Annotated in this window: 49 protein-coding genes (1 of these 49 running past the window's edge); 30 read left to right on the top strand and 19 right to left on the bottom strand. The window is 42.2% G+C overall.

The annotated features are described in order from the left end of the window. The 3 genes in view from thrA to thrC are tightly spaced (at most 3 nt apart) and all read left to right on the top strand, a layout consistent with a single transcriptional unit that may run on beyond the window. Positions 1–2067, top strand: the 3' portion of a protein-coding gene (thrA, locus tag PROVRUST_RS15660; RefSeq protein WP_006815861.1) for a bifunctional aspartate kinase/homoserine dehydrogenase I. The gene continues 393 nt to the left of window position 1, outside the view; the window shows 2067 of its 2460 coding nt (coding positions 394–2460); the start codon falls outside the window, past its left edge; its stop codon occupies positions 2065–2067. A 3-nt stretch (positions 2068–2070) separates the two neighbouring features. Then, positions 2071–3000 (top strand): homoserine kinase, encoded by a 930-nt coding sequence (gene thrB / locus PROVRUST_RS15655; RefSeq protein WP_006815860.1) that lies wholly within the window; start codon positions 2071–2073, stop codon positions 2998–3000. Positions 3001–3003: 3 nt separating this feature from the next. Continuing rightward, complete coding sequence (thrC, locus tag PROVRUST_RS15650) at positions 3004–4299, top strand: threonine synthase (protein ID WP_006815859.1); 1296 nt, start codon at positions 3004–3006, stop codon at positions 4297–4299. Between the two features lie 61 nt (positions 4300–4360). Here the strand turns inward: thrC and PROVRUST_RS15645 are convergent, their stop codons facing one another. From PROVRUST_RS15645 to yaaA, 4 genes are all read right to left on the bottom strand, one after another. Next, positions 4361–4891 carry a hypothetical protein gene (locus PROVRUST_RS15645; RefSeq protein WP_248696643.1) on the bottom strand — a complete coding sequence of 177 codons (531 nt, stop codon included), beginning with the start codon at positions 4889–4891 and terminating at the stop codon, positions 4361–4363. 192 nt (positions 4892–5083) lie between these two features. Then, entirely contained in the window at positions 5084–5293 is a 210-nt protein-coding gene (locus PROVRUST_RS15640; protein WP_006815857.1) for a hypothetical protein, read from the bottom strand. A 230-nt stretch (positions 5294–5523) separates the two neighbouring features. Further along, entirely contained in the window at positions 5524–6519 is a 996-nt protein-coding gene (locus PROVRUST_RS15635; RefSeq protein ID WP_039855630.1) for an aldo/keto reductase, read from the bottom strand. Positions 6520–6715: 196 nt separating this feature from the next. Next, positions 6716–7492: a peroxide stress protein YaaA gene (gene yaaA / locus PROVRUST_RS15630; protein WP_006815855.1), complete on the bottom strand. Its 777-nt coding sequence runs from the start codon at positions 7490–7492 to the stop codon at positions 6716–6718. A 366-nt stretch (positions 7493–7858) separates the two neighbouring features. Between yaaA and tal the strand changes: the two genes are divergently transcribed. Both tal and mog read left to right on the top strand, forming a co-directional pair. Next, complete coding sequence (gene tal, locus PROVRUST_RS15625; protein ID WP_039855672.1) at positions 7859–8812, top strand: transaldolase; 954 nt, start codon at positions 7859–7861, stop codon at positions 8810–8812. A gap of 205 nt (positions 8813–9017) precedes the next feature. Beyond that, positions 9018–9602: a molybdopterin adenylyltransferase gene (gene mog / locus PROVRUST_RS15620; protein ID WP_006815852.1), complete on the top strand. Its 585-nt coding sequence runs from the start codon at positions 9018–9020 to the stop codon at positions 9600–9602. Between the two features lie 66 nt (positions 9603–9668). Here mog and satP read toward each other — a convergent pair whose 3' ends face one another. Beyond that, positions 9669–10235: an acetate uptake transporter gene (gene satP, locus PROVRUST_RS15615; RefSeq protein WP_006815851.1), complete on the bottom strand. Its 567-nt coding sequence runs from the start codon at positions 10233–10235 to the stop codon at positions 9669–9671. Between the two features lie 350 nt (positions 10236–10585). Between satP and dnaK the strand changes: the two genes are divergently transcribed. Further along, positions 10586–12496: a molecular chaperone DnaK gene (dnaK, locus tag PROVRUST_RS15610; protein WP_006815849.1), complete on the top strand. Its 1911-nt coding sequence runs from the start codon at positions 10586–10588 to the stop codon at positions 12494–12496. 104 nt (positions 12497–12600) lie between these two features. Further along, on the top strand, positions 12601–13743 hold the full coding sequence (gene dnaJ / locus PROVRUST_RS15605) for a molecular chaperone DnaJ (protein WP_006815848.1): 1143 nt from the start codon (positions 12601–12603) through the stop codon (positions 13741–13743). Between the two features lie 61 nt (positions 13744–13804). On the opposite strand, the gene PROVRUST_RS15600 is transcribed toward dnaJ, so the two are convergent. Both PROVRUST_RS15600 and PROVRUST_RS15595 read right to left on the bottom strand, forming a co-directional pair. Next, entirely contained in the window at positions 13805–15193 is a 1389-nt protein-coding gene (locus PROVRUST_RS15600) for an amidohydrolase (RefSeq protein WP_377093681.1), read from the bottom strand. Between the two features lie 118 nt (positions 15194–15311). Continuing rightward, positions 15312–16160, bottom strand: a complete 849-nt coding sequence (locus PROVRUST_RS15595; protein WP_006815845.1) for an EamA family transporter — start codon at positions 16158–16160, stop codon at positions 15312–15314. A gap of 394 nt (positions 16161–16554) precedes the next feature. Between PROVRUST_RS15595 and nhaA the strand changes: the two genes are divergently transcribed. Both nhaA and nhaR read left to right on the top strand, forming a co-directional pair. Continuing rightward, entirely contained in the window at positions 16555–17757 is a 1203-nt protein-coding gene (gene nhaA, locus PROVRUST_RS15590) for a Na+/H+ antiporter NhaA (RefSeq protein ID WP_006815844.1), read from the top strand. 160 nt (positions 17758–17917) lie between these two features. Continuing rightward, positions 17918–18841: a transcriptional activator NhaR gene (nhaR, locus tag PROVRUST_RS15585; protein ID WP_006815843.1), complete on the top strand. Its 924-nt coding sequence runs from the start codon at positions 17918–17920 to the stop codon at positions 18839–18841. 51 nt (positions 18842–18892) lie between these two features. Here nhaR and rpsT read toward each other — a convergent pair whose 3' ends face one another. Then, complete coding sequence (gene rpsT / locus PROVRUST_RS15580; RefSeq protein ID WP_036950300.1) at positions 18893–19153, bottom strand: 30S ribosomal protein S20; 261 nt, start codon at positions 19151–19153, stop codon at positions 18893–18895. A 599-nt stretch (positions 19154–19752) separates the two neighbouring features. Between rpsT and ribF the strand changes: the two genes are divergently transcribed. The 8 genes from ribF (at position 19753) to carB (ending at position 31428) form a co-directional block, all read left to right on the top strand. Beyond that, positions 19753–20691 (top strand): bifunctional riboflavin kinase/FAD synthetase, encoded by a 939-nt coding sequence (gene ribF, locus PROVRUST_RS15575; RefSeq protein ID WP_006815840.1) that lies wholly within the window; start codon positions 19753–19755, stop codon positions 20689–20691. Positions 20692–20719: 28 nt separating this feature from the next. Beyond that, positions 20720–23530 (top strand): isoleucine--tRNA ligase, encoded by a 2811-nt coding sequence (gene ileS, locus PROVRUST_RS15570; protein ID WP_006815839.1) that lies wholly within the window; start codon positions 20720–20722, stop codon positions 23528–23530. After that, positions 23530–24033, top strand: a complete 504-nt coding sequence (gene lspA / locus PROVRUST_RS15565) for a signal peptidase II (protein ID WP_006815838.1) — start codon at positions 23530–23532, stop codon at positions 24031–24033. Before ileS ends, lspA begins: the two co-directional genes overlap by 1 nt. Positions 24034–24135: 102 nt before the next feature. After that, a complete protein-coding gene (gene fkpB, locus PROVRUST_RS15560) occupies positions 24136–24606 on the top strand; it encodes an FKBP-type peptidyl-prolyl cis-trans isomerase (RefSeq protein ID WP_006815837.1) in 471 nt (156 codons plus the stop codon). Beyond that, complete coding sequence (gene ispH / locus PROVRUST_RS15555; RefSeq protein ID WP_006815836.1) at positions 24587–25540, top strand: 4-hydroxy-3-methylbut-2-enyl diphosphate reductase; 954 nt, start codon at positions 24587–24589, stop codon at positions 25538–25540. The genes fkpB and ispH overlap by 20 nt, the downstream gene beginning before the upstream one ends. A gap of 220 nt (positions 25541–25760) precedes the next feature. Beyond that, positions 25761–26582: a 4-hydroxy-tetrahydrodipicolinate reductase gene (gene dapB / locus PROVRUST_RS15550; RefSeq protein WP_006815835.1), complete on the top strand. Its 822-nt coding sequence runs from the start codon at positions 25761–25763 to the stop codon at positions 26580–26582. A gap of 445 nt (positions 26583–27027) precedes the next feature. Continuing rightward, positions 27028–28191 carry a glutamine-hydrolyzing carbamoyl-phosphate synthase small subunit gene (gene carA, locus PROVRUST_RS15545; protein ID WP_039855671.1) on the top strand — a complete coding sequence of 388 codons (1164 nt, stop codon included), beginning with the start codon at positions 27028–27030 and terminating at the stop codon, positions 28189–28191. A gap of 15 nt (positions 28192–28206) precedes the next feature. Further along, positions 28207–31428 carry a carbamoyl-phosphate synthase large subunit gene (carB, locus tag PROVRUST_RS15540; protein ID WP_006815832.1) on the top strand — a complete coding sequence of 1074 codons (3222 nt, stop codon included), beginning with the start codon at positions 28207–28209 and terminating at the stop codon, positions 31426–31428. A 74-nt stretch (positions 31429–31502) separates the two neighbouring features. Here the strand turns inward: carB and PROVRUST_RS15535 are convergent, their stop codons facing one another. The 7 genes from PROVRUST_RS15535 to PROVRUST_RS15505 form a co-directional block, all read right to left on the bottom strand. After that, the gene (locus PROVRUST_RS15535) at positions 31503–32120 is read right to left on the bottom strand and encodes a bifunctional 4-hydroxy-2-oxoglutarate aldolase/2-dehydro-3-deoxy-phosphogluconate aldolase (protein WP_039855625.1); all 618 of its coding nucleotides are present in this window, start codon (positions 32118–32120) and stop codon (positions 31503–31505) included. A gap of 22 nt (positions 32121–32142) precedes the next feature. Beyond that, positions 32143–33075, bottom strand: a complete 933-nt coding sequence (kdgK, locus tag PROVRUST_RS15530) for a 2-dehydro-3-deoxygluconokinase (RefSeq protein ID WP_006815830.1) — start codon at positions 33073–33075, stop codon at positions 32143–32145. Positions 33076–33194: 119 nt separating this feature from the next. Next, positions 33195–33773: a DJ-1/PfpI family protein gene (locus PROVRUST_RS15525; RefSeq protein ID WP_006815829.1), complete on the bottom strand. Its 579-nt coding sequence runs from the start codon at positions 33771–33773 to the stop codon at positions 33195–33197. A 48-nt stretch (positions 33774–33821) separates the two neighbouring features. Further along, positions 33822–34676: a tagatose bisphosphate family class II aldolase gene (locus PROVRUST_RS15520; protein ID WP_039855624.1), complete on the bottom strand. Its 855-nt coding sequence runs from the start codon at positions 34674–34676 to the stop codon at positions 33822–33824. Between the two features lie 113 nt (positions 34677–34789). Continuing rightward, positions 34790–36265 carry a DUF2264 domain-containing protein gene (locus tag PROVRUST_RS15515; protein WP_006815827.1) on the bottom strand — a complete coding sequence of 492 codons (1476 nt, stop codon included), beginning with the start codon at positions 36263–36265 and terminating at the stop codon, positions 34790–34792. A gap of 52 nt (positions 36266–36317) precedes the next feature. Continuing rightward, complete coding sequence (locus PROVRUST_RS15510) at positions 36318–37925, bottom strand: sulfatase family protein (protein WP_039855622.1); 1608 nt, start codon at positions 37923–37925, stop codon at positions 36318–36320. 25 nt (positions 37926–37950) lie between these two features. Continuing rightward, positions 37951–39186 (bottom strand): anaerobic sulfatase maturase, encoded by a 1236-nt coding sequence (locus PROVRUST_RS15505; RefSeq protein ID WP_006815825.1) that lies wholly within the window; start codon positions 39184–39186, stop codon positions 37951–37953. A 525-nt stretch (positions 39187–39711) separates the two neighbouring features. Here PROVRUST_RS15505 and agaR point away from each other — a divergent pair. From agaR to PROVRUST_RS15450, 11 genes are all read left to right on the top strand, one after another. Continuing rightward, positions 39712–40488: a transcriptional repressor AgaR gene (gene agaR / locus PROVRUST_RS15500; RefSeq protein ID WP_039855619.1), complete on the top strand. Its 777-nt coding sequence runs from the start codon at positions 39712–39714 to the stop codon at positions 40486–40488. Between the two features lie 52 nt (positions 40489–40540). After that, positions 40541–41824: a tagatose-bisphosphate aldolase subunit KbaZ gene (kbaZ, locus tag PROVRUST_RS15495; protein ID WP_006815822.1), complete on the top strand. Its 1284-nt coding sequence runs from the start codon at positions 40541–40543 to the stop codon at positions 41822–41824. A gap of 8 nt (positions 41825–41832) precedes the next feature. Beyond that, positions 41833–43017: an SIS domain-containing protein gene (locus PROVRUST_RS15490; protein WP_006815821.1), complete on the top strand. Its 1185-nt coding sequence runs from the start codon at positions 41833–41835 to the stop codon at positions 43015–43017. Positions 43018–43050: 33 nt separating this feature from the next. Continuing rightward, positions 43051–43545, top strand: a complete 495-nt coding sequence (agaV, locus tag PROVRUST_RS15485) for a PTS N-acetylgalactosamine transporter subunit IIB (protein ID WP_006815820.1) — start codon at positions 43051–43053, stop codon at positions 43543–43545. A 49-nt stretch (positions 43546–43594) separates the two neighbouring features. Further along, positions 43595–44365, top strand: a complete 771-nt coding sequence (gene agaW, locus PROVRUST_RS15480) for a PTS N-acetylgalactosamine transporter subunit IIC (RefSeq protein ID WP_006815819.1) — start codon at positions 43595–43597, stop codon at positions 44363–44365. Beyond that, positions 44355–45242 (top strand): PTS system mannose/fructose/sorbose family transporter subunit IID, encoded by an 888-nt coding sequence (locus PROVRUST_RS15475; protein ID WP_006815818.1) that lies wholly within the window; start codon positions 44355–44357, stop codon positions 45240–45242. The genes agaW and PROVRUST_RS15475 overlap by 11 nt, the downstream gene beginning before the upstream one ends. A gap of 57 nt (positions 45243–45299) precedes the next feature. Next, the gene (gene agaF, locus PROVRUST_RS15470; RefSeq protein ID WP_006815817.1) at positions 45300–45731 is read left to right on the top strand and encodes a PTS galactosamine/N-acetylgalactosamine transporter subunit IIA; all 432 of its coding nucleotides are present in this window, start codon (positions 45300–45302) and stop codon (positions 45729–45731) included. After that, the gene (gene nagA, locus PROVRUST_RS15465) at positions 45728–46900 is read left to right on the top strand and encodes an N-acetylglucosamine-6-phosphate deacetylase (protein WP_006815816.1); all 1173 of its coding nucleotides are present in this window, start codon (positions 45728–45730) and stop codon (positions 46898–46900) included. The genes agaF and nagA overlap by 4 nt, the downstream gene beginning before the upstream one ends. Positions 46901–46937: 37 nt before the next feature. After that, positions 46938–47768 carry a 5-dehydro-4-deoxy-D-glucuronate isomerase gene (gene kduI, locus PROVRUST_RS15460; RefSeq protein ID WP_039855615.1) on the top strand — a complete coding sequence of 277 codons (831 nt, stop codon included), beginning with the start codon at positions 46938–46940 and terminating at the stop codon, positions 47766–47768. Positions 47769–47846: 78 nt separating this feature from the next. Then, positions 47847–48602, top strand: a complete 756-nt coding sequence (kduD, locus tag PROVRUST_RS15455; protein WP_006815814.1) for a 2-dehydro-3-deoxy-D-gluconate 5-dehydrogenase KduD — start codon at positions 47847–47849, stop codon at positions 48600–48602. A gap of 18 nt (positions 48603–48620) precedes the next feature. Then, positions 48621–49688 (top strand): glycoside hydrolase family 88/105 protein, encoded by a 1068-nt coding sequence (locus PROVRUST_RS15450; RefSeq protein WP_006815813.1) that lies wholly within the window; start codon positions 48621–48623, stop codon positions 49686–49688. Between the two features lie 162 nt (positions 49689–49850). Here the strand turns inward: PROVRUST_RS15450 and PROVRUST_RS15445 are convergent, their stop codons facing one another. The 4 genes from PROVRUST_RS15445 to metC form a co-directional block, all read right to left on the bottom strand. Further along, positions 49851–50570: an oligogalacturonate-specific porin KdgM family protein gene (locus PROVRUST_RS15445; RefSeq protein ID WP_006815812.1), complete on the bottom strand. Its 720-nt coding sequence runs from the start codon at positions 50568–50570 to the stop codon at positions 49851–49853. 120 nt (positions 50571–50690) lie between these two features. Beyond that, complete coding sequence (locus PROVRUST_RS15440; protein WP_006815811.1) at positions 50691–52250, bottom strand: sulfatase-like hydrolase/transferase; 1560 nt, start codon at positions 52248–52250, stop codon at positions 50691–50693. A 462-nt stretch (positions 52251–52712) separates the two neighbouring features. Then, on the bottom strand, positions 52713–53387 hold the full coding sequence (locus PROVRUST_RS15430) for a DedA family protein (RefSeq protein WP_006815809.1): 675 nt from the start codon (positions 53385–53387) through the stop codon (positions 52713–52715). A gap of 136 nt (positions 53388–53523) precedes the next feature. Then, positions 53524–54708 carry a cystathionine beta-lyase gene (gene metC, locus PROVRUST_RS15425; RefSeq protein WP_006815808.1) on the bottom strand — a complete coding sequence of 395 codons (1185 nt, stop codon included), beginning with the start codon at positions 54706–54708 and terminating at the stop codon, positions 53524–53526. A 387-nt stretch (positions 54709–55095) separates the two neighbouring features. Between metC and exbB the strand changes: the two genes are divergently transcribed. Next, positions 55096–56040 (top strand): tonB-system energizer ExbB, encoded by a 945-nt coding sequence (exbB, locus tag PROVRUST_RS15420; RefSeq protein ID WP_006815806.1) that lies wholly within the window; start codon positions 55096–55098, stop codon positions 56038–56040. Positions 56041–56045: 5 nt separating this feature from the next. Continuing rightward, on the top strand, positions 56046–56471 hold the full coding sequence (exbD, locus tag PROVRUST_RS15415) for a TonB system transport protein ExbD (RefSeq protein ID WP_006815805.1): 426 nt from the start codon (positions 56046–56048) through the stop codon (positions 56469–56471). The last annotated feature ends 1200 nt before the right edge of the window (positions 56472–57671 follow it).

Genomic DNA, 57671 nt, shown 5'->3' with positions numbered 1-57671 from the left:
GCCATCATGGAATCTGTTTTAAAAGCGCGTGGCCACAAAGTTACTGTGATAAACCCAGTCGAAAGCTTGCTTGCAAAAGGGCACTATTTAGAATCCACAGTTGACATCAATGAATCAACAAAACGGATTGCCGAATTAAATATACCAAAAGACCATTTTATCTTGATGGCAGGTTTCACCGCAGGGAATGATAAAGGTGAACTCGTGGTTTTAGGGCGTAACGGCTCTGACTATTCTGCGGCGGTATTAGCGGCGTGCTTACGCGCTGATTGCTGTGAGATTTGGACTGATGTTGATGGTGTTTATACCTGTGACCCACGTTTAGTGCCTGATGCAAGATTACTCAAGGGAATGTCGTACCAAGAAGCGATGGAGCTTTCATATTTCGGCGCGAAAGTTCTTCATCCTCGTACTATTGCACCGATTGCTCAGTTCCAAATTCCTTGCTTGATCAAAAACACCACTAATCCGAGTGCTCCGGGAACGTTAATTGGGGATGGACAAACGGACGTCAGTACCCCAGTTAAAGGGATCACTAACCTGAATAATATGGCGATGATCAACGTCTCAGGCCCGGGAATGAAAGGCATGGTGGGTATGGCTGCGCGTATTTTCTCAGTCATGTCGCGTAAAGGAATCTCCGTGGTACTGATCACCCAATCGTCCTCAGAATACAGTATCAGTTTCTGTGTGCCACAAAATGAACTTCGACGAGCACGTACTGCGCTAGAAGAAGAGTTTTATTTAGAGCTGAAGGATGGGGTATTAGACCCATTAGATGTGATGGAGCAACTGGCTATCATCTCCGTTGTGGGTGACGGTATGCGTACGCTAAAAGGTATTTCAGCGCGTTTCTTCTCAGCATTGACTCGTGGCAATATTAATATCGTGGCGATTGCTCAGGGGTCCTCTGAGCGCTCTATTTCCGCGGTTATTGCCAATGAATCAGCGACAACGGCGGTACGCTTATGTCACCAAATGCTCTTCAATGCAGAACAAGTGATCGAGGCCTTTATAGTGGGTGTCGGTGGGGTTGGTAATGCGCTGATTGAGCAGATTCATCGCCAGCAACAATGGCTAAAACAGAAACATATTGACCTGCGTGTGTGCGGTATCGCGAACTCAAGAGCGATGCTAACTAATATGCAAGGTATTGATTTAGATAACTGGAAAGCGGAACTCGCTGAAGCAAAAGAGCCATTTAGTCTTAGCCGCTTGATCCGCTTAGAGCGTGAATATCACTTCTTGAATCCAGTAATTATCGACTGTACATCAAATCAAGAAATTGCTGAGCAGTATGTTAATTTCTTAAAAGATGGTTTTAACGTTGTGACGCCGAATAAAAAAGCCAACACATTGTCGATGGATTATTACCATCAGCTACGTGAAGCATCAGAGAATTCGAAACGTAAATTCTTATATGACACTAACGTTGGCGCAGGTTTACCGGTAATTGAGAATCTTCAAAACTTACTCAATGCTGGGGATGAGCTGGTTCATTTCAGCGGTATCTTGTCTGGCTCCCTTTCGTTTATTTTCGGTAAATTAGACGAAGGCATGTCATTGTCTGAAGCGACAACATTAGCAAAAGAGAAAGGCTTTACAGAGCCGGATCCTCGTGATGATTTATCCGGTATGGATGTAGCACGTAAATTATTAATTCTTGCCCGTGAAGCGGGATATAAATTAGAACTGGAAGATATTGAAATTGAATCAGTATTACCCGCTGATTTTGACAGTTCAGGTAACGTGACTGAATTTATGGCACGTTTACCCCAGCTAGATGCCCCATTTGCTGAGCGCATAAAAGCCGCAGAGGCAGAAGAAAAAGTGTTACGCTATGTCGGTCTTATCGAAGAAGGTCGCTGTCAGGTGAAAATTGTCGCCGTTGATGGTAACGACCCACTGTTTAAAGTGAAAAATGGCGAAAACGCACTGGCATTCTATACGCGCTATTACCAGCCAATTCCTTTAGTGTTAAGAGGCTATGGTGCCGGTAATGATGTAACTGCGGCGGGTGTATTTGCGGATATGCTGCGTACCCTATCATGGAAATTGGGAGTTTAAGAAGTGATTAAAGTTTATGCACCTGCTTCAATTGGGAATGTGAGCGTTGGGTTTGATGTGCTTGGCGCGGCAGTTTCACCTATTGATGGCTCATTATTAGGTGACTGTGTCAGTATTGAAGCGGCGGATACTTTTTCATTAACCAATCAAGGTCGATTCGTTAGCAAGCTGCCAAAGAAAATGGAACACAACATTGTTTATCAATGTTGGGAACTGTTTTGTGAGCGTCTTGGTAAAAAACTGAATGTGGCAATGGTTCTCGAAAAAAATATGCCCATTGGTTCTGGCTTGGGATCAAGTGCATGTTCAGTGGTTGCCGCACTGATGGCGCTCAATGAATTTGCAGGTAAACCGTTTGACCAAACTGAATTACTTGGGATGATGGGGGTCTTGGAAGGACGCATTTCAGGAAGTATTCATTATGATAATGTTGCACCTTGCTACCTCGGCGGCTTACAGCTGATTATAGAGCAAAATGGCATTATTTCGCAGCCGGTTCCTGCCTTTAAAAATTGGTATTGGGTAATGGCTTATCCGGGGATTAAAGTCTCCACTGCGGAAGCGCGCGCCATTTTACCCGATAGCTATTCTCGCTATGACATTGTGAACCATGGGCGATATTTATCAGGCTTTATCCACGCTTGCCATACTAACCAGCCAGAATTGGCGCTCACGATGATCAAAGATGTGGTTGCCGAGCCATACCGAACTCAATTACTACCGGGTTTTGCTCAAGCTCGTGAGCATGCTAAACAAATTGGGGCGCTAGCCTGTGGAATTTCAGGTTCAGGTCCAACCTTGTTCACCATTAGCGATGATATAAAAATCGCGCAAGAAATGGTGGAGTACCTACAACAACATTACATTCAAAATGATGAAGGCTTTGTGCATATCTGCCATTTAGATCTGGTCGGTGCAAGGACAATAGGGTAAACGATGAAACTGTATAATTTAAAAGATAACAATGAACAAGTCAGCTTCGCGCAAGCCGTGAAACAAGGTTTAGGTAAGCAGCAAGGTCTGTTTTTCCCGCAAGATTTACCCGCTTTTAGTGCGAGTGAAATAGATGAATTATTAAAACTGGATTTTGTTACTCGCAGTAGCCGAATTTTAAGTGCATTTATCGGCGATGAAATTCCAGCAGAACAGCTACAGGCTCGTATTAAAGATGCTTTCGCATTTCCTGCCCCGGTATCTAAAGTGGAAGATGATGTGGCTACGTTAGAGCTATATCATGGGCCAACGTTAGCGTTTAAAGATTTTGGCGGGCGTTTTATGGCGCAAGCGTTAGCACAAGTTGCAGGCGGTGCGCCAGTGACTATCCTAACGGCAACTTCGGGTGATACTGGCGCAGCAGTTGCTCATGCTTTCTATGGTGTGGACAATGTTCAAGTCGTGATCCTGTATCCGGAAGGAAAAATCAGCCCACTACAAGAAAAACTGTTCTGTACACTGGGTAAAAATATCCACACAGTGGCTATCAAAGATGATTTCGATGCGTGCCAGGCATTAGTGAAGCACGCTTTCGATGATGAAGAATTGAAAAAAGCGTTGTATCTAAACTCTGCGAACTCAATCAATATTAGCCGTTTATTAGCGCAAATTTGCTACTATTTTGAAGCTGTCGCTCAAATCCCAGCAGAGAAACGGGATCAATTGGTGATTTCGGTACCAAGTGGTAACTTTGGGGATCTAACAGCGGGATTACTCGCGAAATCGATGGGATTACCGGTTAAGCGCTTTATTGCGGCGACGAATGTCAATGATACTGTTCCTCGTTATTTAGAGGATGGCAAATGGACACCACATCAAACGGTCGCTACTTTATCGAATGCGATGGATGTGAGCCAACCAAATAACTGGCCACGAATTGAAGAGCTATTCCGTCGTAAAGGTTGGTCATTAGACGAGCTGGGTCATGGGGTAGTCAATGATGAAGTGACTAGAGAAACGGTACGTGAATTAGATAAAAAAGGGTATTTATCTGAGCCTCATGCCGCAGTCGCTTATCGTGTTCTGCGTGATCAACTGCAAGATGGTGAATATGGCTTATTCTTAGGAACAGCTCACCCAGCGAAGTTTAAAGAGAGCGTTGAAGCTATCTTAAACAAACAAATTCCATTGCCTAAAGAATTAGCGGAACGTGCAGATTTACCGCTATTATCGCATTTTTTACCTTCTGATTTCGCTCAGCTGCGTGAATTTTTAATGAAACTAGCGCCAAAGCAATAATTAATATTGATGTTTATAACGGAAGCTGAGGCTTCCGTTTTTTATGCCGTGATCTTTACGCTTATGAATCGGTTCCATCAGAACCATTTTGTCCTCCGTTAGGGCCTCCTTTCCCGCCTTTACCGGGTTGCCCTCCAGGGCCTGAATTGCCACCACTGCCACCATTGCCACTACCAGATGCATCACCGCCATTGCCCCCATGCCCGCCATTATATCCGCCGTGACCTCCATTTCCTCCGTTACCATCGATGGAACCATTCCCACCGTTGCCGCCATTACCTAAGCCATCACCATTTCCACCGTGGCCACCATCGCCACCGCTAATACCGCCATTTCCACCGTGGCCACCATCGCCACCGCTAATACCGCCATTTCCCCCATTTCCACCATTACCATTGCTGCCTGGTGTTGCATGTCCTCCATGATTGCCATGACCATGATTTCCGCCATTGCCTCCATTCCCTCCTTGTTGACCGTCGCCGCCTCTACCCCCTTGACTGGTATTTCCATGCTGTCCGTTTGTTCCATTATTTCCATTGTACGAGAAATGAAAATAAGTATCTCGACAGTGAAAAGGTAAGCAAAGGTTCAAAATTGATTTATCATCATTAATATTTTGCTTATTTAAATGAGGTGAATATATTTGATTGTTAATAATATTATTAGAGTAACTTGAGGTTGATATAATAGAAAAAGATAGAATAGAAAAAAATGAAAATAAAGAGTAATTCGTCATAGTATGCTCCATTCCCCCCATGATAAAGGGGGAAATAATTGTCTTTATTTAATTTCCGTTACCGCCATTACCACCGTTGCCACCATTTCCACCATGGCCACCGCTACCCCCGTTACCGCCGTGCCCTCCATTGCCGCCATTACCTCCATTATTCAAAAGATACTCAGTGGTTGGAGTAATGTCATTAACTTGAACAGTAGAAGCGAGAATAGATAAAGGAAATAGTAATGTGAATAATGTAATAGATAATTTTTGCATATACATACCTCATTATTAAGTGGATTGATTAAACTGCAAGGAAAGTGTAATTGACTCATTTAAAGAATAAAAGAATGTTGTTGAGGAATTAATGGATCTAATTTGTAGATGGTGAATATAAAATAATAATATATTATTTTATTCAGATGTTTATATTGAAAATTAAATAGTCGAATAATAACTCTCTCTTGACTAAATTTATTCAAGAGAGAATTGAGTAATATTAGAAATTATATGGAGTCATCTAAAATTAATTCGATAGTTTTTAACTCTTCCTGACTGAAATCACGATTTTCCATCATTCCGAGAGCATCATCGATTTGGCTAATGCGGCTGGCTCCGATTAATACGGATGTAATCCGGTCATGGCGCAGCAGCCACGCAAGGGACATTTGGCTCAGTTTTTGCCCACGAATTAAGGCTAATTCATTCAGCTTTTTGACTTTAGCGAGGACATTGGAGGTTAATCTCTCTGGCGGGAGTGAAGGGTTGCTCGCTGCCCGAGAATCTACGGGGATCCCGTTAAGATAGCGATCAGTTAAAATACCGCCAGCAAGGGGGGAATAGGCAATTGAACCAACCCCCTCTTCCTCAAGCAAATCTAATAATCCCTCTTCAGGGGTGCGTTCCAGCATTGAGTATTTTGGTTGATGAATTAGGCAGGGGGTTCCAAGTTGTCGCAAGATATTGATCGCTTCTTCGGCGGTTTCTGCGGGATAATTAGAAATGCCAACATAGAGTGCTTTACCTTGGCGCACTAGGAGATCTAAAGCGCTCATGGTTTCTTCGAGGGGAGTTTGTGGGTCGGGTCGATGATGATAAAAAATATCAACATACTCTAAACCGAGCCTTTTCAGACTCTGATTAAGGCTAGAGACTAAATATTTTTTACTTCCCCAATCCCCATAAGGACCTTCCCACATGGTGTAACCCGCTTTTGTGGAGATCACCATTTCATCTCGATAAGGCAGAAAGTCTTGTTGAAGGACCCGTCCAAATTGTTGCTCTGCGGAGCCGGGTGGTGGACCATAATTATTGGCGAGATCAAAATGCGTGATCCCATGGTCAAAGGCATGCCGTAGCATTTCTCGACAATTATCAATGGGCTTATTGTCGCCAAAATTATGCCAAAGTCCTAACGAGATTAGTGGGAGTTTTAATCCACTGCGTCCACAATGGCGATATTCCATATCAGTATAACGATGTGACGATGCGAGATACGGCATTGTTCACCTCCAAAAATTGATGATAAAGATCTCACCAAATATTGGCATAAAGGTCTCAAGGGCACTGAGGAATGAATGCTATAAAGTCACTGAAACGATTATTTTTTCAACAAAATGTGATGAGGATTTGAAATATTATGTCTGATGTTGAGTATGGCGCTTATGGGGTGTGTTAAACACCTCATAAGCGTAAATATTAGATTTGCTCTGCGCGAGTAAAAACTAGCTCATTGCCTTTAGATTGCTGCTCATCAAACTGATAGCCTTCTAAATTAAAGTCAGATAGTTGTTTTGATTGGGTTAATTTATTTTGGATAATAAAGCGGCTCATCAAGCCTCGGGCTTTTTTTGCATAAAAACTGATAACTTTATATTTGCCATTTTTTTCATCCAAAAAGACCGGTTTAATAATTTCGCCGTCTAACTTTTTGATATTTACAGATTTAAAATATTCATCGGAAGCTAAGTTCACTAGGATATTATCCCCTTGAGCCGCTAATGCTTCATTTAAATGTTGAGTAATTATATTACCCCAGAATTCATATAAATCTTTACCGCGGCTATTTTTAAGGCGAATCCCCATCTCTAAACGATAAGGCTGCATTAAATCCAATGGACGTAAAACACCATATAAACCTGACAACATACGCAAATGCTGCTGAGCAAATTCAAAGTCTGCTTGAGAAAAAGTTTCAGCTTGCATGCCAGTATAGACATCGCCTTTAAATGCCAAAATAGCTTGTCGAGCATTTCCTGGGGTAAAGTTGGGTTGCCATTCACCAAAACGAGCCGCATTTAACCCTGCGAGTTTATCGCTGATTTTCATTAAGCTAGCGATATCGGCGGGTGTTAATTTTCGACACTCTTTGATCAACTTTTCAGACTCACTGAGTAATTCGGGTTGAGTATATAACTGAGTGGCAAGTGGGCTTTCGTAGTCTAATGTTTTGGCAGGTGAAATAGTAATCAGCATAACTTGACCCTTGTTAAAGTAGAATTATTGCCTACTGTAGCAAAAAATTAATTAGAATGGCGAATTGCTGCAATAAGTAGATTCCATTTTTATTGTCTGCTCTACTGGTTCAATAAGTTATATGGGCTAAATGGATTCAGTTTTAAATTCTGCTGCGAAAACGATTGCTGATCAAATAGTTGCTTGCCAAGAGATTTCCTCGCTTGCAGCAACTTGGATGCGTGATATTATCATGAGACGGTGCGGCGCTAGCCTCAATTCCTTAATAATACGCAAAGTAGTTTAAGTTGTAGAATGGTGGTTCATAAACGTAGCCAACACCCCTACAACTTGAAATATGACGGGTATAACAACGAGATTAAAGAAATGACCGACAAACTAACCTCCTTACGTAGTCTAACAACTGTTGTTGCCGATACTGGCGACATCGAAGCGATGAAGCTGTACAAGCCACAAGATGCGACAACTAACCCATCGCTAATTTTAAATGCTGCACAAATTCCTGAATACCGTAAATTAATCGATGATGCGGTAGAGTGGGCTCGTAAGCAAAGTGATAATCGTGAACAACAAGTTGTTGATGCTTGCGACAAACTGGCTGTCAATATCGGTCTGGAAATCCTGAAATTAGTTCCGGGTCGTATCTCTACTGAAGTTGATGCGCGTCTTTCTTATGACGAAGAAGCTTGTATTACTAAAGCTCGTCGACTGATGAAAATGTATAATGAAGCCGGTATCAGCAATGACCGTATTCTGATCAAATTAGCCTCTACTTGGCAGGGTATCCGCGCTGCGGAAAAACTGGAAAAGGAAGGCATTAACTGTAACTTAACGTTATTATTCTCTTTTGCTCAAGCGCGTGCTTGTGCGGAAGCAGGTGTTTACCTGATCTCTCCATTCGTAGGTCGTATCCTCGACTGGTATAAAGCAAATACAGATAAAAAAGAGTATGCTGCTCAAGAAGATCCAGGTGTGGTTTCCGTCACTGAAATCTACAACTATTACAAAGCTCACGGCTACAAAACTGTGGTAATGGGCGCGAGTTTCCGTAACGTTGGTGAAATCATTGAACTGGCAGGTTGTGACCGTCTAACCATCTCTCCAGCTTTGCTGAAAGAGCTGTCTGAGTCACAAGGTGAATTGGTTCGTAAACTGAAAGATGAAGGTAAAACTCAAGAGCCGGGTGCTAAATTGACCGAAGCTGAGTTCTACTGGCAGCACAACCAAGATCCAATGGCAGTGGATAAACTGTCTGACGGTATCCGTAAGTTCGCTGTTGACCAAGAAAAATTAGAAAAGATGATCGCAGCGTTGCTGTAATCGTTCATTTTCTAGAAAACCCAGCTAAATTGGCTGGGTTTTTTTCTGCCTTTTTTTCATTGATTAAACTCCCAATTCCACATTTTCACACAAAAGTCCCGCTGTCAGCTGTTCTCCATCATGGTATGATGCACCGTGTTTATTGTTATTAGCGGGGAATTCCCCTGCTAAATAAACAGTTTCGATAATTAATTTTGAGGTTTGTATGAATGAGTTGCGCATAGGTCTGGTATCGGTTTCTGATCGTGCTTCAGGAGGAATTTATGAAGATAAAGGTATTCCAGCACTGGAAGAGTGGTTGACGAAAACCCTAACCACGCCTTTTCGTATAGAAACCCGTTTGATCCCAGATGAGCAAATCATGATAGAACAAACGTTGTGTGAGCTGGTGGATGAATTTTCCTGTCACTTAGTGCTGACAACTGGCGGAACGGGGCCCGCGCGTCGTGATGTCACCCCAGATGCGACATTGGCTATTGCTGATCGTGAAATGCCTGGCTTTGGTGAACAAATGCGCCAGATTAGCCTAAAATTCGTACCAACGGCTATTTTATCTCGCCAAGTCGGCGTGATCCGCAATCAGTCACTGATTTTAAACTTACCGGGGCAGCCAAAAGCGATTGCTGAAACCTTGGAAGGGCTTAAAGATAAAGAAGGGAATGTCGTGGTATCCGGTATTTTCGCGAGTGTGCCATACTGCATCCAACTCTTGGATGGTCCATATATCGAGACTGACCCGGCAATTGTTAAAGCATTCAGACCTAAATCTGCAATACGTACTGCGGAATAATATCTATCTAAAAAATCAGGCGGATTTTTGCCCGCCTGATAGTGTCAACAGTATAGAGTCTATTAATTAGCTACGTTGACCAATTGGCAGAATCGTTTTGCCATATTGCTCATTTAAAATTTCTGCCATTGCTAAATAAAAGGCACTCGCACCACAAATAATCCCTTCATAACCAGCGAATTGTAACAGAGCCGCATTGTTAGTCAGATTACCGATCGCTAATAGTGCAAATAGCACGGTTAGGCTGCCGAAGACAAATTGCAGCACTAAATTAGCTTTAAAGGTACCTAAAAACATAAAGAAGGTAAAAACTCCCCAGAGCAGCAGGAATATCCCTAAAAATGCGGGGTCAGTTGCTTCTGCTAAGCCCATGGTTGGTAAAAACAGTAGACCAACTAAAGCAATCCAGAAAAAACCATAAGAGGTAAATGCGGTTGCGCCAAAAGTATTTCCTTTCTTATATTCAATAAGTCCAGCGATCACTTGGGCAATACCACCGTAAAAAATTCCCATACTTAAAATAACGGATGATAGAGGGAAAAAGCCTGCGTTGTGGATGTTCAGCAGGATTGTTGTCATACCAAAGCCCAATAAACCAAGTGGGCCTGGATTGGCAAGCGAACTAGATTGCATATAACCTCTGGTAAAATTTTTAAAAATCAAATAGATATGATGAATGTTTGAAATCCCATAGTATGGGGACGCGCATGATACTCAGTTTTAATTGTCGAAACAATGATCGAAAGACTGGTTTTTTTGTATTAAATGTAAAAATTTTTTAATCCCCCCCTTGATGAATGAATTTGTGACCCCATCTTTATGTCATCAACAGTTATCAATCCGAATTATTGTGAGTTGCAAAAAAATTAAGGTTACAAAAAAAATCAAGGTTGAAGTAAAAACTCCCTTGAAAATGAAATATTGAGCCTTATATAGATTGATATCGAAATTAATTAAAAAGAATTCCTTTGGAGGCGTTTGATATGGGTAAAATTATTGGTATCGACTTAGGTACAACTAACTCATGCGTTGCAATTATGGATGGTACTACTGCGCGTGTTCTTGAGAACAGCGAAGGCGATAGAACTACTCCTTCCATCATCGCTTATACACAGGATGGTGAAATTTTAGTTGGTCAGCCAGCAAAACGTCAGGCTGTGACTAACCCAGAAAATACATTATTTGCGATCAAACGTTTAATTGGTCGTCGTTTCCAAGATGAAGAAGTTCAGCGTGACGTGTCTATCATGCCATATAAAATCATCGCAGCAGATAATGGCGATGCATGGTTAGATGTGAAAGGGCAAAAAATGGCTCCGCCACAAGTTTCAGCTGAAGTTCTGAAAAAAATGAAGAAAACCGCGGAAGACTATCTGGGCGAACCAGTTACTGAAGCAGTAATTACTGTTCCTGCTTATTTTAACGATGCTCAGCGTCAAGCAACAAAAGATGCGGGTCGTATCGCAGGTTTAGAAGTAAAACGTATCATCAACGAACCAACTGCTGCTGCACTGGCTTATGGTTTAGATAGAGAAGTTGGCAACCGTACTATCGCGGTTTACGACTTAGGTGGTGGTACATTTGACTTATCAATCATCGAAATCGATGAAGTTGATGGCGAAAAAACGTATGAAGTTCTGGCAACCAACGGTGATACTCACTTAGGTGGTGAAGACTTTGATACTCGTTTAATCAACTATTTAGTTGAAGAGTTTAAGAAAGAACAAGGTTTTGATCTGCGCAATGATCCACTGGCAATGCAACGTCTGAAAGAAGCTGCTGAAAAAGCAAAAATTGAGCTGTCTTCTGCTCAACAAACAGACGTTAACCTGCCATACATCACTGCAGATGCGTCAGGTCCAAAACACATGAATATCAAAGTGACCCGTGCAAAACTGGAGTCACTGGTAGAAGATTTAGTTAAACGTTCTATGGAGCCAGTTAAAGTTGCTCTGCAGGACGCTGGCTTAAGCGTAGGCGACATCAACGACGTTATCTTAGTTGGTGGTCAGACTCGTATGCCAATGGTACAAAAAGCGGTTGCTGATTTCTTCGGCAAAGAACCACGTAAAGATGTTAACCCTGATGAAGCGGTAGCGATTGGTGCAGCTGTACAAGGTGGTGTTTTAGCGGGTGATGTTAAAGACGTTCTGTTACTTGACGTAACTCCACTGTCTTTAGGTATCGAAACCATGGGTGGCGTGATGACTTCGTTAATTTCGAAAAACACCACCATCCCAACAAAACATAGCCAAGTGTTCTCAACCGCAGAAGATAACCAAGCAGCAGTAACTATTCATGTGTTGCAAGGTGAACGTAAACGTGCGGCAGATAACAAATCGTTGGGTCAGTTTAACTTAGATGGCATTCAAGCAGCTCCACGCGGTATGCCTCAAATCGAAGTCACATTCGATATCGATGCTGATGGTATCTTGCACGTTTCTGCAAAAGACAAAAATAGTGGTCGTGAGCAGAACATCACCATCAAGGCATCTTCTGGTCTGAACGAAGAAGAAATTGCGAAAATGGTTCGTGATGCAGAAGCGAATGCTGAAGCAGACCGTAAATTTGAAGAGTTAGTACAGACTCGTAACCAAGCAGACCAACTGATTCACGGTACTCGTAAACAAATCGAAGAAGCGGGCGATAAATTACCAGCTGAAGATAAAGCGAACATCGAAAAAGCAACTTCTGAACTAGAAGTCGCGACTAAAGGTGAAGATAAAGCAGATATCGAAGCGAAAATCCAAGCGCTGGTAACTGCATCAGCTAAACTTTTAGAAATTGCACAGCAGCAAGCTCAAGCGGGCGGCGCAGCGGGTGCAGATGCTAAAAAAGATGACGATGTCGTCGACGCTGAATTCGAAGAAGTTAACGATAAAGACAAAAAATAAGGCCCTTAGCGGGCGCAGTGACTATCGAAAATAATGGTTACTGATACCGGACACGGGCGTTGAGGGAACTCTGCGCCCGTGTCTGCATGTTAAGGGAAAAATAAATGGCTAAAAGAGACTTTTATGAGGTTTTAGGCCTCGAAAGAAATGCGACAGATAAAGACATTAAGCGAGCGTATAAGCGCTTAGCAATGAAACATCACCCTGACCGTAATCAGGATAATAAAGATGAATCTGAAGCTAAATTTAAAGAGATAAAAGAAGCTTACGAAATTCTATCCGACGAGCAAAAACGTGCGGCTTATGACCAATATGGGCATGCGGCATTTGAGCAAGGCGGCATGGGTGGCGGCGGTGGCGGTTTCGGCGGCGGCGACTTCAATAGTGATATTTTTGGTGACATCTTCGGTGATATTTTTGGAGGCGGTCGCAGACAACAACGCCAAAGCCGTGGTTCAGATCTACAATACAACATGGAACTGACTCTTGAAGAAGCAGTCCGTGGAGTGACCAAAGAGATCCGTATCCCAACATTAGAAAGTTGTGATGTATGCCATGGTAGTGGTGCAAAACCGGGAACTAGCGCTGATACGTGTTCAACTTGTCACGGTATGGGACAAGTTCATATGCGCCAAGGTTTCTTCTCGGTACAGCAACCTTGCCCAACTTGTCACGGTCGTGGAAAAGTTATCAAAGATCCGTGCAACAAATGCCATGGTCAAGGGCGTGTTGAAAAATACAAAACCTTGTCTGTTAAAATCCCTGCGGGAGTTGATACCGGTGACCGCGTTCGCTTATCTGGTGAGGGTGAAGCTGGCGCAAATGGAGCACCTGCGGGAGATTTATTTGTTCAGATGCATGTATTGCCTCACGATATTTTTGAACGTGATGGTAATAACTTGCACTGTGAAGTTCCAATTAACTTCGCAGTAGCGGCACTGGGCGGTGAAATTGAAGTGCCAACTCTTGATGGCCGCGTGAAGCTGAAAATCCCTGCCGAAACTCAAACAGGCAAGACCTTCCGTATGAAAGGTAAGGGTGTGAAATCAGTGCGTGGTGGTATGCAAGGTGACTTGATGTGCCACATTGTCGTTGAAACACCAGTTAAACTGAATGAGAAACAGAAAGAGTTACTCAAAGAGTTTGGCGAATCATTAGGCGGTACGGGGGGCGAGAAAAACAGCCCCCGCTCAAAACGCTTTTTAGATGGCGTAAAAAAATTCTTTGATGACTTAACCAGTAAATAATTGGTTTATCATTAAGTACAGATAATGGCTGATCCTGCGAAAAACGGGATCAGCCATTTTTTTATTTCACACTTTCGCCACTTGCAATGACAGTTTGGCGAACGTTATCAGCAAACTGCTGAGCATCTTTGATAATGGCTTTTTCATCCACGGTAAGAACGTTACGTTCTTCCATTAAAATATTTCCATCTACAATGGTATGGCGAACATTAGAGCCATTAGCACCATACACGAGAGCTGCATATGGGCTGTACATCGGTACCATATTTGGGGATTTAGTATCGACAACAATAATGTCGGCTAATTTACCGACTTCGAGCGAACCTAATTTATCTTCCATATGAATAGCTTTAGCTGATCCTTTAGTTGCCAGTTCAACAACGGTAATCGGTGGCATAGCCGATCTATCTTTATTTTCGAGCTTGTGAATTTTCCCAACAAGATTAAGTTCATTCATGGTAGTTAAGGTATTACTCGACATAGGACCATCGGTGCCTAAGCCTACGCGAATCCCTTTTTCTAACATACGTGTGACAGGGGAAACTCCTTTGGCTGACTTGGTGTTTGCACTGATATTATGAGCGACTCCAACATCATACTGTTTTAATAAATCGAGATCTTTTTCATCCACCATAATGGCATGAGCTGCAATGACTTTATTGTTCAAGGCACCGATATCCGCCATATATTGAACTGGGCTTTTTCCTCCAGTGCGCTTTGCTATTTCTTCTTGCTCTCTATCGGTTTCGGCTAAGTGGATCATGACAGGAACATTAAGCTCTTGGGATAATTTCGCAATTTTTTGTAAGTGCTCAGTGGTATTAGTATACGGCGCATGTGGTGCAAAAGCGGGGGTGATCCGAGGGTGATCTTTATATTGCTGAATAAAATTGACGGCATAATTGATACCTTCATCTGCATTTTTAGCATCAGCAACTGGGAATTTAATCACTGACTCACCAAGAATGGCGCGTAAGCCAATTTTATCGACGGTTTTGGCAACTTCATCTTCAAAATAATACATATCCACGTAGGTCGTTACGCCCCCTTTTACCATTTCGACGTTAGCTAAATTAGCCCCAATTCGAACCATATCTCGGGAAACCATTTTGCTTTCTAATGGAAATATATATCGATGTAAACGGTCAGGAACATCATCGGCTAATGATCTAAAAACGGTCATCGAGGCGTGGGTATGGGTATTGATTAGCCCTGGCATGACTATATCTCCAGCCACATTTAATTGTTTTTTAGCGGTATATTGGCTGACTAACTCAGGGCCACCAACGGCAACAATCTTATTTTTATTAATAACGACCGTACCTTGTTCAATGACTTGATTATCTTTGTCCATGGTGAGCACGGTGCCATCAACAATCATTAAATCTGCGGGTGTTGGCGTAATTGTAGGTGCGGAAAATGCTGACAAAGGCGTTGCCACAATAGACATGGCAATTAAGGATCTTAAAAGGGACATTCTCACCTCATAATTAAATGACAATAAACGCTAAATTTCTCGAACGACGATAAATGATTCTAACAAGAAAATTGATTTTCCAGTGATGATATTAACTGGCTAATTTAGCGAGTAAAACGCCAAGTAAAATAACAATACAAGCGAAGACTCGCATTAAATTAAATTTCTCTTTGAGAAACACAATAGAAAGAAACATAGCAAATAACACACTGGTTTCCCGAATTGCAGCAACCAAGACGATGGGGGCTTGGCTCATCGCCCAAATAGCGATTCCATAGCTGATTAGCTGCATTAACCCACCTAATAACCCGGAACGCCAGTATTGCTGAAACCCATCTAATAATGAACTGCGGTATTTAATGGCACCGGGAACAGCAAGAATGAGTCCATTAAGTAAAAATAACCACAAAGTATAGGTGACAGGATCTTGGCTGGCTCTTGCTCCATATCCATCCGATAGGGTATAGCAGGCGGTGAAAAATGCGGTACATAAAGCAAAAACAAGGGCTTTCCCTTTAATATTTAAGGAAAATTTCCTACCAGCAAAGGCAATAGCCACCACGCCGGAAATAATCAATAGAATTCCTACAAAACTTAAAATGGGTAGAACTTCATGAAAGAGAACAACACTCAATAGCGCAGTAATTAAAGGTGCTGACCCCCTAGATATGGGATATATCTGGCTGAGGTCTCCATGGTTATAAGCTTGACTTAAAAAGTAGATATAACCGAGATGAAAAAGAACGGATAGAACAAGCCATGGAACTGCTTCTGGGGCTGGTAACCCAAACCAAAAGAGTGCAGGGATAGTGAGTATGCCGGAAAAAACGGCAATCATCACCAAGCCAAAAAAGCGGTCATTACCAAATTTAACGAGAGCATTCCAGCTTGCATGGCAAAAAGCGGCGAGCAGCACAGAAATCAGAATAGATAAGGACATAATATAAACAGGGAGCCGATGGCCTAACAATCCATTCAGTATTCATTAATTCGATTTTTTTGTGAAGCTTAAGCTCTTCGATATTGAACTTTGATTCTATTTTTGCGAAGCGCTTCGAAAACAAAAATAAACGATTATTTTTACTGTTCAAAAATTGATACCGTCTTATTAGTCCCTAAAAAAATTGAATTTTTAAAGCGCTTTACTAAGTAAATTTATTGTTTGTTTTTAGAATAATTGTCTATAGTGAAATTAACGATTTATTATCATTTGTTGTGATATTAAATACTAATGATTCGGAAAAAACGATCATTAATGCATAAATAAACGATTTTTTACGAATTAATGATTAGCATACTATTAACATTCAAAAACATTTTTTGAGGTTATACATATGACAGCAATTATTCGTAAATTTTTAAAATTAGAAGCAGCAGGAGGGCTACTCCTGATTATTGCTGCCATAGTCGCATTGATAATGGCTAACTCGCCATTACAAGGGGCTTACCAGCAATTTTTAGATATTCCGGTAGCAATTAAAATATCTTCACTAGAATTAGATAAGCCATTAATTTTATGGATTAATGATTTCCTTATGGCTGTTTTTTTCTTAGTTGTTGGTCTTGAAGTAAAGCGTGAATTATTGGAAGGATCCCTCGCGGGGCGTGACCAAGCGATATTTCCAGCTATTGCAGCTTTAGGCGGAATGTTGGCACCGGCGTTAGTTTATCTTGCATTTAATGGTGCAGATGACGTAACTCGTCAAGGTTGGGCAATTCCAGCTGCAACGGATATTGCATTTGCACTGGGTGTGATGGCGCTATTAGGTAAAAGAGTACCAACTCAATTAAAAGTGTTTCTACTGGCGTTAGCGATTATTGATGACTTAGGTGTTATCGTAATTATTGCGTTCTTTTATACAAATTCGGTCTCCATGATTGCGTTGGGGCTGGCGGCATTATGTGTGGCGATCCTGATTTTGATGAACTGGCGTCGAGTGGAAAATACGGCGGCTTATCTTGTCATTGGGCTTATCTTATGGGTATGTATCTTGAAGTCAGGTGTACATGCTACGTTAGCGGGTGTGATCGTCGGTTTCTTAATTCCATTGCGTGGAACGAATGGTACTAAACCTTCAGAAGAACTGGAGCACATGCTTCACCCTTGGGTGGTTTATTTAATTTTACCGATATTCGCATTTGCCAATTCAGGTGTTCAACTGAATGGAGTGACTTTTGATGGATTAATGAGTCCATTACCTTTAGGCGTTGCTGCTGGGTTAATTTTCGGCAAACCGATCGGTATTTTCTTATTTAGTTGGATTTCGGTAAAAGTAGGATTGGCGAAATTACCGGAGTCGATTAACTTGAAGCAAGTATTCGCAGTATCTGTACTTTGTGGGATCGGTTTTACCATGTCTATATTTATCACTGGTCTAGCCTTTGAAGGGTTAGATGAGGTGTATAGTACATACTCTAGACTGGGAATTTTAATTGGTTCTACCACTGCGGCATTGTTAGGCTATGTGATGTTAAGGATTGTCTTGCCAAAACCAAAGGTGACTCAATCAGATGATGAATTAACATCTAAAGCGTAATTATTAGTAAGAATTTCCGAGTCAATCATCTATGATATACCCGTGGTATAAGTACTTTACTGCGGGTATTTTAACTTTATAACTCCTGAATGATGGGAACAGGTAAATCGTATGGTCAGTATGTACTACGACAATTATTGGCGATACAAAAGGAATCGATATGCGGGTTTCACATCTAAATTTTAACCATCTTTACTATTTTTGGCATGTCTGTAAAGAAGGTTCTGTCGTTGGGGCAGCAGAAGCACTTTATCTGACTCCACAAACTATCACAGGGCAGATAAAAGCCCTTGAAGAGCGTTTGGGCGGTAAATTGTTTAAACGCCAAGGGCGTGGTTTAGTACCTTCAGAACTAGGGCAATTGATTTTCCGTTATGCGGATAAAATGTTTATGCTCAGCCAAGAGATGCTCGATATCGTTAACTATAGTCGGGAATCTAACCTATTGTTTGATGTGGGCGTTGCTGATGCATTATCGAAACGTTTGGTGAGTCGAGTATTAGAAACGGCAGTTGTGGAGCATGAGCAAATTCATTTGCGCTGTTTTGAATCGACCCATGAACTCCTACTGGAGCAGCTTAGCCAACATAAATTGGATATGATTTTATCTGACTGCCCAGTGGACTCTTCACAGCAAGAAGGGCTGTTCTCGGTTAAATTAGGGGAGTGTAGCGTAAGCTTTTTCTGTCGTCAGCCTGTGCCGAAGAAACCTTTCCCAGAATGCCTTGAAGAGCGTCGACTATTAATTCCGGGGCGCCGTTCTATGCTAGGTCGTCACCTGCTAACGTGGATACGTAATCAAAACTTACAAGTTGAAGTACTTGGCGAATTTGATGATGCGGCGCTAATGAAAGCATTTGGGATGTATCACAATGCAATATTTGTTGCACCATCTTTATACGCATTAGATATTTTTGCAGACAATGAAGTTGAGGAAATAGGGCGGTTAGACAGCGTAAAAGAAGAGTATTATGTGATTTTTGCCGAAAGAATGATCCAACATCCGGCGGTACAACGAGTCTGTAATAAAGACTTCTCTGATTTGTTCTCAACACCTTTTGATAGTCTCGAACAAAAAGTCTAGCAGACAAAAAAACCGGCCTAAGCCGGTTTTTTTAGTAATCAAGAAGCGAAATTACATTGCTTTGATTTGAGCAACTAAGTTAGCTTTATGACGTGCTGCTTTGTTTTTGTGGATCAAGCCTTTACTAGCATGGCGATCAACAAGCGGTTGCATGTCATTGAATGCTTTCTGTGCAGCTTCTTTATCGCCAGCAGCGATAGCAAGGTAAACTTTCTTGATAAAAGTACGTACCATAGAGCGACGGCTAGCATTGTGCTGGCGACGTTTCTCTGACTGAACGGCACGTTTCTTAGCTGATTTGATATTAGCCAAGGTCCAACTCCCAAATGTATTCTATGAGGACAATTCAAAGGTCGAGGAATATGCCCTGTCGCCCTTCATTTGTCAATGGATTTGTGCAAATAAACATCGTGTACTTCGATGTCAACATGCGTTGTGAATGGTGCAAGATTCTATCAGTAAATATTAGAAGAATACAGATCTTAGCATGAAAAAAAGCATAATTGATGGCAGATAATGCAAATCATTTTTGGTGAATAAATTTTTTTAGGGATATCAATAGGTCAACAAGCTCGAATTTACCCATATTTTGCCTGTTTTTTGTACTGCGCATGGTTTCAAGTAAAATCGCTGAGGATAAAACGATAAAAATTGAATATTTTTAGAGACCTCAGCGGAAATTTGTTGTATTGATAACCCACTGGTTATCCCAACTTTTTGATATCCCACTCTACTCAGATGTGATTAGTGAGCCCGCCTCGTGCGAATGCTGGCTGAACAGTGTAAAATCATTTGATTAAATAGTGTAGAAATCAAAAAAATAGGGTTTAATGAAAGCTTTTACGAACTTAGGTTAACCTTATGCGTCGTACAAGGTATAATCCTGCAATTTCCTCGGTATTGAGCCTGTTATGGAGCTAATTCGCGGTATACAGAATATCCGCTCGTACCATCATGGTTGCGTGCTGACTATTGGTAATTTTGATGGTGTTCATCGCGGACACCAAGTGTTACTTCAAAATTTGAAGCTCAAAGGCAAGCAGTTAGGACTACCTACTGTTGTGATGATTTTCGAGCCACAACCTCTTGAGTTTTTTACAGGGGATAAGGCGCCTGCTCGATTAACTCGCCTGAGAGATAAAGTAAAATACCTTGCTGATAGCGGGGTGGATTACCTATTGTGTGTCGAGTTTAACCAGCATTTTGCTTCACTAACGCCTGAAGCTTTCGTGTCTGACTTACTGGTCGACAAACTTGGGGTTAAATACCTTGCGATTGGTGATGATTTTAGATTCGGAAAAAATCGCATGGGAGATTTCACCTTTTTGCAGCAAGCAGGTGAAAGGCTCGGCTTTGAGGTTGCAGATACTGAAAGCTTCTGTGATTCAGGTATACGCATTAGCAGTACGGCAATTCGCAAAGCGATCCAAGAAAATAACCTCGTATTAGCCGAAAATTTATTAGGTCACACGTACTGCATTAGCGGTCGTGTTGTTCATGGTAATCAACTTGGTCGCACGATAGGTTTTCCGACAGCAAACCTACCGTTAAAACGTTTAGTCACACCAGTGACTGGCGTGTATGCTGTAGAAGTTCATGGTTTAGGCGATAAGCCTCTACCGGGTGTGGCAAATATTGGCACACGCCCAACGGTATCTGGAAAAGGTACCCAGTTAGAAGTCCATCTTATTGATGCCAACATGGATCTATATGGGCGTCATATTGACGTAGTGTTACGTAAAAAATTACGTGATGAACAGCGGTTTGCTTCCCTAGACGCGCTGAAGGAGCAAATTGCTAATGATGTAGTTGCCGCAAGGGAATACCTCGCAGCAATTGGAATCAGATAATTTAGCGGAAAATTGGAACTGAGAATCGATGAGTGACTATAAAAATACCCTGAATCTACCAGAAACAGGGTTCCCAATGCGTGGCGATCTCGCTAAACGCGAACCACAGATGTTAGAGCGCTGGTACAAAGAAGGTTTGTATCAGGCAATCCGTAAAGCAAAATCGGGCAAGAAGACGTTTATTCTGCACGACGGTCCTCCGTATGCGAACGGCAGTATTCATATTGGTCACTCAGTAAACAAAATTCTCAAAGATATTATTATTAAATCCAAAGGGCTGGCGGGCTTTGATTCCCCATACATCCCTGGTTGGGATTGCCATGGCTTACCTATTGAACACAAAGTTGAACAAATCGTGGGTAAACCAGGGGAAAAAGTTTCCGCCGCTGAATTTCGTGCGAAATGCCGTGAATATGCTAAAGAGCAAATCGAAGGGCAAAAAGCTGATTTTATCCGTTTAGGTGTGTTAGGTGAGTGGGATAAACCTTACCTGACCATGGATTTTAAAACCGAAGCGAACATCATCCGCGCATTAGCAAAAACTATCGCCAACGGCCACTTAGTGAAAGGAGCAAAACCTGTTCACTGGTGTACCGCATGTGGTTCTTCACTGGCAGAAGCTGAAGTTGAGTATTACGACAAAACGTCGCCATCTATCTATGTTCGCTTCCCTGCGGTAGATAGCAAAGCGGTATGCGAAAAATTTGGTGTTGCTAGTGATAAAGTCCCATCTTTAGTGATCTGGACGACAACGCCTTGGACCTTGCCAGCAAACCGTGCGATTTCGTTGAATCCAGAATTCAAATACTCTCTGGTCGATGCCAATGGTGATTTAGTCATTCTGGCAACTGACCTTGTTGAAGATGTGATGAAAACGGTCGGTATTGAGTCATGGACTGTATTGGGTGAATGTGAAGGCCGCGCATTAGAATTATTGCGCTTCGAACATCCATTTATGGGCTTTGATGTACCTGCAATTTTAGGTGACCACGTGACGTTAGATGCGGGTACTGGTGCGGTTCATACTGCACCGGGTCATGGCCCTGAAGACTATGTGGTCGGTCAAAAATATGGTTTAGAAACCGCAAACCCAGTGGGTCCAGATGGTTGTTTCTTACCCAATACCTACCCAACATTAGATGGCTTATTTATTTTTAAAGCCAACGATGTGGTGCTGGATATTTTAAATGAGAAAGGCTTACTGATGTACAAAAAAGCTATTTCTCACAGCTATCCATGTTGCTGGCGCCACAAGACGCCCGTTATTTTCCGTGCGACACCACAATGGTTTATCGGCATGGATAAAAACGGTCTGCGTAAACAATCTCTGAAAGAAATTGATATCGTTCAGTGGATCCCTGGTTGGGGGCGCGCCCGTATTGAATCAATGGTTGAAAACCGCCCGGATTGGTGTATTTCTCGTCAACGTACTTGGGGTACCCCAATGTCGTTATTCGTACACAAAGACACCGAAGAACTGCACCCACGTACCTTAGAGTTAATGGAAGAGGTTGCTAAGCGTGTTGAAGTCGATGGTATTCAAGCATGGTGGGATCTTGACGCTGCTGAGTTGTTAGGCGCAGATGCGGAAAGCTATCGCAAAGTTCCAGATACGTTAGACGTATGGTTCGATTCAGGATCGACCCACTTTGCTGTGGTTGATGCGCGTCCAGAATTCCACGGGAATTCCGCAGATATGTATCTGGAAGGTTCAGACCAGCATCGCGGCTGGTTCATGTCTTCATTGATGCTGTCTACCGCGATGAAAGGTAAAGCGCCTTATCGCCAAGTATTGACTCATGGTTTCACTGTAGATGGCCAAGGCCGTAAGATGTCTAAGTCTTTAGGCAACACAGTGAGCCCACAAGAAGTCATGAACAAACTGGGTGCGGATATCTTACGTCTTTGGGTTGCATCAACAGATTATACTGGCGAAATCGCCGTTTCTGATGAAATCTTAAAACGTGCAGCAGATTCTTACCGCCGTATTCGTAACACCGCACGTTTCTTACTGGCAAACTTAAATGGTTTCAATCCAGAAACTGATATGGTGAAACCAGAAGATATGGTGGTGTTAGATCGTTGGGCGGTAGGTCGTGCGCTTGAGGCTCAAAAAGAGATTACAAAAGCGTATGATGAGTATGATTTCTTAGGCGTTATCCAACGTTTAATGCATTTCTGTTCGATCGAAATGGGCTCATTCTACCTCGATATTATCAAAGACCGTCAGTACACTGCGAAAAGTGATGGCTTAGCTCGTCGTAGCTGCCAGACGGCACTGTTCCATATCGTGGAAGCGTTAGTTCGTTGGATCGCGCCAGTTCTGTCCTTCACATCGGATGAAATCTGGAGAGAATTGCCAGGTAAGCGTTCACAGTTTGTTCTCACTGAAGAATGGTACGACGCTTTATTTGGTTTAGATGCTTCTGAAGCGATGAATGATAACTTCTGGGCTGACTTATTAGCGGTTCGTGACGAAGTGAACAAGGTTCTGGAACAAGCGCGTACAGATAAACACATTGGTGGTTCTCTGGAAGCCTCTGTGACCTTATACGCAGATCCAGAACTGGCAGCGAAGCTGAATAGTTTAGGTGATGAACTGCGTTTCGCATTGCTAACATCTCAAGCGAATGTTGCTGATATTGCAACGGCTCCAGCAGATGCACAGCAGAGCGAACTGAAAGGTCTGAAAATTACCTTTAATAAAGCAGCGGGTGAAAAATGCCCTCGTTGCTGGCACTATGCTAGTGATATTGGTGCAGTGGCTGAACAACCAGATATTTGTGGTCGCTGTGTGACTAACGTAGCCGGTAACGGTGAATTGCGTAAGTTTGCTTAATGAAAACACCTATTTGTTCTACGGGTTTGCGTTGGCTGTGGCTAACGGTTGTGATTATCATCGCAGATTTAGGGATTAAGCATTTAGTCTTAAAAGACCTGGTTCTGTATGAAGCACATCCAGTGATTCCGTTTTTTAACATTATGTATGCTCAAAACTTTGGAGCCGCATTTAGTTTTCTGGCGGATAAAGGCGGCTGGCAACGTTGGTTCTTTGCTGGAATTGCGATTGCGATTTCTATCATCTTAATGGTGATGATGTATCGTCAAAGTGTTAAAAAACGCCTCAGCAACATTGCTTATGCATTGATTATCGGGGGAGCAATCGGTAATTTATTTGACCGACTCGTCCATGGCTTTGTTGTCGATTATATTGATTTTTATGTCGGCGACTGGCATTGGCCGACTTTCAATCTAGCGGATATGGCGATTTGTATTGGCGCAGCATTAGTCATATTTGAAGGCTTTTTGCCTGAGAAACCCAAGCAAGAAGACACCAAATAGAGCAGATAGCGCGATAGGTTACTAAAAACCTGATATTGCACATTAATAATCACAGCCCGGATATAGCCGGGCTGAATTTTATGACAGAAAATAGGTTTAGATATGTCTACTCAAATACAGCCGCAGAGTTCTGTTTTACTGCATTTCACATTGAAATTGGAAGACGGCTCAACGGCGGATTCCTCTCTTGCACAAGGAAAACCTGCGTTATTTGTCCTCGGCAATGATTCTCTATCCCCCGAATTGGAAGCGCAATTAATTGGGCTTTCAGTTGGTGACAAGAAGACATTCTCTTTGGCTGGGGATACGGTATTTGGGAAGCATAATCCAGATCTAATGCAATACTTTTCATTACGTGATTTTATGGATACAGGCATTCCTGAAATTGGCACTATCATGCTGTTTACTTCAATGAATGGCAGTGAAATACCGGGTGTTGTAAAGTCCATTGAAGGGGAATCTATTACGGTTGATTTTAACCATCCACTGGCTGAACAGCAGATTACGTTTGAAATTGAAGTTATCGAAATAGACCCACAATTGGAGAGTCAACATGCAAATATTAATGGCTAATCCTCGTGGATTTTGTGCGGGTGTTGACCGTGCAATCAGTATTGTTGAGCGTGCGTTAGAAATTTATGGCGCACCAATTTATGTGCGTCATGAAGTGGTACATAACCGCTATGTGGTGGATGATTTACGTCAGCGCGGCGCTATTTTCATTGAAGATATTTCAGAAGTCCCAGATGGCTCGATTTTAATCTTCTCTGCTCACGGCGTTTCTCAAGCTATCCGCCAAGAAGCTCGTTCACGTGATTTAACCATGTTGTTTGATGCGACTTGCCCATTAGTGACAAAAGTCCATATGGAAGTGGCAAGAGCGAGCCGTAAAGGCAAAGAAGCCATTTTAATTGGGCATGCGGGTCACCCAGAAGTCGAAGGCACCATGGGGCAATACAGTAACCCTGAAGGGGGAATGTATCTCGTGGAAAGCCCTGACGATGTTTGGCATTTACAGGTAAAAGATGAAAATAACCTGTGTTTTATGACCCAAACCACGCTTTCGGTGGATGATACCTCCGATGTGATCGACGCTTTAACTCGCCGTTTCCCGAACATTGTCGGACCACGCAAAGATGATATTTGCTATGCAACGACTAACCGCCAAGAAGCGGCGCGTGAGTTAGCTGAAAAAGCGGATATCGTTCTGGTTGTGGGATCGAAAAACTCCTCGAATTCTAACCGTTTGGCAGAGCTAGCATCTCGAATGGGAAAAGCGGCTTTCTTAATTGACGGTGCAGAAGATATCCAGACTGACTGGTTAGTGGGTAAGCAAATTATTGGCTTAACAGCAGGGGCATCCGCGCCAGATATTTTAGTTCGCCAAGTTATTGATCGTTTGAAAGCGTTAGGTGCAGATTCTGTTGTCGAGCTGCAAGGGCGCGAAGAGAATATCGTATTTGAAGTACCGAAAGAGTTACGCGTCGACGTCAAAGAAATTAGCTAATTTAAAAAATTAATAAAGTGATAGCCATTGTTAAGCATGGCTATCACGCTCTATTTCCTCATTTTATCCCCTACGATACAAATTTTTCTGATAATCATTTCCCTTTCTACGCTTTTATTAATACCCCCTGATTATTGCTGGCGTCTCGATACAAGATTCTTTAAGGTGTAACTATGATTTAGTCTTAGTTATCGCCCAATTTATTATTCAAGGATCAAAAATGGCAGATTCAATGGTACGTGTTGCGATTGTCGGTGCAGGTGGTCGTATGGGACGCCAATTAATTCAGGCAGTGCAAGAACAAGAAGGTGTTCAATTAGGCGCGGCTCTTGAGCGTGAAGGCTCATCGCTAATAGGAACAGATGCGGGGGAATTGGCGGGTATTGGTCAAATCGGAATTAAGGTTGTCGGTGGGCTAGATTCTGTCGTTGATGACTTTGATGTTTTGATTGATTTCACACGTCCCGAAGGCACATTACAACATTTAGCATTTTGCAAAACACACCAAAAAGGCATGGTAATCGGTACAACAGGGTTTGATGAACAAGGCAAGCAAGCCATTGCTGATGCAGCAAAAGTTATTCCGATTGTGTTCGCTGCCAACTTCAGTGTTGGTGTGAACTTGGTGCTGAAATTACTGGAAAAAGCGGCGAAAGTAATGGGAGATTACACTGATATTGAAATTATTGAAGCTCATCATCGCCATAAAGTTGATGCTCCTTCAGGCACTGCATTAGCGATGGGTGAATCTATCGCGGATGCATTAGGAAAAGATCTGAATGAGTGTGCAGTGTATGCACGAGAAGGCTATACCGGAGAGCGCGAACCGGGCACGATTGGTTTTGCTACTGTACGTGCTGGTGATATTGTTGGTGAGCATACGGCGATGTTTGCTGATATTGGTGAGCGTGTAGAGATAAGCCATAAGGCTTCTAGCCGTATGACGTTTGCTAAAGGTGCAATTAAAGCATCTTCATGGGTTAGTGCTAAAAATAATGGGTTATATAATATGAAAGATGTCTTAAATCTTGATGTTTTATAATTTTTTTAAATAAAAATCATAATAAAATCAAGCATCATTATTTAATGATGCTTTGTTTTAAGTGTTATGAATTTATTTTTTATTTAGTTTATTGTTTGTTGTTGTTTTGTGTTTTATTTCCATTGTTTTTCATTGAAAATTTAACTTTGGATTCACTTCTGACTGCGTTATCATCATTTTTAACTTTTCTTTGCTATTAATCGTTTGCTTTTCTACCTATGAATAGTTATTTCATTGCCTTCTCGACTAAAAAGTAGGTAATAAAGTAAAAAAGTAAGGTAAATGTGAAAAAAAAGCATTTTTTTCTAGACAAGACCCTATCTCATCATTAGAATGCGCGCAATTTGCCAAAAATCTGCTTAAAAACTCATTTTGGCATTGATTTAGATTGCAAAATCTGAATTAATATGCAAAAAACGTGATTGATTATTCTCCGGAGGGTGTTTTGATTAAGTCAGCTATATTGGTTCTGGAAGACGGAACCCAATTCCACGGGCGCGCCATAGGTGCTGAAGGGGCCGCTATTGGAGAAGTCGTTTTCAATACTTCAATGACCGGATATCAAGAAATAATTACCGACCCTTCCTATTCCCGCCAAATTGTTACTCTCACTTATCCCCATATTGGTAATGTCGGCACTAATGCTGATGACGAAGAATCTCCTAAAGTACATGCTCAAGGCCTCATCATTCGTGACTTACCATTAATCTACAGTAACTTTCGTGGTCAGGAAGGATTGTCTGAATATCTAAAACGTCACAATGTGGTGGCTATTGCAGATATCGACACACGTAAATTAACCCGCCTGTTGAGAGAAAAAGGTGCGCAAAATGGTTGCATCATTGCCGGTGACAATCCTGATGTCGCATTAGCACTAGAAAAAGCGCGTGGCTTTACGGGATTAAATGGTCTGGATTTAGCCAAAGAAGTCTGCACCAAAGAAATTTATAGCTGGACTCAACGCTCTTGGAATCTAGATGAAGGGCAACCCGCAGCAACGAAGGCCGATGAATTACCATTACATGTGGTTGCTTATGATTTTGGTGCCAAACGTAATATTCTGCGCATGTTAGTTGACCGTGGTTGCCGCTTGACGGTGGTTCCTGCAACGACTCCAGCAGAAACCGTTTTAGCCATGAACCCAGATGGTATTTTCTTATCTAACGGCCCAGGCGACCCAGCACCTTGTGACTATGCCATTAACGCCATTCAAGAGTTTCTGAAGACTGAGATTCCGGTATTCGGAATCTGTTTAGGTCACCAATTACTGGCGTTAGCCAGCGGTGCTAACACGGTGAAAATGAAGTTTGGTCACCACGGCGCCAACCACCCAGTTAAAGATTTAGACAAAGATGTTGTGATGATCACCGCTCAAAACCACGGTTTTGCGGTAGATGAGTCGACATTACCCGATACATTACGTGTGACGCATAAATCTCTGTTTGATGGAACCTTGCAAGGTATCCACCGCACAGATAAACCTGCATTCAGTTTCCAAGGTCACCCAGAAGCGAGTTCTGGTCCTCATGATGCAGCCGGTCTTTTTGACCACTTCATTGATTTAATAAATGAATATCGTCAAAACACACCACGTCAAAACGCAAAATAATCGGGGAGCAGAGAAATGGCAAAACGTACAGATATAAAAAGCATTCTGATCTTAGGTGCGGGTCCAATTGTTATCGGTCAAGCATGTGAATTTGACTACTCTGGTGCACAAGCGTGTAAAGCGCTGAGAGAAGAAGGTTACCGAGTTATTTTGGTGAACTCTAACCCTGCTACCATCATGACTGATCCTGAAATGGCAGATGCTACCTACATCGAACCGATTCACTGGGAAGTCGTACGCAAAATTATTGAAAAAGAGCGCCCAGATGCGGTATTACCGACCATGGGAGGGCAAACAGCCCTAAACTGTGCGCTGGAACTTGAGCGTAAAGGTGTACTGGCTGAATTTGGCGTCACCATGATTGGTGCGACAGCCGATGCGATTGATAAAGCTGAAGACCGTCAACGCTTTGATAAAGCGATGAAAAAAATCGGCTTAGGCACTGCGCGTTCAGGTATTGCCCACACAATGGAAGAAGCTTATGCCGTCGCTGACGACGTTGGCTTCCCTTGTATTATCCGTCCATCATTTACCATGGGTGGAAGTGGCGGCGGTATCGCCTATAACCGTGAAGAGTTTGAAGAAATTTGTACTCGCGGTTTAGATTTATCTCCAACCAACGAATTATTAATCGATGAGTCACTGATTGGCTGGAAAGAGTATGAAATGGAAGTTGTCCGCGATAAAAAAGACAACTGCATTATCGTCTGCTCAATTGAAAACTTTGATGCGATGGGGATCCACACTGGCGACTCTATCACCGTAGCGCCTGCGCAAACGCTGACTGATAAAGAATACCAAATCATGCGTGATGCCTCGATGGCAGTATTGCGTGAGATTGGGGTAGAGACTGGTGGTTCTAACGTTCAATTTGCGGTTAACCCAAAAGATGGTCGCTTAATTGTTATCGAAATGAACCCTCGCGTATCTCGCTCATCAGCACTAGCATCAAAAGCAACGGGCTTCCCAATTGCTAAAATCGCCGCGAAACTGGCAGTGGGCTACACCCTCGATGAGTTAATGAATGACATTACGGGTGGCCGTACCCCAGCATCATTTGAGCCATCAATCGACTATGTTGTGACAAAAATTCCTCGCTTTAACTTCGAAAAATTTGCAGGTAGCAACGACCGTCTAACCACGCAAATGAAATCGGTTGGTGAAGTGATGGCGATTGGCCGTACTTTCCAAGAATCTATGCAAAAAGCACTGCGTGGCTTGGAAGTGGGCGCAACAGGTTTCGACCCGAAAGTGAGCCAAGATGACCCTGAATCATTAACTCGCATTCGTCGTGAATTGAAAGATGCTGGCTCTGACCGTATTTGGTACATCGCGGATGCATTCCGCGCTGGCTTATCGGTCGACGGTATTTTTAACCTGACCAATATCGACCGCTGGTTCTTAGTGCAAATCGAAGAGCTGGTACGTTTAGAAAATGAAGTGGCAGAGCTAGGCATTAATGGCCTGAACAAAGAATTTTTACGCCACCTAAAACGTAAAGGTTTCGCGGATGCACGTTTAGCGAGCTTAGTGGGTGTTTCTGAAACAGAACTACGCAAATTACGCCAAGGCTATGATTTACACCCAGTCTATAAGCGAGTGGATACCTGTGCCGCTGAATTTGCCACAGATACCGCGTATATGTATTCCACTTATGAAGAAGAGTGTGAATCCAACCCGAATAACGACAAGCCAAAAATCATGGTGTTAGGCGGTGGTCCAAACCGTATCGGTCAAGGTATCGAATTTGACTACTGCTGCGTACATGCTTCTCTAGCGCTGCGTGAAGATGGTTACGAAACCATCATGGTGAACTGTAACCCAGAAACAGTCTCTACCGACTACGACACTTCAGACCGCTTATATTTTGAATCGGTAACGCTGGAAGATGTACTAGAAATCGTCCGCATTGAACAGCCTCAAGGCGTGATTGTCCAGTATGGTGGACAGACACCACTGAAATTAGCGCGTGCGCTGGAAGCGGCGGGAGTTCCTATCATTGGAACTAGCCCAGATGCTATCGACCGTGCAGAAGACCGTGAACGTTTCCAACAAGCCGTTAACCGCTTAAACTTGAAGCAGCCAAAAAATGCGACGGTAGCAACCATCGAACAGGCTGTAGAAAAAGCGGCAGGCATCGGTTATCCGCTGGTGGTTCGTCCATCTTATGTCCTCGGTGGCCGTGCAATGGAAATCGTCTATGACGAAGTTGACCTGCGTCGTTACTTCCAAAATGCAGTGAGCGTTTCTAACGATGCGCCAGTCTTACTCGACCGTTTCCTTGATGATGCGATTGAAGTGGATGTTGATGCTATCTGTGACGGCGAAATGGTACTGATTGGCGGCATTATGGAGCACATTGAACAAGCGGGCGTTCACTCTGGTGACTCAGCTTGTTCACTGCCAGCTTATACATTAAGCCAAGAAATTCAGGATGTGATGCGTGAACAAGTGCGTAATCTTGCCTTTGAATTACGTGTTCGCGGCTTGATGAACGTCCAATTCGCAGTGAAAAATAACGAAGTTTATCTGATTGAAGTGAACCCTCGCGCAGCCAGAACAGTTCCATTTGTATCTAAAGCAACGGGGGTTCCTTTAGCGAAAGTTGCTGCTCGTGTGATGGCGGGTCAAACACTGACTCAGCAAGGTGTCACCGAAGAAGTCATTCCGCCTTACTACTCCGTGAAAGAAGTGGTTCTGCCATTTAACAAGTTCCAAGGTGTTGACCCAATCCTAGGACCTGAAATGCGCTCTACGGGTGAAGTCATGGGCGTTGGTCGCACATTTGCAGAAGCATTTGCGAAGGCGATGTTAGGCAGCAGCTCCACCATGAAGAAATCAGGTCGCGCACTGTTATCGGTTCGTGAAGGGGATAAAACTCGCGTTGTGGATTTAGCAGCTAAATTGCTGAAACATGGCTTTGAGCTGGATGCAACTCACGGAACGGCGATTGTTCTGGGTGAAGCGGGTATTAACCCTCGCTTAGTTAACAAGGTACATGAAGGTCGTCCGCACATTCAAGACAGAATCAAAAACGGTGAGTATGACTACATCGTGAACACCACGGCAGGCCGCCAAGCGATTGAAGATTCAAAACTCATTCGCGGCAGCGCACTTCGCTACAAAGTTCACTATGATACAACGCTCAATGGCGGTTTCGCGACGGCATTATCATTAAGCGCAGACCCAACCGATAAAGTGATTTCTGTTCAAGAGATGCACGCATTAATTAAGTAATCATTGAGTTAATAATGAGCAGCCCCAGTGGTGTTATCGCTACTGGGGCTTTTTTATCATGTTAATAATGTGGATTAAATGTTCGCCGCCTCAGCGATAAGCTTACCGAGTTCTTCCCACTGTTCATTATCGACCAAATCAGCCGGAACCATCCAAGACCCACCACAGACAATGACCGAAGATAATGAATTATATTGGTGGATATTTTCTGTATTAATTCCCCCTGTAGGCATAAAACGAACGGGATAAACCGTCCCTAAAGCCTTGAGCATCGATACACCGCCTGAAGCTTCCGCTGGAAAGAATTTTAATGTAGTCAGATTAAATTCAAGAGCTTGTTCAACTAAGCTCGGGTTATTCACACCGGGGATGATGGGGATATTTTTTTGTTGGCAGTAGCTAACAATTTTAGGATTAAACCCCGGACTAACAATAAAATCGACACCGGCATCAATAGCAAGATCAACTTGTTGGGTCGTTAAAATAGTACCTGCGGCAATCAGTAAATCTGGATAGGCGGCTCGCATATTTTTAATTGCATCAACGGCGGCATCAGTACGAAAAGTGACTTCGGCACAAGGTAAACCATTTTCCATTAATGCTTTGGCAATTGAAGTGCCGTGCTTAGCATGATTGATAGTGATTACGGGCACGACGCTGAGTGCGGTTAATTTTTCAATGAGTTGGTTCATTGGGTATCCTTTTATCTTTTGCTCAGTCAATAGTTGGCATTGCATCTAGTGGAATGATAGCGCCCCGGTGTTGGATAACTGTTCCGGCTAATAAATGCCCCATTTTTGCGGCTTCATTAGGGGATGCGCCGAGAATTCGACTGGCTAAATATCCTGCACTAAATGAGTCCCCCGCCGCGGTTGTATCAATGATGTGGTCAATTTGATTGGCTGCAATGCTAATGCAGTGGTTATCAATGATGACGAAACAATCATCCCCTCCGCGTTTAATCACAATTTCTGGTACCCCATATTGTTGTGTACGGGCGATAGTGTCATTTTCATGAGTATCACCATAGAGAGATTTTTCATCATCAAAGGTGAGAAAAGCGATATCGGTAAGATGGAGAATTTGCTGATAAGCTTGCTGGGCAATGTTGGGCGATTGCCAAAGAGTAGGGCGATAATTATTATCAAATATAATTTTTGCGCCCTGTTGTTTGGCTATTTTGAGCATCGTTAATAAACATTGACGCGGTTCCTCGGGTAAAATTGCCAAGCTAATACCGCTCAGATAAATATAATTTTGCTGGTTAAGCCGCTGCTGAGTTTGTTCTTGGGTGCGATCATTGAGCCAAAACTTCGCCGCAGAATTATCTCTCCAATAGAAAAAACGTCGCTCACCATCGGGGGACGTTTCAATTAAATACATACCAGGTAGCGCTTTTTCAGAAAGAAAAACATCTTCTGTATTTATTCCTTCTTTTTCCCAACTCTCAATCATCTGTTGGCTAAAGGGATCTTTTCCTAATCCGGTGAGATAGCGCGTTACGACACCATGATCTTTCGTTAAACGGGAAAGATACAATGCAGTATTGAGAGTATCCCCACCAAAACTTTGTTTGTATAATTCACCTGATTTCTGTAACTCAACCATACATTCGCCGATAACCGCGACTTGCTGATGTGTACTCATTTTTATCACCTACGTGATGACGATCCATCGTTGATCGTGAATTTTCATGAATTAAATAGAGAGCGTTGGGTGAAAAGTAAAGACTGAAAAATCAGCCTTTACTCCGATTTTTTATAGGATTAAAGATAAGTTAGTGGCCAGTGTTTAAAATAAATATGATTAGCTTGCCAGTCTACTTTTTCACTATTATCACTGAGTAAATGGCGCGCAACAGTAAACGCAAACTCAAAACTGACACCTAAACCTTTCGCACTAATAAATTTACCATCAACCACGACATCTTGATCAATGTAGGTTCCATCTTCGAATTTATCCGCAAGTTTATCGCCAGTGCTGTATTGGCGTCCTTCCAGTAAATGATGTGCGGCGAGTACTTTAGCGCCAGATGAACACAGGGTGCAAATGTATTTATCTTCTTGAATATGTCGACGGATAAAGTTAATAACATCGTTATTGGCGCAAAGTCTATCAGTGCCTTTTGGGCCACCGGGCATCATGATAGCGTCATAACTGTGAGATAATTTTTCACTTAGTAGGAAATCGGCACTAATTTTTGTCCCAAAATAGGTATTTAAAACTAAGCTATCCATACACGAAAGGACATCAACATGGATATCCAATCGACGCATAATATCGATAAAAACAACGGCTTCTCCCTCTTCAAAGCCATCCGCGAGTAAAACAGCAACTTGTTTCATGGTATTCCTTGCATCGTGAGATGTTATGTCACTTGATTATTAATGGAGCTAAAGTTTTCCCGCACTTTTACAGACCCGAATTTTATCCATTACGACGGCTTTCATCGCTGCTTTGCCGGGAACAAGGTAGTGACGAGGATCTGTTGCCTCTGGGTTTTCAAGAAAATAGTGTTTAATCGCATCAGAGAACGCAATTTTGAGCTCAGTGGCAACGTTAACCTTACAGATACCAAGATCGATACAACGGAGAACATCGGCATCTGGGATCCCTGATGCGCCATGAAGCACTAGTGGGATCTCGGTTTTTTGGCGTATTTTATGTAACCGATCAAAATCGAGGCGCGGTTCATTTTTATACATGCCATGGGCAGTACCGATGGCAACGGCAAGGGAATCGATCCTGGTTTGTTGGATAAATGTCACTGCAGAATCTGGATCGGTAAATAAAGCATCTGCCGCATCGACAACTAAATCATCTTCTTGCCCACCTAAGCGCCCCAATTCGGCTTCAACGGTGCAATCCCATTGATGGCAATAATTGACAACTTGCTTAACGATCTGAATATTTTCTTCAAAAGGAAAATGGGATGCATCGATCATCGCAGAACGCACACCGGCGCTGACTTTTTGGAAAATATCAGGGATATCTTCATGGTGATCGAGATGCAGAGCGACAGGCACTTTGTAGCGCTCAGCGGCTTGCTGGCAAATCGCAATCAAATAGTCGCTTCCCGCATAGGAAAATGTACTTGGTGTACCGGCTAAAATAACGGGAGATGACATCTCTGCTGCGGTTTCCATCACAACTTGAATGGTTTCTAAATTGTGGATATTGAATGCGGGAACGGCATAACCGCCCCGTTGGGCTTGGGCTAGCATATTACGGGTTGATACCAGGTACATAATGACCTCTCACCTTTCATTTGATTTCGATAGATAATAATCGAAAGAAATAGAAAGGTAAAAGATCTAAATCACATTTATTCCTTTCTTTTCGAAAGTTAGTGAAAGTTAAGTTAAAAATAATGTGACATTTTGGAGCTATAGCTGGTGATACCTTTGCGTAACAGATTGTTTTTTGGTCTTCTTGATTGACCTATCAGGTTCTCAACGATTTTTTGTGTACAAGATTGCTGTTCTAAGCGGCGTGTTAACGGGCTTTGCTGGTGGGTATATTCCTCACGAAATATCACCGTTACTTCTTGGGTTTCTTTGACGCCAATCACCGAGGCTTTGATGGCCGGTATTTCGAAATGAAAGTCAGATTTTTCGATAGGCAGGGGATTGGCTAGAGCCTCCCAAAGATCGATTCGTTGACCACAATAGAGCGCAACAATGACGGCTCTTAATGACCAAAAACTGCTTGCTGGACCGCTGTAATTATCGACTAATCGAGGATCATCACTGAATAATCCTTGTGTTGGAGCTCCTGCTTTAAATGCCCCATGGCTAATAAAATAGCGTAGCGTATTTTCCAAGGCATTTTTTGCTTCACCCACAGTGACGGATGAACAGCCTAAATCCACGCCAGCAATAAGCGGTGCGGAAACGGCCAGTCGGTAACATGCACTGCGTCCAAAAAAAGGAATGCCAGTCGGCGTCATAAAATGCAGGTAATGTTGATTAAAGTGATTGAGTGATTGTTGGATAAAATCAGTATCGAAATCGGGGGATATTTGGTTAAGCCAATAAAGGGAATAGTAAAATCCCCATGCATTATAGTAATCAAAATTGCCTTTAGCACCATCTCGAAACCACCCATCTCCCACATAAAACTCTTTGACTCGGTCATAGCGCCACAGGGCAATATGGTTGATACCGGTGAGATCTCGAATAACAAATTGAACCAAGAGAGGGAACAAATGCCAATTATTATCGACAATCTCACAATGATTAACTTGCTCAAACCATGTGATGATTTGCTGCTGCAATCTGGGTTCTAATTTATCCCAGACCCAGTCTTTACTGAGCCAGAGTGTTAATGCTAAATCTGCGGATTCACAAATTTTTTGATCATAATTTTCAAGTTTTCCCCAGTAGCCTTTATGTGTTGGGTCGGTACCGTGAATAAAAGCTTGGCGGATCATATCGCTGATATGAATAGACTGTAAATTTAAGCCATTCAGCGTCTCTTGACGGCTATGAATTAACCACGCCGCGAATAAAGGAAGTACGCGGCTTACTCCCTCTAAAGCATCGGTACGAACAGTTTGCTGCCCCGGGCGGCCGGGATAATAAGCATGGGTATAGTCCCAAACCTGATAATGGGAAAATGCTTCCGCAACATAACGAACAAGAGTTTCGCAAAGAGATGAAAGTGATTGAGTACGATCTTGAAAGATTTTAATCATAAAATCATCATGGTTTTTATACGCAGACTTACGAACAAATCGTCGAATCACATTCTGCTTGAATAATTTTTTATAGATCTGAAGGTCGGGATGCTCATAAGGGAGCTTTGGACGTTCTGTCGGAGTGATTGGTGTCGCCATAACGAATCTCTATCATGTTTTATGGGCACATCCTTGTGCGTCCATTTCGGTTTTATTTTGCTGAATCAACGAGAACTTGATAGCGGTCTTGTCCCCAAACCACCGGCTTAGGTTGGTCTTTCACCCACTGGTAATAGGCCGATTTTAGTTGTTTAACTTTTTCAGGGTATTTGGAGGCCAAATCAATGGATTCAGATGGATCTTGTTTGTCATTGAATAATTTAGGCTGGTTGGTACCGTCATCATAAAAATAGAGAGCCCATTCACCATCACGAACAGCCCATGAACCTTTAGATAATTTTTCGAGATTCGGATTTTTTGGTGCCTCTTTACGTTGATAAGTGATCCACTCATGATAACCGTGCCAAAAATCCTGATTCTCTTCGCTGTAATGTTTAGTTCCGGGACCTGTCCAATACAGATATTGATGTGGTGATTTTTGTGTTTTCCCTTGAAGTAGCGGCATAATATTTTTACCTTCTACTTTCAGGCTGTCAGGAATGGTGATCCCAGCGCTTTGCAACGCGGTCGGTAGAATATCGATGGCTGAAACCATCGCATCACTTTGTTTTCCCGCAGGAATATGGCCTGGCCAATAAGCCACAAACGGTACACTAACCCCACCATTAAACATTTGCCCTTTAAAGCCCTTATCCATCGCATTCATTGGCATTGGAGACTCATGGACGGCGCCGTTATCAGAAATAAAGAAAATCAGGGTATTTTCGAGCTCACCGTTTTCTTTCAAGGTGGTTATGATTTTACCGATCCCTTCATCTGCGGCATTTAATGCAGCAAAATACTTATCCGCCTCAACATTACCGGTATTAAATTTATCCATATATTTGGCGGGAGAAGCCTCCTCTAGCGGGATATGAGGAACGCTATACGATAAATTAATGAAGAAAGGTTTGTCTTTGTGGCCATCAATGAATTTAATGGTTTCATCCGTTAACAAATGGGTTATATAGCCCGGTGCGGGAACATTTTCACCATTGCGCCAAATAGCGGGTGAATTCCAAAGAGCCGCACCAGAAGCGTAATAACTGTAGGCGTAATCGAATCCTCTTTCATGGGGTGCAAATCCTGGCTCTGGTGTAGAGATCATATTGTCATGATAGTCTCGGGTTTGCTTATCTTCGGCAATTTTTGGTTTTTTTATGACTTTTGCATTGTGCCATTTACCAATACTGGCCGTGGCGTAGCCATCTTCTTGGAACAGAGCTGGAAGCAATTTGATATCTTCTGGAATGCCTAACATCGCATCATCATTGCTATAAGTGCCAAAGCTGGCGGGAGAACGCCCAGTAAAAATCCCTGCGCGTGATGGGCCACATACCGGATGAGCAACAAATGCGTTGGTCATCTTGATACCGCCAGCTGCCATTTCAGAGACATTTGGCATTGCGATTCTTGCGGCTTCCACCATTTTATTAATGTCACCATCGTAGCGTGATGGCGCTGGGCGCTTGGATAACTCATTCACATCGAGGCTATCGAGGACAAAGTCAAGCTGACCAGTACCCAAGTCATCCATAACAATTAAGAGAACATTAGGCTTTTCCGGTGTTCCCCCAGCGTTAGCAGCAATCGGGGGAACTAAACAACTGGTGGCTATCAGCCCAGCAAGTAGGCTTTTTTTCACAGACGGTAAATTCACGGAAGCTATCTCCAGATAGATAAAATTATTGCTTATAAGCACGCTGCATTGCAGGGAGCGCATCACTGGCGATTGCACCTTGAGTAATCGCTTGCTGCATAAGTCGCATACCTAAAGCCGTATGATTAAAAATCTTTTTATAAGAACTACATAAATAGTTATGACGATATTTTTCGCCTTCAATGGAAATAATGCGATGCTTTGGACAGCCTCCGTAACAGAGGCTCTGAACCTCGCATTTTTTGCAAAGATTGGTTAACTTGTCGTATTTGTTTTGCCCAAAGCGCAGCTGTTGTTTTGACGTGACAATGCGAGCCAAGGTATTTTGATTCACATTTCCGAGGCGATTAGCCGGGTAAACATAGTGATCGCATGAGTAAACATCACCATTTGCTTCGATAATTAATGCCTGACCACAGGTTTTTGATTGAATACACGTTGAGGCAGGGTAGCCCATCCATGTGCCTAATAAGCTGTCGAAGAGACGTACATAGATTTTTCCTACATCACCTTGGCGAATCCACTCATCAAATACATCTGCCATAAATTGCCCATATCCATCACTTGGTACGGAAAATGGAGCCATGACCGCATTCGGTCCCGGAGCGTAATGACCACCTTGGGTATGAGGGAAACGTCTATCCACTTCAACGATAGGAATAAACTGGAAAAAGGTGGAACCTAGTGCCTTGAGAGCTTGATAGGTTTCTTTACCCTTGCGCCAGTTTTGGTCGTTAACGACGGTCAACGTATTAAATTCAACGCCATACTCAATGAGGAGCTGGATAGATTTTTTGACGCGCTCAAATGTTGGATTACCGTTGACTGAGATACGGTATTTATCGTGAACGGCTTCGAGCCCATCAATAGAGACTCCGAGTAAAAAATGGTTGTCGGCGAAAAACTGAGCCCACTGGCGGTTAATTGCGATAGCGTTGGTTTGCACACTATTGGTGATGGTTTTTCCTTGGGCATATTGCTTTTGGTATTCCACAACGCGTTCAAAAAATGGCAGCCCCGCGAGCGTCGGCTCACCACCTTGCCATGAAAAATCGACTTGGTCGCCTGCATTGGACTGAATATAGTCTTTGATATAGCGTCGCAATACATTGTCGGGCATCACATCGTGCTGACCGTTTTGGGTTTCCTCATTGAAAACATTTTCTTTTTCAAGGTAAAAGCAATACTCACATTTTATATTGCAGTGATAGCTAGTGGGCTTTGCCATCATATGAAAATAAGCGGGTTGTTTTGAGGACATGGGTTTTATCCGAAAGAGTCAGGTTATTTTTATAGCATTACGCAAATCACGAAAAATCAAAAGAGATTGAAATCACATATTTGAAAAATGAAAGCATTTGAAATTCAAGTGAAGGGATTTTGATAGCAAAAAAATGGATTTTACGATCAAAAAATGAAATGTTGAGTTGGTTTTTTACTTTACGTAACACCTGAACTTTTCGAAGTAAAAATTGAAATTAGCACTTTTTACTAATTTACTGTGGATTTACTCCCTAAAATTTCATAAATCTTAGCTTAGTGGCAATATGCTTAATAATTGATTAGTTAAAATACAGTATTTAGCACTTTATTAATTGGTTAGTTTTGTATTCGAAGCTATCATATTGGAAATTTGAAAATATCCGTAAGCACACAATGAATGAATCGAAACTTTGTGAAAGAGATCAAAAGTTTTGTTTTTTTACGTTGTTGGTATTTTTTGGCGTAGTAAACTTAATTTGAAATCAAACGAAAGTAATTCGATTGATTTCGTAAGGAGATGAAAGTGAAAGCGGCAGTTGAGCGGCGTATGGAAATACTCGACATGATTAACCTACATGGTAAAGCAAGAGTCGAGGATCTAGCCGAAAAATTTAACGTCTCAAGTGTCACCATTCGTAGCGACTTAAGTTTTCTTGAGAAAAATGGTTATGTGGTTCGCTCTCATGGGGCAGCAATTCCGAATACCGGATTTATTGCTGAACTCAGTATCCACGAGAAACGTGGTCAGAATGCGGGCACAAAAAATCTTATTGGGAAAGCTGCCGCCACGCTAATCAAGAATGGGGACACCGTCATTTTAGATTCGGGGACAACTACGCGGGAGATTGCGACACATTTGAAGTCGCGTGAAAACGTAGTGGTCATGACTAACGGTTTAGATGTTGCGATGGAGTTGGCGAATGCCGCTGGTGTCGAAGTGTTGATGACTGGCGGTGCATTGCGAAAAAGTGCTTTATCGTTTTCTGGCTCTCAAGCAGAAAACAGCCTCAGAAATTATCGATTTGATAAAGTTTTTCTTGGGGTTGATGGATTCGATTTACGCGTTGGTATCACCACACACAATGAACAGGAAGCCAGTCTTAACCGTTTAATGTGTGAAATCTCGGAGATTGTGATTGCGGTTGCCGATTCTACGAAATTCGGGAAGCGCAGCTGTCATATGATCCGTGAGTTTGGGGGTATAGACATTTTGGTCACTGACTCGGGTATTCCTGAAGAGTATATCCAAGAGCTAAAGGACCATAAAATCGAAGTTATTATCGTCGATAAGGAACAGTAGCGCGCTAACTCCATTAACAACATGGCCATGTTGATTGTGGAGTTAGTGTTTAATGCATCCTTTAGAAAAGATTGTTCAGCAGAATAAATTAGGGAAACAAAACGGTATTTATTCTGTTTGTTCTGCCCATCCCTTCGTGATTGAGGCTTCACTACAGCAAGCGCTGGACAATGATTCCTTTCTTCTTATTGAAGCCACGTCAAATCAAGTTGACCAATTTGGTGGTTATACTGGAATGACGCCTGCGGACTTTTATCAGTATGTCACTGAAAAAGCGGAGCAAGCAGGTTTTCCTCTTCAACAATTAATCCTAGGTGGCGACCACTTAGGACCTAATCGCTGGCAAGATCTCAACGCTGAAGAAGCGATGAAAAATGCAGATGAGCTTATTGCTCATTATGTTGCCGCTGGATTTAAAAAAATTCATCTCGATTGCAGCATGTCTTGTGCTGATGATCCTGTGCCACTCACCGATGAAATCGTCGCAGCTCGCGCAGCTCGCCTTGCCGTGATTGCCGAAAAGACCGCAAAAGAAAAATTTGGTCACAGTGACATTGTGTATGTGATTGGAACTGAAGTCCCTGTACCGGGAGGTGCAACTGAAGCCCTTGAAGGGGTTGAAGTGACGGCACCTGAAGCTGCTCGAAAAACATTAGATTGCCATGCGAAAGCATTCGAAGATGCCGGTGTGGGTGAGTGCTGGTCTCGGGTGATTGGCTTAGTGGTTCAGCCTGGGGTGGAGTTTGACCACACCGGTGTGATTGATTATCAACCTGAAAAAGCCCAGTCCCTCAGTAAAGTAGTGGACGATTATTCTCATTTAGTCTTTGAGGCTCACTCCACTGATTATCAAAATCCTGAAGCTTACAAACAATTAGTCCGTGACCATTTCGCCATTTTAAAAGTGGGTCCTGCATTGACCTTTGCGATGCGTGAAGCGTTGTATTCCTTATGTGAAATTGAAAATGAAATGTTCCCGTCAGAGCAATGCTCCCATTTGAAAGAAAAAATGGAGCAACTGATGTGCCGAGAGCCGCATTTCTGGCAGAAATATTATCATGGAGATGCCCACCAGCAAGCCTTTGCTCGCGTGTACAGCTTCAGTGACCGCATTCGTTATTATTGGCCTGATGAAGAAATTAACCAAGCCATCAATACGCTAATCAATAACTTATCGTCTAAGCCAATTCCGTTACCACTATTGAGCCAATATTTGCCTCATCAATTCCAACAATACAGAGAAGGTTTGTTGGATGGCTCTCCTAAGTCATTTGTGTTTGCGAAGATCCGCGATGTGTTATCGGTGTATGCCGATGCGTGTAAATTCAGTCACTGAGGTTTGACATGGAATATTTAAGTTATCAAACGGCTGAACTGGAACAACTGAATGCGTTCTGGACAGCAAAAGAAATTGAACAACAGCCTGAGTGCTGGGAAAAAGTGAGCGCAGCAGTAAAAGCGCGCCGTACAGAGATTGATGGTTTTTTAGCGCATGTTTTAGCAGCGCCAGAATCTCGAATTATCATGACTGGTGCAGGAACCTCTGCTTTTGCAGGACGTGCTCTTACACCAATATTAACCGGGCATTTAAAACGCCGAGTCGATGCGATAGCGACCACTGATTTAGTTTCTGATCCCAAAGAATATTTAGCCGAAGATGTACCTACTTTATTGATCTCTTTCGCGCGTTCTGGGAATAGCCCTGAAAGTGTTGCTGCACTGGATGTTGCTGAGAAATGTCTATCTAAAATCTATCATTTGGTTTTAACGTGTAACAGTGATGGCCAGCTATATCGTTATTGTCAAAATAATGTTCACGCCTTGGCACTGTTAATGCCGGAAGAGTCAAATGATCGCTCTTTAGCAATGACCTCCAGTTTTTCGTCAATGATGATGGCGGCATTGTCTATTTTTCTACCTGATACTTTTTATTGCAATGAAGTTAAACCATTTTTTAAAGATTATCACCAAACCTACCAGCAATTTAACCGCACAATTCGTCATGATTATGCAGGGAAATTCAAACGCGTCATTTATTTAGGTAGTGGCGGTTTACAAGGGCTAGCGCAGGAAGCCGCTCTGAAAATGTTGGAGTTAACGGCAGGTAAAGTCGTGGCTAATTATGATACACCATTAGGTTTTCGACATGGGCCTAAGTCTATCGTTAATAAAGAAACGTTGGTCGTGCTGTTCCTTTCGAATGATCAATATATCAGACAGTACGAAACTGACTTATTACGAGAGGTAATTCACGATAATGCATCAGCTATGGTGATCGGGGTCACTGCATCTCCATCTAATTCTTTTTCAAAAGAAAATTTTATTTATATTCCAAAAATGGAGCAATGCTCTGATGCAGCATTACTTTTTCCATATCTGATGTTAGCACAGGCATTTGCATTCCATAGTTCGATTGCACTGGGGAATACACCGGACAACCCATCTCCAACAGGAGAGATTAATCGTGTTGTTCAAGGTGTCACTATTTACCCGTTCTCATATCAAAAAGATAGCGTCAACGCATCTTAAAGATAAACACAATAAATTATAAGAGAGCAAGTTATGCACACACCTAATATTGTTTGGACCCGAATCGATGAGCGCTTATTACATGGGCAAATCCGTATTACTTGGGGTAAACACACTGAAGCAAATTTAATTCTTGTTGCAAATGATGATGCTGCGGAAGGACCTAATGCCGCCTTCATGCAAGCAGGAATGAAAGCGTCTGCGGGTGGAGAATATGCTGTTCGTTTTTTCTCTATTCAGAAGACAATTGATGTCATTAGCAAGGCATCACCACGTCAAAAAATCTTCGTTCTTTGTAATAATCCGACCGATGTCGCCCGTCTGGTGGAAGGCGGAGTGCCTATCACTCACTGTAATGTTGGCAATATGCATTTCCATGAAGGGAAGCGCCAAATCACTAAAACAGTGTCAGTGGATGAGCGTGACTTAGATGCATTTCGCCGCCTAGTTGATAAAGGCGTGACTTGCACCATTCAAAATACTCCCGACCAAACACCCGTGAATGTTTTAGCTCTCGCATCCGCATAAGTCGGATTGAGAAAAAAACTTAATTCTTAGGCGTTTAAGGAAAATTATTATGATCTTTGAAGCTTCGTTAGTGGCTTTATGGGCCTTCTTTTGCGGTATTGATAAGTATGACGTTGCATTAAACATTCACCGCCCTCTGATTACCGGACCTGTTGTGGGTTTGATTATGGGGGATATGCAAATCGGGTTAATCGCAGGTGCAACTCTTGAGCTGGCCTGGCTGGGATTAGTACCGAATGCGGGAGCTCAGCCACCGGATGTGACATTAGGTACCATCGCCGCGGTCGCTTTTGCAGTAATGACTAAACAGCCCCCTGAAGTTGCCATGGGGATTGGGATGCCCATCGCCGTATTAATGCAAATGTTGATTATTGGTTTCTTCGCGATGACTGCATTTACCATGGGTAAAGCTGATCGTTATGCAGAAAACGCAGATGCTGGGGGAATATCAAGGCTTTTAGTCGTCACAATAACGATACGTTCATTACTTTACGCCATTGTGGCTTTCGTCACGGTGTATTTCGGCGAACATGCTGCGGAATGGATTGATCAAAATACACCAAAAGTATTGCTCGAAGGCTTAGGTATTGGCGCGAAAATGGTGCCTGCGATTGGTTTTGCAATGCTATTGAAAATTATGTGGTCGAAAGAAGTGGCTGGGGTGTTCTTCGTTGGTTTCGTGATGACAACCTACTTGAAACTACCAATCATGGCCGTGGCTATTCTCGGTGCATCTGCCGCAGCGCTTTACTACTTTTTCAGTGGAAATGGTAACAAAAATAATTCACAGCCAAGCGAGGATTTTGAAGATGGTATCTGATAATAAAGCCGTGGTAGAAACGAAAAACTTACCTGCTCAATCTTACGTTGATGGTATCGATGAATATCAAGATACAACCGTACGGAAAGTCATTACCAAAAAGGACTTATGGCGCTGTGCATTCCGTGGATTATTTATGGAAGGGAACTTTAACTTTGAACGTATGCAAGGTGGCGGTTTTGCTTTCTCCATTATTCCTGCACTGAAAAAAATTCATGGTAATAATAAACGTGACTATGCCACGGCATTGAAAAACCATCTGCAATTTTTCAATGCGAGTCCAAAATTATTTACTTTCTTACTTGGCACTGCGGTTGCCATGGAAGAAAACAAAGAGAAGCCATCAACCGTAAACGTCATGAAAGTGGCGGGTATGGGACCTACTGGTGGTATCGGTGATGCTATTGACCATATGACATTGATGCCGTTAACCCTCGCGTTAGGTGCATCTATTGCGATGGATGGCTCGATTGCAGGCCCATTTGTCTTCTTCTTCCTCTACCAGATTGTTCACTTTTTTGTCTATTTCGGGTTGATGTTCATGGGATATCGCGCAGGAACTGCGGCGATGGTGAACATGAGTGATGCCACTGAGAAATTAGCCAAAGCCGCCAACATTATGGGGATCTTTGTGATTGGGGCGCTTTCCGCCACCTTTGTCAAAGTGCAAACCACCGCCTCCTTAGAGCTGGGCGGGAAAGTGGTGGAATTGCAAACTGCGCTATTCGATAAAATCATGCCGAATTTATTACCGTTAGGTTTGGTATTCCTCATGTTCAAAATGGTGAAAGGCACAGGTTTCTGGGCTAAACCACCAGTTCTGATTTTCTCAACATTGGCCTTCGGCGTTATTGGTCATGTACTGGGTGTGCTGTAATTATCTGAATTAAATTGAATTTTAGCGGGTAGAAACTTACCCGCTTAGGAGTAAATAATGATCGGTTTGGTTGTTTCTGGGCACTTAAATTTTGCAAGTGGGATGGCGTCGGCGGTCAGAGCTATAGCGGGTGAACAAGAGAATATGGTGTTTCTCGATTTTATCGAGACGATATCCCCTGATGAGCTGGAACAGCAAATGCGCTGTGCGATGCAAGCTATGCCTTGTGAGCAAGTTGTATTTCTTACGGATCTTCCGGGTGGAACACCCTGTAATCGCGCCATGGCGATCATGATGGAAAATCCTTCAGTTGAAGTTCTCTCCGGTGTCAGCCTCCCCATGATTGTGAATGCGGCGTTTGAGCGAGAAGGCGTCACAGCAAAAGAGCTGATTTCCATCTTACGTGAAATTGGGGTTAGCAGTATCCAAGACTTGCGTGAGCAACTGTCAATATTATCTGAATTTGAAGATGAAGAAGACGGATTATGAGCCAGCAATACGCAATTTTAGCGGATCGAATTTTTACGCCAGAGGGTATACAGCAGCACCAATATGTCTGCGTTAGCAATGGGACCGTGCAACAAATTACGGGTATTGCTCCAGAAAATTGTCCCATCGTGCATTTAAAAGGACGTTCATTGCTTCCAGGATTTGTCGACATTCATATTCATGGTCGAGCAGGTTCTGATGTGATGGATGCAAGCTTAGAGGGATTGCAAATTATTGCGGATGATTTGGTCAAGACGGGGGTTGCGGCATGGGTAGGAACCACGGTTACGGCACCCATGGACGATATTAAACACGCGTTAATCCAAGTTCGTCAATTTATGGCTCATCAGCAAACATCAGGTGCACAACTGTTAGGAAGCTTTCTTGAAGGCCCTTATTTCACTGAACGTCATCGAGGTTCTCATCCAGTGAAATACCTCAAGGCTCCGACCGTCAGCGAACTTAAATCTTTGCAAGAGTGTGCTGGTGGTTCGTTATTACGGGTCGCGGTGGCTCCTGAAGCTGATGGCGCTATTGATGCTATTGATTGGCTAGTTCAACAAAATATCAAAACCAGTGTTGCCCATACCGCAGCGGATTTTGCCCAAACTAGCGAGGCATTTTCTCACGGCGCTGATTGTGGCGTGCATCTTTATAACGGTATGACGGGATTACATCACCGTGAACCGGGTTGCTGTGGTGCAGTGCTCTATCACGATGTACTCGCCGAATTGATAGCAGATGGCATTCATGTTCATCCGGTCATGATGAACTTGGCATATCGCATGAAAGGTTATCAGCAAGTTGCCTTAATTACTGATTGTATGCGTGCTGGGGGATTACCGGATGGCGAGTATGCCTTGGGCGCTCAAATGGTTCAGGTGACTCAAGGGCAAGCCAGAACCGCAGACGGTTCTTTAGCCGGTAGCACCTGTAGCTTGGATGCGGCACTGCGCAATATGGTGAAACTCGCTCAAGTTCCTGAATGGGAAGCGGTACAAATGGCGACGGCGGTGCCTGCGGAGTATCTCGGCATTGGTCAGCAATATGGCTATATCCGCGAGGGCGCCGTTGCAAGTTTTGCGGTTGTCGATGACAACTTTTATTTAACTGACACATTCATCAGAGGTGAACACGTTCACTCTGTTAATGGGAAAGCCAACTCGTGAGTTTGGTACTCCCCCTGTAAATTATGAGGTATTTATAATGGAAATTCGTCAACCAATTCACAGTGAGCACGCTAAAACGCTGGATACTGCTGGATTACGTAAACAATTCTTAATCGAAGGATTGTTTTGTGAAGGGGAAATGAATCTCACTTATAGTCATATTGACCGCATTATCGTAGGCGGTATTGTTCCAACACATAAGCCATTGGCACTGATGGCAGGGAAAGCATTAGGCGTTGATTTTTTCTTAGAACGTCGTGAACTGGGTGCCATCAATATTGGCGGTGCAGGTAAAGTGGTTGTTGATGGGGAAATATTTGAAATTGCACCTCGTGAAGCACTTTACATTGGCATGGGCGCGCGTGAAGTAGAATTCAGCAGTGCGGATGCCAATCATCCGGCACGTTTTTATATAAACTGCGCCCCGGCCCATCATACCTACCCAAGTCGCAAAATTACCATTGACCAAGCATCACCGGAAAAACTGGGTAAGGTTGAGAACTGTAACGTACGGACAATTTATAAATTCTTACATCCATCGATTCTACCAACATGTCAGTTATCTATGGGAATGACCGTGTTAGAGCCAGGCAGCCTATGGAATACCATGCCATGCCACACCCATGAACGCCGCATGGAAGTTTATCTGTATTTTGATATGAAAGATGACAACGTGGTTTTCCATTATATGGGTGAACCAACCGAAACTCGTCATATTGTGGTGCGTAATGAGCAAGCGGTGATTAGCCCGAGTTGGTCAATTCATTCTGGTGTCGGTACTGCGGCTTATACATTTATCTGGGGAATGGTGGGTGAAAATCAGGTATTCCACGATATGGATCATGTCGCAATGACAGATTTGAAATAACGCCCGATTACTCCTTTTTATTTTCTTATCTAACAAAACGGTGTTGCTGAATTGGCGGCACCGTAAGAGAGGCATGCCATGAATTTATTTGATTTAACAGGAAAAGTAGCCATTGTCACTGGATGTAATACAGGTCTAGGTCAAGGTATGGCGATTGGATTAGCTCAAGCTGGGGCGGATATTGTTGGTGTTGGAATACAAGATGCACCAGAAACACGTGCCGAAGTCGAAAAGTTGGGACGTAAATTCCACTATGTCGTCATGAATTTAATGGAGCAAGATAAGTTACAAGACCTTGTGGACGATGCGGTATCTGCCATGGGGCACATTGATATTCTGGTGAATAATGCGGGGATTATTCGTCGTGAAGACTTATTAGAATTTAGTGAAAAAGATTGGGATGATGTCATTAATATTAACCAAAAAACGCTCTTTTTCTTATCCCAGCGTGTTGCTCGTCAGTTTGTGAAGCAAGGTAATGGCGGAAAAATTATCAATATTGCTTCAATGTTGTCATTCCAAGGCGGCATCCGAGTGCCTTCTTACACTGCCAGTAAATCTGCGGTTATGGGGTTAACTCGCGCATTAGCGACGGAGCTTTCTCAATATAATATTAATGTGAATGCCCTCGCTCCGGGTTATATGGCCACAGATAATACCGCAGCACTAAGAGCTGATGCTGAGCGTAATGCAGCGATTTTAGAGCGTATTCCCGCTGGACGTTGGGGGCTGCCATCTGACTTAGCGGGACCTGCAATTTTCCTTGCTTCCAGTGCCAGCGATTATATCAATGGATATACGATTGCCGTTGATGGTGGGTGGCTCGCTCGCTAGTCCATCAGGAGGATCCAAATGGAACAGGTATTATCATCTCAGTCATTACAGCGTGATGTTGTTTTGCAGGATATGAAACGTGTTTATCGTTTTCAATCAAAGCATCAGGTTCGTAGTGTGGTTCGCCGCAGTGGTAAAACACGCTTTATCAAAGATACAGATTGGGAACGCGGTGTTCTGTGGTCGTGTGTTGCTGCCGCTTGGCAAGCAACTCAAGACAGTGAGTATCTTGATGGGGTGTTGGAATATACGTTACATACCGGATTTCGCACGGGGCCAAATCCTCGTTTTGCCGATGATCATGTGTGTACACAAGCTTATTTAGCCGTCAGCTCGCAGTTTTCTCAACCGGAAGTTCTTGAACCGACAATAAAAGCATTTGATTTGATGTTGGATGAACCGAAATTAGGTCGAGAGGACTGGTGGTGGTGTGATGCCCTTTTTATGGCACCACCGGCTTTCGCTGCATTGTCAGCAAAAACGGCTGATCCCCGCTATCTCGCTTACATGCATCAGGCCTATTGGGATGCAGTAGAGCATTTACGAGATCCCGAAACGGGTTTGATTTACCGGGATTATCGTTATATTCCTGATGGAAAAGGGGGCGAATTACGTGAAGCCAATGGGGAAAAAGTTTTTTGGAGCCGAGGTATTGGCTGGGTGATAGCCTCCGTACCGCGTATCTTGCAGCATTTACCAGCTGATTTTGCAGGAAGCCAACAATACTTAGATTTATTTGTTGAGCTAATCGAGTCTGTTGTGGAATATCAACAAGAAGATGGTTTCTGGCGTACAAGCCTGTTGGATCCTCAAAGCTTCCCAGCTCCTGAAAGTAGTGCAACCTCGCTATTTTGTTATGGATTAGCTTGGGGGATAAACCAAAGTGTATTAGATAAAACGCGTTATCTGCCAATACTTGAAAAAGCATGGGGAGCGCTAAAAAACTGTATTCATGAAGATGGCATGTTAGGTTGGGTTCAATTACCGGCATTTAATCCTCGAGATGTTAAATTTGAACATAACATGGATTATGGTGCGGGAGCTTATTTATTAGCAGGTAGTGAAGTTATTAAGTTATTAGATTAGTAATTATATAAATTAATACGCATCGTTTTTCCATTGCACTTGCTTTATCTTATCGGTCAAAATATTGGCCGATTTTTTTGTTTTTATTTTTAAATAAAAAAGAAACCCCACGATAATAATCATGGGGTTTCTTTGTATTATTGAATTTTATTTTTGATTATATTACCAAGTATATTGAATACCAACACGGAAACGGGTTTGTCGGTCACTGGAGAACTTACTTTCTTTCACATTACCAACTTCAACAAATGGTCTCCATAAAGCACCATCATCCGTTTTTATATCATAACGAAGACGTACGTTATGTTGATAATCGAATTTCTTATTATTATAAAGTGGCTGTGCGTTATCCGCCATTTCCCACATTAAATCTAATTGATACTGAAGATCCAGTTTACCCCATTTATAACCAATCCAGCTGTCGAACTCTTGAATTTTAGAGTGGTAGTTACTGCCATTTTCCCCGACTTGGCCGTAATCCCAAACTTTCCACTTATAACGGCCTTGTAAACGAATACCGTTGTCAAAGGTGTAGTTCAGACGGACATAAGGAACATAGACAAGACCTTGTTTATCAAAGTCGAGTGAGGAGCCTACAAGTCCAACTAAATTTGAATTGAGTTTGGTATAATAAAATGCTGAAAATTCAGAGCCGTCAATTTTCATGGCATCATATGCGCCGTCTTTATTGCCATAACGGGCATCTAATTCAAAACCAATATTTTTCCCTGTATCAAGAAAAGCTTTAATTCTGTCACCACTTTTCCCTGAGGCATCTAAATATTGATGGCGGTATTCAATGGTTGTTTTGTAATTATTTGCATAGGTGTAGTTAGATGCCATTAAAAACAAAACGGTGCCAGATATTAATAATTTTTTCATTATCTTTATTCCGAAGCTAGAGGCTATTTAAGCATTATTTAAATGATTCCCTGTTTTATTTGGGAAATTGTTTTTTTTGTTTATAGAATTGCCATCAATAATAAGATGGCAAGGATGGAATTACTTCACTTCACATTCAGTGATTTTCTTATTCAATTTTTTGGTTGTTGCAGTAATAAATTCACTTGGTCTCCAAGAGTCACCGGTTTTTTCTAACCAAGGGGTTAACTCTTCTTTAATTAATTTTTCAATAAGTGGTTTATTCTCATCGGCAACATTTTTCGTTTGATAAGGATCTTTCACATTATCGTAAAGTGTATATTTCAATGGTTGTCCATCTTGGCGATCAATAACCAATGTGTGTGTTTTGGTGCGTACTCCGCGTTTACCAAAGGAAGGTTCACCGTATGGGATAAACAAATAAAGCTGAGAACTGGCGCTATCCCCTTTACCTGTTGCGACTCGTTCAGCTAAGTTGCTACCTTCTACAGAGCCAGGTATCCATTGTTCTAGTCCAAGCAAACCTAAGATTGTTGGATAAATATCCGGTGCGGACATTAAAGCATCGTCTTGACCGGCCTTAATTTTCCCCGGAAGACGGAACATCATTGGAACCCTCATGGATTCTTCGTAAGGGTTATTTTTAGTTGGCTGCCCATTAGCACCAAGGCAACTGCCATGATCAGAGAAGAAAACAACCAGCGTATTATCATCAAGTCCCTGTTTTTCTAGCTCATTCATTATTCGGCCAAACTGGTCATCCACGCCATTTACCATGGCGAGATATTCTTTAAAATATTGTGGACCATAGCCTTCTTGATATTCAGCATCCCACTGAACATTCGGACGAGTATTTAATTCTTTAGATGTTTTTCCTTTATAAACATCAAGGTATTTTTGTGGAACTTGGTCATAAGGTGAGTGAGGGGGATTCATGGAAACCACTAATGCAAATGGTTTGGTTTCATCACGAAATTGCCCATTTTCGTTTCGTAAGAATTTTATCGCCATATCGGCTTCGTGTTCTGGTCCCCACTGGTCAACATAGATCGGCTTTTCACGAGGCGTATTATTGCCCCAATACATCGGTTTCATATGTAAATCATATGTGCCGTAAGAGTACCAAAAATCGAATCCATGGCGGCGGTCGGGCGCTGCCCATTCATTCCAATACCGTCCTTCCATCGGGTTATTGTAGCTTTCAATATAAGGGGCATAAGGTGCATCTAAATGCCACTTACCAATATAGCCAGTACTGTAATCTAAGGATTGAAGGACATCAGACCAACATTTTGCATACGGAGATAAATCAATACCGACTTTTCCGCCATAGTCATGAGTATTGCCGGTAATCCCATTACGAACAGGGTATTGCCCTGTCATAAACATGCCACGAAAAGGTGAACACAATGGATAGTTAGAAGCCATCTGTGTCATCACTTTCGCTTGTTTGGCAAACTTATTCAGATTGGGGGTAATCGAAGGATCTTCTCCCATAAATTGTAATGCATGGGCACGCATTTCATCGGGAAAGATAATTAATAAGTTGGGTGCTTTCTCTGGTCGAGAAGGCATGCCATTTGAAGGCATCCCGGTATTGGCTAAAACGGGACTAGAAACCGATATTGCTGCACCGCTGGCTGCTAGTCCTTTGATAAAGGTTCTACGCGAAACAGTCATTGCTTCATCCTCTTTTTGTTTGCGTTTTCTTTCGCTTTGTTGTTTGTTTCTTATTTGTACTTTTACATAACTTAAAAAAGTAAGCTATCGAAGATTTTAAAATTGAAATGAAGATCACAAAAAGTGAGCAAAAAGATGTGTTAAATATTAGAGGAATAAAATGATAATTGAATAAAATCAATTAATCATATGATTTATATGAAAAATATATTTTTTGAGAAAATGGCGTAAATAGCACAGTATCTAAGGTAAATATCACTCATTAACATTTTTTCATTTGCTTTCATTTTTTTTGAGTGGGTAAATAAACTCATGAAGATTTTTTCAATAGGAATAGCGTGGGGGATTAGACGTTTGAATTTAAAGTAAAATAAAAGGGCCATTGATGACCCCTCTTTCTATAAATGTTTATCTCATATTCAACTATCTTATTTTGTTAAATTATCATGAGATTAGTCGTGATTAATCTTTCTTACTGCCGCTGAGAACTTTACGGTGTTTCCAATACATCACAATGGAACCAATCAAGCCACTGACGAGAAGAATGACGGGAATAATCATTAAGGCGGTGATGACGATTTGCTCATGATTTCTCACAAACGGAATCTGGTTAATTGCATAACCTAAAGTCACAATAATACCCACCCATAAGAACCCACTTAACCAGTTAAATAGTTGAAAACGGCGATGGCTTAAATCAGAAAGACCAGCAAGCAAAGGCAATAGTGTTCGAACGAAAGCTAAAAAACGCCCGATTAATAGTGCGTATAAACCTTGTCGATTAAACATATCGTTGGCTTTTTTGTGGTATTCGTCGGGGAGTTGCGCTAACCACCGTTTCACCATTTTGGTTTCGCTGAGCCAGCGCCCTTGGATAAAACCAATCCAGCATCCTAAACTGGCCGCAGTCGCGAGCAGCAATATAGTGGGAATAAAATGAAGAACACCTTTAGCGATCAGAGCGCCAGAAAGTAATAAAAGGGTATCACCGGGTAAAAAAGCAGCGGGAAGCACTCCATTTTCTAAGACAATCACCACAAAAAGCACGGTGTATATCACCCAAAGTACTTCTGGGTTGGAAAGCTTCATAAAATCGTGTTGCCAAAGTGCCAGTACGATTTCGCGTATGACTTCCATAATCGTTCCTGTGTTTGCATAAAGCGAATTATGCCCTCTATCTTACAGGAAAAAAGCTAGGCTAGTTTGATTTGTTCGGGGAATTATTGAAAAGGCAGTGGCTAACTGCCCAGTCATATATCGCGGAAATGACAACCTAAAGACGATCAAATGCACGTTGTAGATCATCCATTAAATCTTGAGGATGTTCCAACCCAATATGCACACGAAAAAACGACCCAAGTTTTGGTTGATAATCATATTGGCGCATGCTGATTAAATCTTCGGTTTGATAGCCTAAAATGAGCGACTCAAATCCCCCCCATGAATACCCCATTTTAAAGTGAGTAAAATGGTCGAGAAATTGACTAAATTGCTCGGGGGATAACCGGTTTTTTAATTGGAATGAAAACAACCCGTTGGCTCCAGTAAAGTCACGTTTAAAATATTGATGCCCCGGGTTGCTTGGAAGTGCAGGATGAAAGACTTGTTCAACCGCGGGGTGTTCAGCTAACCAATTTGCGATAGCTAAGCTACTGGTTTCGTGTTGCTTTAAGCGAGTGGCTAAGGTGTGTAGACCTCTGCCCGCCATATAAACAGTATCTGGATCTGCGGTTTGCCCAAGTAGATAGGAGTTTTCTCGCAAAGTTTCAATACAGCGCTGATTGGCAACCGCTACCCCAAGCATTCCGTCAGAGTGCCCATTAATATATTTAGTTGCGGACTGAATGGATATATCGGCATCAAACAGTAGGGGTTTTAGGAGTACACCTGCCGCCCAAGTATTGTCAATCATGATAATAATATCCGGGGATTTGTGGCGAACAGCTTTGACGATAGCGGGAAGATCATGAACTTCCATCGTGATAGAGCCAGGGGATTCTAAAAACACAATGCGCGTATTGGGGCGAATTAGGTCGGCAATTTGCTCACCAATCAGTGGATCAAAATAATTTGTCTCAACATTGAGATTAGTGAGGATCTTATCGCAAAAATTTTGGGTTGGATCATAGGCAGAGCCAGTCACCAAAATATGTTCTCCGGAAGAGATAAACGACATAATGGCATTGGTGATGGCAGCAGCGCCAGAGGGATAGAGAACGCAGCCTGCGCCACACTCTAGCTCAGTCATCGCTTCTTGAAAGGCAAAATGGGTTTGAGTTCCTCGGCGACCATACATAAGTACACCATTTGCACGATGACGGATTGCGTGTTTCTTATCTTCGACGGAGTCAAATATCACGGAAGAGGTGCGTTGGATAATGGGATTCACCCCTTTTTGGGTATATTTAGGGTTTCTTCCTAGGTGTACCAACTGCGTTTCAGGTCTAATTTTTGCCATGATATCTTCCTTATTTGCCTTTGCCGATAACCTTATTTGCTAATAAATACTCACGGGAGTAGCTAGGTTATCATCTGAAGTTAAATGATTTCAGCGAATAAGAGCAAGTGTAAAAGTGACTACCTGAATATTCTTCATAATAAAGGTATCGATGACCTTAACAGAAAAAAGGGCTTATTTAGCTTACAACAAAGAAATTGCAAAAAATTGCGAATACTAATGATAATTACTATCAATTCGTGCCGTGTTTGATATTATCTGCACATCTTGACGAAAGAGATGGATGGCGTGAGTCAAATTTTGCTTTTAATGGTTAGTCGATGAATGGCACAATCATCGATATAAATTTTTTTATACAACACAAATATAGAGAGTAAAGGCCAACTGATGCGTAAATTAACAGCTTCTATTCTATTGGCGATCGGCTTAATGGGTACAGCGGTTGCTGAAACAACTCCAGCTGTCAGCCCAAGCACACCCGCTACAACTGCAACAACTCAAAATTCAGCAACATCATCAACACCCGCTAATACACCTTCAAATATAGAGGCGACATCAGCGCCTGCAACATCCAACCAAGAATTAACAGTCAACAATACAGTAGTGACTGAAAACGTTGATATTACGACGGATGCTCATGGTGGAGGTTTTGACCAAGATTTATCTGTTTGGGGTATGTATCAAAACGCGGATGTTGTGGTTAAAACGGTGATGATCGGCTTGTTACTCGCATCGGTGATTACATGGGCTCTATTCCTATCCAAAGGAACTGAAATTTTAATTGCTCGTCGTCGTTTAAAATATGAAGCGAAGGCGATTGCAGAAGCTAAATCTCTTGATGAAGCCGTGAGTATTGCAGAAGGGTTTAAATCAGGCAGTATCACTCGTATGTTATTAGCTGAAGCAACCACTGAAAAAGTGCTTTCCGCTAACAGTAACGATCTTTCTGGTATTAAAGATCGTACCGGCTTCCGCTTAGAAAGAGCGGTTGCGGCAATCAGCCGTTATATGGGGCGCGGTAATGGCTACCTTGCAACCATCGGGGCAATTTCTCCCTTTGTCGGTTTATTTGGAACCGTATGGGGGATTATGAACAGCTTTATCGGTATCGCACATTCGCAAACCACAAACTTGGCCGTGGTTGCTCCGGGGATCGCAGAAGCCCTTCTCGCGACGGCAATTGGTTTGATCGCTGCAATCCCTGCGGTGGTTATCTATAATATTTTTGCTCGTATGATCAATAACTATCGTGGTCAAGTTGGTGATGTTGCGGCTCAAGCGGCACTACTACTGGGGCGTGATCTCGATCTGGCAAACAGCAAAGCAAGGTAACGATTATGGCAATGCGTTTAGGTGACGAACAAGATGATAGCGGTGAAATGCATGAAATCAACGTAACACCTTTTATCGATGTTATGTTGGTCTTGCTAATTATCTTTATGGTTGCGGCACCACTGGCTACGGTTGATATTAAAGTGGATTTACCTGCTTCAACCGCTAAGCCTCAGCCGCGCCCAGAAAAACCTGTATTTCTGACGGTGAAATCAGATAGCCAGCTCTTTATTGGTGAGCAAGCGGTCAGTAAAGACCAGCTTGGAATAACATTAGACCAAGCAACGAACACCAACAAAGAAACGACAATCTTTTTCCAAGCAGATAAGACGGTTGATTATGAAACGATGATGGACGTAATGAATGCATTACGTCAATCTGGCTATCTAAAAATTGGTTTAGTCGGAATGGAAGCAACTACAGCTAAGTAGTCGTCATTCCTCTAGGTGCGCTTTACTTTTGATGTTTACTCGCTTGCTATGGAGTAAGTATTTTGAAGTAAGGCGCATTTTTTTGATTGAAATTCATTCTAAATTTAATGAGATTTCCTCCAAAATAATATTTTATTTTATAGTTTCACATCTAAATGGTTTAATTTTTAAGGGGTAAATTTCTCAGATTATTGATGCTATTGTAATATTTAATTCTGATGATTTACTTCGCTTGTAGATACGTATAGCGAGTAAAGTTAATCTAAAATAAACCATTCATATTGTATGGGATTGATGTGGCCTGATAAACTATAAATGCATACTCTTAACGAGAGTATGCATTTATAGTTAAACGATGAATATTCCTCGGATGTCATTGATTAATGCGAAAATAAGCAAAAAATAATATTTTAAGCTAAAATAAGTCCTGTTTTACGCGATGATAATAAATTCCCATAAGTATAAAAAATATTAATATCTTTTAATTTAATTGAAAAAATAAAAAAAACCGGTAATTTATTTGTAATGTATTCTAATATAAATATTATTGATTGAATCATATTCAAGCATAAATAAAATATAAAATAATAAATATTGAAAGAGTTGCCTTTATAATGAGGTAAGTTGATTAACTTACTGTTATAACTAGTTTTTACTCTAATTTCTTAGGGGGACTTAAATAAAATAAAAAAACACTTGCGCAACATTTCTATGACGCTATAATGCAATCAATAACATTTAGAAACACTTTTACATACTTTTTAAATTCCAAATTACTTGTTTTTAAATTTACTAATGCTAGGGAATACATAAAGTCAAAATGAATTTTTAATTAGACTTTATATTAAAAATAAATATAACCACTTAAATTTGAATTTAGATCTGTAGTGTAATTGTTAGGATGTTTTAAATGTTATTACTGAAGTCAAATGGGCTGACTTTAGACTACACATAGCAAAGCTGTAATAAAAAATAATTTAAAATTATACTCCTCTATAAATAATATAAGACTAAAACGCTAAGCGCTATCATATAGATAGCGCTTTTTTTTTGTTTGTTTTCAGCATACTCTTAACTGAAAATATTTTGATGTCATCAGATTTGAAATAAGGAAAATTTGATGTGATAAAAGAGCCTAAAATCTAGGCTTAAATCAATATTTCTTAAAATATTTAACGTTTATTATTTCACGATAAAAAT

This window comes from Providencia rustigianii DSM 4541, assembly GCF_000156395.1.
Lineage (GTDB): Bacteria > Pseudomonadota > Gammaproteobacteria > Enterobacterales > Enterobacteriaceae > Providencia > Providencia rustigianii.
Note: the sequence above shows the minus strand (reverse complement) of the source record. Positions and strands in the feature narration are given on the sequence as shown.

Excerpts from the sequence above, each read along its gene's own strand:
- thrC (WP_006815859.1), top strand. The coding sequence starts at position 3,004 with ATGAAACTGTATAATTTAAAAGATAACAATGAACAAGTCAGCTTCGCG.
- PROVRUST_RS15640 (WP_006815857.1), bottom strand. The coding sequence starts at position 5,293 with ATGCAAAAATTATCTATTACATTATTCACATTACTATTTCCTTTATCT.
- PROVRUST_RS15635 (WP_039855630.1), bottom strand. The coding sequence starts at position 6,519 with ATGCCGTATCTCGCATCGTCACATCGTTATACTGATATGGAATATCGC.
- yaaA (WP_006815855.1), bottom strand. The coding sequence starts at position 7,492 with ATGCTGATTACTATTTCACCTGCCAAAACATTAGACTACGAAAGCCCA.
- tal (WP_039855672.1), top strand. The coding sequence starts at position 7,859 with ATGACCGACAAACTAACCTCCTTACGTAGTCTAACAACTGTTGTTGCC.
- mog (WP_006815852.1), top strand. The coding sequence starts at position 9,018 with ATGAATGAGTTGCGCATAGGTCTGGTATCGGTTTCTGATCGTGCTTCA.
- satP (WP_006815851.1), bottom strand. The coding sequence starts at position 10,235 with ATGCAATCTAGTTCGCTTGCCAATCCAGGCCCACTTGGTTTATTGGGC.
- dnaK (WP_006815849.1), top strand. The coding sequence starts at position 10,586 with ATGGGTAAAATTATTGGTATCGACTTAGGTACAACTAACTCATGCGTT.
- dnaJ (WP_006815848.1), top strand. The coding sequence starts at position 12,601 with ATGGCTAAAAGAGACTTTTATGAGGTTTTAGGCCTCGAAAGAAATGCG.
- PROVRUST_RS15600 (WP_377093681.1), bottom strand. The coding sequence starts at position 15,193 with ATGTCTATTGTGGCAACGCCTTTGTCAGCATTTTCCGCACCTACAATT.
- PROVRUST_RS15595 (WP_006815845.1), bottom strand. The coding sequence starts at position 16,160 with ATGTCCTTATCTATTCTGATTTCTGTGCTGCTCGCCGCTTTTTGCCAT.
- nhaA (WP_006815844.1), top strand. The coding sequence starts at position 16,555 with ATGACAGCAATTATTCGTAAATTTTTAAAATTAGAAGCAGCAGGAGGG.
- nhaR (WP_006815843.1), top strand. The coding sequence starts at position 17,918 with ATGCGGGTTTCACATCTAAATTTTAACCATCTTTACTATTTTTGGCAT.
- ribF (WP_006815840.1), top strand. The coding sequence starts at position 19,753 with ATGGAGCTAATTCGCGGTATACAGAATATCCGCTCGTACCATCATGGT.
- ileS (WP_006815839.1), top strand. The coding sequence starts at position 20,720 with ATGAGTGACTATAAAAATACCCTGAATCTACCAGAAACAGGGTTCCCA.
- lspA (WP_006815838.1), top strand. The coding sequence starts at position 23,530 with ATGAAAACACCTATTTGTTCTACGGGTTTGCGTTGGCTGTGGCTAACG.
- fkpB (WP_006815837.1), top strand. The coding sequence starts at position 24,136 with ATGTCTACTCAAATACAGCCGCAGAGTTCTGTTTTACTGCATTTCACA.
- ispH (WP_006815836.1), top strand. The coding sequence starts at position 24,587 with ATGCAAATATTAATGGCTAATCCTCGTGGATTTTGTGCGGGTGTTGAC.
- dapB (WP_006815835.1), top strand. The coding sequence starts at position 25,761 with ATGGCAGATTCAATGGTACGTGTTGCGATTGTCGGTGCAGGTGGTCGT.
- carB (WP_006815832.1), top strand. The coding sequence starts at position 28,207 with ATGGCAAAACGTACAGATATAAAAAGCATTCTGATCTTAGGTGCGGGT.
- PROVRUST_RS15535 (WP_039855625.1), bottom strand. The coding sequence starts at position 32,120 with ATGAACCAACTCATTGAAAAATTAACCGCACTCAGCGTCGTGCCCGTA.
- kdgK (WP_006815830.1), bottom strand. The coding sequence starts at position 33,075 with ATGAGTACACATCAGCAAGTCGCGGTTATCGGCGAATGTATGGTTGAG.
- PROVRUST_RS15525 (WP_006815829.1), bottom strand. The coding sequence starts at position 33,773 with ATGAAACAAGTTGCTGTTTTACTCGCGGATGGCTTTGAAGAGGGAGAA.
- PROVRUST_RS15520 (WP_039855624.1), bottom strand. The coding sequence starts at position 34,676 with ATGTACCTGGTATCAACCCGTAATATGCTAGCCCAAGCCCAACGGGGC.
- PROVRUST_RS15515 (WP_006815827.1), bottom strand. The coding sequence starts at position 36,265 with ATGGCGACACCAATCACTCCGACAGAACGTCCAAAGCTCCCTTATGAG.
- PROVRUST_RS15505 (WP_006815825.1), bottom strand. The coding sequence starts at position 39,186 with ATGTCCTCAAAACAACCCGCTTATTTTCATATGATGGCAAAGCCCACT.
- kbaZ (WP_006815822.1), top strand. The coding sequence starts at position 40,541 with ATGCATCCTTTAGAAAAGATTGTTCAGCAGAATAAATTAGGGAAACAA.
- PROVRUST_RS15490 (WP_006815821.1), top strand. The coding sequence starts at position 41,833 with ATGGAATATTTAAGTTATCAAACGGCTGAACTGGAACAACTGAATGCG.
- agaV (WP_006815820.1), top strand. The coding sequence starts at position 43,051 with ATGCACACACCTAATATTGTTTGGACCCGAATCGATGAGCGCTTATTA.
- agaW (WP_006815819.1), top strand. The coding sequence starts at position 43,595 with ATGATCTTTGAAGCTTCGTTAGTGGCTTTATGGGCCTTCTTTTGCGGT.
- PROVRUST_RS15475 (WP_006815818.1), top strand. The coding sequence starts at position 44,355 with ATGGTATCTGATAATAAAGCCGTGGTAGAAACGAAAAACTTACCTGCT.
- agaF (WP_006815817.1), top strand. The coding sequence starts at position 45,300 with ATGATCGGTTTGGTTGTTTCTGGGCACTTAAATTTTGCAAGTGGGATG.
- nagA (WP_006815816.1), top strand. The coding sequence starts at position 45,728 with ATGAGCCAGCAATACGCAATTTTAGCGGATCGAATTTTTACGCCAGAG.
- kduI (WP_039855615.1), top strand. The coding sequence starts at position 46,938 with ATGGAAATTCGTCAACCAATTCACAGTGAGCACGCTAAAACGCTGGAT.
- kduD (WP_006815814.1), top strand. The coding sequence starts at position 47,847 with ATGAATTTATTTGATTTAACAGGAAAAGTAGCCATTGTCACTGGATGT.
- PROVRUST_RS15450 (WP_006815813.1), top strand. The coding sequence starts at position 48,621 with ATGGAACAGGTATTATCATCTCAGTCATTACAGCGTGATGTTGTTTTG.
- PROVRUST_RS15445 (WP_006815812.1), bottom strand. The coding sequence starts at position 50,570 with ATGAAAAAATTATTAATATCTGGCACCGTTTTGTTTTTAATGGCATCT.
- PROVRUST_RS15440 (WP_006815811.1), bottom strand. The coding sequence starts at position 52,250 with ATGACTGTTTCGCGTAGAACCTTTATCAAAGGACTAGCAGCCAGCGGT.
- PROVRUST_RS15430 (WP_006815809.1), bottom strand. The coding sequence starts at position 53,387 with ATGGAAGTCATACGCGAAATCGTACTGGCACTTTGGCAACACGATTTT.
- metC (WP_006815808.1), bottom strand. The coding sequence starts at position 54,708 with ATGGCAAAAATTAGACCTGAAACGCAGTTGGTACACCTAGGAAGAAAC.
- exbB (WP_006815806.1), top strand. The coding sequence starts at position 55,096 with ATGCGTAAATTAACAGCTTCTATTCTATTGGCGATCGGCTTAATGGGT.
- exbD (WP_006815805.1), top strand. The coding sequence starts at position 56,046 with ATGGCAATGCGTTTAGGTGACGAACAAGATGATAGCGGTGAAATGCAT.